At 62.3% G+C, this 49,646-nt stretch carries 38 protein-coding genes and 1 pseudogene; 18 read left to right on the top strand and 21 right to left on the bottom strand.

Annotated elements, in window-relative coordinates; translation table 11 throughout:
* Positions 1 to 46: 46 nt before the first annotated feature.
* Positions 47 to 757: pseudogene (locus B7449_RS03265) on the bottom strand (TonB-dependent receptor plug domain-containing protein); the annotation flags it as partial.
* A gap of 192 nt (positions 758 to 949) precedes the next feature.
* Positions 950 to 2,677, bottom strand: coding sequence for a carbohydrate porin (locus tag B7449_RS03260; RefSeq protein WP_039736283.1), 1,728 nt, complete (start codon positions 2,675 to 2,677; stop codon positions 950 to 952).
* A gap of 317 nt (positions 2,678 to 2,994) precedes the next feature.
* On the opposite strand from B7449_RS03260, the gene B7449_RS03255 reads away from it, so the two are divergent.
* Together B7449_RS03255 and B7449_RS03250 are read left to right on the top strand one after the other, a co-directional pair.
* Entirely contained in the window at positions 2,995 to 4,188 is a 1,194-nt protein-coding gene (locus B7449_RS03255) for a sensor histidine kinase (protein ID WP_048883220.1), read from the top strand.
* Between the two features lie 265 nt (positions 4,189 to 4,453).
* On the top strand, positions 4,454 to 5,467 hold the full coding sequence (locus tag B7449_RS03250) for an isopenicillin N synthase family dioxygenase (protein WP_039736285.1): 1,014 nt from the start codon (positions 4,454 to 4,456) through the stop codon (positions 5,465 to 5,467).
* Between the two features lie 78 nt (positions 5,468 to 5,545).
* Here the strand turns inward: B7449_RS03250 and B7449_RS03245 are convergent, their stop codons facing one another.
* Positions 5,546 to 6,451 carry a LysR family transcriptional regulator gene (locus B7449_RS03245; RefSeq protein ID WP_039736286.1) on the bottom strand — a complete coding sequence of 302 codons (906 nt, stop codon included), beginning with the start codon at positions 6,449 to 6,451 and terminating at the stop codon, positions 5,546 to 5,548.
* A gap of 117 nt (positions 6,452 to 6,568) precedes the next feature.
* Between B7449_RS03245 and B7449_RS03240 the strand changes: the two genes are divergently transcribed.
* Together B7449_RS03240 and B7449_RS03235 are read left to right on the top strand one after the other, a co-directional pair.
* A complete protein-coding gene (locus B7449_RS03240; RefSeq protein WP_048883219.1) occupies positions 6,569 to 8,290 on the top strand; it encodes an NAD-dependent malic enzyme in 1,722 nt (573 codons plus the stop codon).
* An 85-nt stretch (positions 8,291 to 8,375) separates the two neighbouring features.
* Positions 8,376 to 10,445, top strand: a complete 2,070-nt coding sequence (locus tag B7449_RS03235) for an FUSC family protein (protein WP_039736009.1) — start codon at positions 8,376 to 8,378, stop codon at positions 10,443 to 10,445.
* Between the two features lie 62 nt (positions 10,446 to 10,507).
* Here the strand turns inward: B7449_RS03235 and B7449_RS03230 are convergent, their stop codons facing one another.
* From B7449_RS03230 to B7449_RS03220, 3 genes are read right to left on the bottom strand one after another with little or no spacing between them, the layout of a single operon-like run.
* Positions 10,508 to 12,070 (bottom strand): efflux transporter outer membrane subunit, encoded by a 1,563-nt coding sequence (locus B7449_RS03230; protein WP_235721199.1) that lies wholly within the window; start codon positions 12,068 to 12,070, stop codon positions 10,508 to 10,510.
* On the bottom strand, positions 12,057 to 13,133 hold the full coding sequence (locus B7449_RS03225; RefSeq protein ID WP_039736103.1) for an HlyD family secretion protein: 1,077 nt from the start codon (positions 13,131 to 13,133) through the stop codon (positions 12,057 to 12,059). Before B7449_RS03225 ends, B7449_RS03230 begins: the two co-directional genes overlap by 14 nt.
* Before the next feature lie 18 nt (positions 13,134 to 13,151).
* On the bottom strand, positions 13,152 to 14,747 hold the full coding sequence (locus B7449_RS03220) for an MFS transporter (RefSeq protein ID WP_039736010.1): 1,596 nt from the start codon (positions 14,745 to 14,747) through the stop codon (positions 13,152 to 13,154).
* A 172-nt stretch (positions 14,748 to 14,919) separates the two neighbouring features.
* Between B7449_RS03220 and B7449_RS03215 the strand changes: the two genes are divergently transcribed.
* The gene (locus tag B7449_RS03215) at positions 14,920 to 15,879 is read left to right on the top strand and encodes a LysR family transcriptional regulator (protein ID WP_039736104.1); all 960 of its coding nucleotides are present in this window, start codon (positions 14,920 to 14,922) and stop codon (positions 15,877 to 15,879) included.
* A 3-nt stretch (positions 15,880 to 15,882) separates the two neighbouring features.
* Here B7449_RS03215 and B7449_RS03210 read toward each other — a convergent pair whose 3' ends face one another.
* Positions 15,883 to 17,139, bottom strand: a complete 1,257-nt coding sequence (locus tag B7449_RS03210) for a D-amino acid dehydrogenase (protein ID WP_039736011.1) — start codon at positions 17,137 to 17,139, stop codon at positions 15,883 to 15,885.
* Positions 17,140 to 17,173: 34 nt separating this feature from the next.
* A complete protein-coding gene (gene alr, locus B7449_RS03205) occupies positions 17,174 to 18,319 on the bottom strand; it encodes an alanine racemase (RefSeq protein ID WP_039736012.1) in 1,146 nt (381 codons plus the stop codon).
* 140 nt (positions 18,320 to 18,459) lie between these two features.
* Here alr and B7449_RS03200 point away from each other — a divergent pair, with 140 nt between their 5' ends.
* A complete protein-coding gene (locus tag B7449_RS03200; protein ID WP_039736013.1) occupies positions 18,460 to 18,903 on the top strand; it encodes an Lrp/AsnC family transcriptional regulator in 444 nt (147 codons plus the stop codon).
* A 211-nt stretch (positions 18,904 to 19,114) separates the two neighbouring features.
* On the opposite strand, the gene B7449_RS03195 is transcribed toward B7449_RS03200, so the two are convergent.
* A complete protein-coding gene (locus B7449_RS03195) occupies positions 19,115 to 19,927 on the bottom strand; it encodes an MIP/aquaporin family protein (RefSeq protein ID WP_039736014.1) in 813 nt (270 codons plus the stop codon).
* A 444-nt stretch (positions 19,928 to 20,371) separates the two neighbouring features.
* Here B7449_RS03195 and glpD point away from each other — a divergent pair, with 444 nt between their 5' ends.
* The 5 genes from glpD to B7449_RS03170 all read left to right on the top strand — a co-directional run bounded on the left by glpD (position 20,372) and on the right by B7449_RS03170 (position 26,474).
* Entirely contained in the window at positions 20,372 to 21,934 is a 1,563-nt protein-coding gene (gene glpD, locus B7449_RS03190; RefSeq protein WP_039736015.1) for a glycerol-3-phosphate dehydrogenase, read from the top strand.
* A 70-nt stretch (positions 21,935 to 22,004) separates the two neighbouring features.
* A complete protein-coding gene (gene glpK, locus B7449_RS03185) occupies positions 22,005 to 23,504 on the top strand; it encodes a glycerol kinase GlpK (protein ID WP_039736016.1) in 1,500 nt (499 codons plus the stop codon).
* Positions 23,505 to 23,539: 35 nt separating this feature from the next.
* Positions 23,540 to 24,526 carry a class II fructose-bisphosphatase gene (gene glpX / locus B7449_RS03180; RefSeq protein WP_039736017.1) on the top strand — a complete coding sequence of 329 codons (987 nt, stop codon included), beginning with the start codon at positions 23,540 to 23,542 and terminating at the stop codon, positions 24,524 to 24,526.
* Positions 24,527 to 24,574: 48 nt separating this feature from the next.
* Entirely contained in the window at positions 24,575 to 25,690 is a 1,116-nt protein-coding gene (gene fbaA, locus B7449_RS03175) for a class II fructose-bisphosphate aldolase (RefSeq protein ID WP_039736018.1), read from the top strand.
* A gap of 25 nt (positions 25,691 to 25,715) precedes the next feature.
* Positions 25,716 to 26,474: a DeoR/GlpR family DNA-binding transcription regulator gene (locus B7449_RS03170; RefSeq protein WP_039736020.1), complete on the top strand. Its 759-nt coding sequence runs from the start codon at positions 25,716 to 25,718 to the stop codon at positions 26,472 to 26,474.
* Between the two features lie 41 nt (positions 26,475 to 26,515).
* Here the strand turns inward: B7449_RS03170 and B7449_RS03165 are convergent, their stop codons facing one another.
* Entirely contained in the window at positions 26,516 to 27,277 is a 762-nt protein-coding gene (locus tag B7449_RS03165; RefSeq protein ID WP_039736021.1) for an SDR family NAD(P)-dependent oxidoreductase, read from the bottom strand.
* A 406-nt stretch (positions 27,278 to 27,683) separates the two neighbouring features.
* Here B7449_RS03165 and B7449_RS03160 point away from each other — a divergent pair, with 406 nt between their 5' ends.
* Positions 27,684 to 28,970 (top strand): NAD(P)/FAD-dependent oxidoreductase, encoded by a 1,287-nt coding sequence (locus tag B7449_RS03160; RefSeq protein ID WP_039736022.1) that lies wholly within the window; start codon positions 27,684 to 27,686, stop codon positions 28,968 to 28,970.
* A gap of 13 nt (positions 28,971 to 28,983) precedes the next feature.
* Here the strand turns inward: B7449_RS03160 and B7449_RS03155 are convergent, their stop codons facing one another.
* The 5 genes from B7449_RS03155 to B7449_RS03135 form a co-directional block, all read right to left on the bottom strand.
* Positions 28,984 to 29,430, bottom strand: coding sequence for an RrF2 family transcriptional regulator (locus B7449_RS03155; protein WP_039736105.1), 447 nt, complete (start codon positions 29,428 to 29,430; stop codon positions 28,984 to 28,986).
* 185 nt (positions 29,431 to 29,615) lie between these two features.
* On the bottom strand, positions 29,616 to 30,671 hold the full coding sequence (locus tag B7449_RS03150) for a sulfate/molybdate ABC transporter ATP-binding protein (protein ID WP_039736023.1): 1,056 nt from the start codon (positions 30,669 to 30,671) through the stop codon (positions 29,616 to 29,618).
* Complete coding sequence (locus tag B7449_RS03145) at positions 30,668 to 31,471, bottom strand: sulfate ABC transporter permease (RefSeq protein ID WP_039736024.1); 804 nt, start codon at positions 31,469 to 31,471, stop codon at positions 30,668 to 30,670. The genes B7449_RS03150 and B7449_RS03145 overlap by 4 nt, the downstream gene beginning before the upstream one ends.
* 1 nt (position 31,472) lies before the next feature.
* Entirely contained in the window at positions 31,473 to 32,348 is an 876-nt protein-coding gene (gene cysT / locus B7449_RS03140; RefSeq protein ID WP_048883218.1) for a sulfate ABC transporter permease subunit CysT, read from the bottom strand.
* Positions 32,345 to 33,370 (bottom strand): sulfate ABC transporter substrate-binding protein, encoded by a 1,026-nt coding sequence (locus tag B7449_RS03135; RefSeq protein WP_039736026.1) that lies wholly within the window; start codon positions 33,368 to 33,370, stop codon positions 32,345 to 32,347. Before B7449_RS03135 ends, cysT begins: the two co-directional genes overlap by 4 nt.
* Positions 33,371 to 33,784: 414 nt before the next feature.
* Here B7449_RS03135 and B7449_RS03130 point away from each other — a divergent pair, with 414 nt between their 5' ends.
* The 4 genes from B7449_RS03130 (at position 33,785) to B7449_RS03120 (ending at position 39,697) form a co-directional block, all read left to right on the top strand.
* A complete protein-coding gene (locus B7449_RS03130; RefSeq protein ID WP_039736028.1) occupies positions 33,785 to 35,548 on the top strand; it encodes an alginate export family protein in 1,764 nt (587 codons plus the stop codon).
* Positions 35,549 to 35,575: 27 nt separating this feature from the next.
* Positions 35,576 to 35,734: a hypothetical protein gene (locus B7449_RS20980; protein WP_158003692.1), complete on the top strand. Its 159-nt coding sequence runs from the start codon at positions 35,576 to 35,578 to the stop codon at positions 35,732 to 35,734.
* Between the two features lie 971 nt (positions 35,735 to 36,705).
* A complete protein-coding gene (locus B7449_RS03125; protein ID WP_010516038.1) occupies positions 36,706 to 38,217 on the top strand; it encodes an aldehyde dehydrogenase family protein in 1,512 nt (503 codons plus the stop codon).
* A 199-nt stretch (positions 38,218 to 38,416) separates the two neighbouring features.
* Positions 38,417 to 39,697, top strand: coding sequence for an NAD(P)/FAD-dependent oxidoreductase (locus B7449_RS03120; protein WP_039736029.1), 1,281 nt, complete (start codon positions 38,417 to 38,419; stop codon positions 39,695 to 39,697).
* A gap of 32 nt (positions 39,698 to 39,729) precedes the next feature.
* On the opposite strand, the gene B7449_RS03115 is transcribed toward B7449_RS03120, so the two are convergent.
* Positions 39,730 to 40,380 (bottom strand): TetR/AcrR family transcriptional regulator, encoded by a 651-nt coding sequence (locus tag B7449_RS03115; RefSeq protein WP_039736030.1) that lies wholly within the window; start codon positions 40,378 to 40,380, stop codon positions 39,730 to 39,732.
* Between the two features lie 357 nt (positions 40,381 to 40,737).
* Between B7449_RS03115 and B7449_RS03110 the strand changes: the two genes are divergently transcribed.
* Positions 40,738 to 41,907 carry a lipase family protein gene (locus B7449_RS03110; RefSeq protein WP_235721201.1) on the top strand — a complete coding sequence of 390 codons (1,170 nt, stop codon included), beginning with the start codon at positions 40,738 to 40,740 and terminating at the stop codon, positions 41,905 to 41,907.
* Positions 41,908 to 42,045: 138 nt separating this feature from the next.
* Here B7449_RS03110 and B7449_RS03105 read toward each other — a convergent pair whose 3' ends face one another.
* From B7449_RS03105 to B7449_RS03090, 4 genes are read right to left on the bottom strand one after another with little or no spacing between them, the layout of a single operon-like run.
* On the bottom strand, positions 42,046 to 43,485 hold the full coding sequence (locus B7449_RS03105) for a TolC family protein (protein WP_048883217.1): 1,440 nt from the start codon (positions 43,483 to 43,485) through the stop codon (positions 42,046 to 42,048).
* Entirely contained in the window at positions 43,485 to 44,612 is a 1,128-nt protein-coding gene (locus tag B7449_RS03100) for an ABC transporter permease (protein ID WP_039736032.1), read from the bottom strand. Before B7449_RS03100 ends, B7449_RS03105 begins: the two co-directional genes overlap by 1 nt.
* Positions 44,613 to 44,616: 4 nt before the next feature.
* Positions 44,617 to 47,385 (bottom strand): ribosome-associated ATPase/putative transporter RbbA, encoded by a 2,769-nt coding sequence (rbbA, locus tag B7449_RS03095; protein ID WP_039736034.1) that lies wholly within the window; start codon positions 47,383 to 47,385, stop codon positions 44,617 to 44,619.
* Positions 47,382 to 48,368: an HlyD family secretion protein gene (locus B7449_RS03090; RefSeq protein ID WP_039736035.1), complete on the bottom strand. Its 987-nt coding sequence runs from the start codon at positions 48,366 to 48,368 to the stop codon at positions 47,382 to 47,384. The genes rbbA and B7449_RS03090 overlap by 4 nt, the downstream gene beginning before the upstream one ends.
* Before the next feature lie 375 nt (positions 48,369 to 48,743).
* Here B7449_RS03090 and B7449_RS03085 point away from each other — a divergent pair, with 375 nt between their 5' ends.
* Positions 48,744 to 49,415, top strand: a complete 672-nt coding sequence (locus B7449_RS03085; protein WP_235721202.1) for a TetR/AcrR family transcriptional regulator — start codon at positions 48,744 to 48,746, stop codon at positions 49,413 to 49,415.
* 45 nt (positions 49,416 to 49,460) lie between these two features.
* Here the strand turns inward: B7449_RS03085 and B7449_RS03080 are convergent.
* A partial coding sequence (locus B7449_RS03080) for a ferritin-like domain-containing protein (RefSeq protein WP_048883216.1) occupies positions 49,461 to 49,646 on the bottom strand: 186 nt, incomplete at its 5' end.

Below are 49,646 nucleotides of genomic sequence, written 5' to 3'. Positions count from 1 at the left end.
AGTATGGACCAGATCAATTATACACAGAAGATCGGACACTCTCGGTGGTGCTGTTCAGCTGGTAGTTTACATCCAGCGTGCCGCGGTAATAGGACCCGCTGCCGCCCGAAAAACTGGCCTGGTAGCTGTTGCCCAGATGCGGCGTCTTGGTCACGATATTGATCGCGCCACCCGTGGTGCCGTTACCGAATACTTCCGATGACGGCCCCTTGATGACCGAAACATGGTCGTAATAGAAGCTGTCGCGCGTATAGACGCCAAAATCACGCAGGCCGTTTTCATAAATATCGTTCTGGGCCGCGAAGCCACGGATCAGGAACTGGTCGCCCGCCATGCCGCCTTCGCCTTCACCCACCGACGCGGTGATGCCGGGCACGTTCTTCAGCGCTTCATCAAGGGATTTGACGTTCTGCTGCTGCATCAGCACCTGCGGCACCACGTTGACGTTCTGTGGCGTATGCATGGCGTCCTGTGGCATCCGGCTCAGCCCGATGGATTCATGCAGAACATTCATTGGTGACGCGGTGACGTGGGTCACGTCATGGGATGTATCGGCCGAATGGTTGTACAGATCCTGTTCCTGTGAACCTGTGCCCGGCGTGGTGGTCGTTCCGGTCTGCTTACTGCTGCTGGCGGTGGCGGGGGACGACGTGTCCTGTGTCGCCGCCTGCGCGCCCGTGGCGGCGCAGGCCAGCGCCATGGACGCGGTAAACAGGGAAAAAGGCCTGAGTTTCTGGCGAATGGTCTGGTTTGTCATATTGCAACAGCCTCTTAATTGCATGAAGGCTGCATATCTATTCTGATAATTATTCGCAATAAGCCGAAAGGCGGTTCATCACCTGGTGTCACCTAAATGCAACAAATTCGCATTATCATTTGCAGGCAGTGCATGGACAGATGCCCTGCATGTCCGGATGCAGGGTTCCTGCGCCAGTATGTGTGAAACGGGTCACAGGTTGGCGATGACCTTCAGCCCGACCAGGGCGGCATTGGGAATGTATTTCGTCTCCCCCGGGCGGATCATGTATTCGAATTCCGGCTGGACCAGTATGCCGGGCATGGCGTCAATGGCGTAATAGGCTTCTATGATGTGGGAGTCCGTCTGGGGCGCGCGCACGCTGCTGCCCAGTGAATAACCGGCTTCATACCGCAGGATCTGGCCTTCCTCCTTGCGATGGCTGACGTGGTACCATGAATACATGATGCCCAGCCGGTCCGTGACGCGCGATGGAAAGACACCAGCAAAGGACAGGCCGCCATAGGCTTCATCCGAAATCGAGGTCACATGCGGGGTGTTATGGATATAGCCCGCCATCAGGTAACCACCCGCCATCTGGTTACGGCCCCCCCGGCGATAGACCATCTGGTCGCCTTCAAACCAGAACATGTCCATCGGTGCCGAACGCTGCCGCTCCGCCGCCGGCTGCAGGGCCGCGGGCAGGCCAACGCCAATCTGGTCCGCATAGCGCGTGGTGTCATGCGCATAGCCCACCACGTAATGCCCGGGCAGGCGGTTGCGGGTCAGGAACGGCTGCCACGTGAATTCGACAGGCAGCATGAGGCCGGTCGCCTTCTCGCTGCCCCATGCCCAGCCGCTGGGGTTGTCGGTCAGGGCGCTGACCGAATACGCGCCGATCTGGATGGCGGTGTCGCGGGTGGGGCGCATACGGATGCGCGCCCCCCATGTCGCCTTCGGATAGACGCTGAAACCGGGGTCCAGTTTCAGCGCCACGGGCGCGGAACACGTCACCATGAATGAACACAGCAGGGGCGAGGTGGCGAAGACGTGCGTCAGCGCCATGCGGCCGAAGGTCACGTCCAGATGGTTGTCCAGCAGCTTCTTTTCGGCATAGAAATCCACCAGATGGGCCACCACGTTGCCCGACAGGCCATAGACTTCCTGCAGGTTGACGTAATATTCCCCCACGCGGTCATGGCTTACGGCGCGGCCCGCGCGTTCCATGACCAGGGTGTGGACCGACCACCCGGTTATCCCCGCCATTTTTTCCAGGTCAAAGTTCACCTGCGCGGTCAGTTCATGCACGTAGCTCATGCCACGCTGCACGCCGCCATTGATCACGCCCATCGCTTCGCCCTTGTAGGTAAAGGCAAAGCTGACACCATGGTCCAGCAGCTTTTTGCGCAGGGGGTTGATCTGCGGGATCAGGTGGCCGCTGCCTGCGGTGGGGACATAGTACGGGTCTTCCAGATCACTGTCATGCTGGGCGTCGATCCATTCGGGCAGCAGGCCGGACGGGCCTTCATGGTGGGTCAGGAGGGCATCCAGTTCAATCTTGTGGAACGCCTTGCTGTCGCCGGGGCTGCTGACGGGGGCGACGCTCATGGTCGCAAGGCCGGCAGACGGATAGACCGGCACGCCGCTGGGTGGAATGGGGGTGTTGGGTGGCCTGCGGATGGCCCCGGGCGTCGGGCCCAGGCGTTCGGCATCCATATTGAGGCTGATCTGCTGTTCCTGCGTTACACCGGCCGAAGGCATGACCGAAACCGCGCCATTGGTAACGAGTGAGGGAACAGGCGGCGTAGCAGCAGGAATCGCCTGCGCCATGGCCCGCACCGTGGGCAGCGCCATGGCGCCCACGGCCAGCAGCCACCTGCATGCATGAGGGAACGGAGTGCGGCCATGCCGGTCAGGCATATGGCGGTTCTGTCGTGTCATCTGTCGATTTTCTCGTGGCCGGGCCGGATGGCGGGGCGTGAAAGCGCGGCAAGGATGCCTTGGGTGCGTGCCGCCGGGTCAGGGCGCGGGTGGACGCACGACGCAATCGGGAAAGCGGACAGATACGCGAAGGGACACGAACGGATGGGTCATGATTTTGGCAACCATTGTTTTTATTTTTGTGATGATCGATGCATATTTTAAAATTATCTAAATGTCAAACTCAGTGTAACTTTATTAATTTTGCATCGCACAAATTGTAATTTTATTACAAAAATCATTCTGCTTTCCGCCCTGCCGCCATCATGGTATCGCCCATGTCATGCCGTAGGGCAGGCCGGGAATGGGAGAATGGGGTGACGGCGCTTGTTCTGATGGTGGCGGGACTGGTGGCCGGTGCGGTCGTGGGCGGGTATGCGGTATATCTTGTCACGTCTTCTTCCGGCACCTGGCGCCGACTGCCTTATTATCCCGTCCGTTCCCTGGCGGACCCCGTGGCTGGCGGGGATGAAGACACGGTTACGGTTGACGAACTGCCGGTCGCCCTGGTGGTGCTGTCGCGTGGGGGGCGGCTGCTGCATGCGGGCGCGCGCGCGCAGGCCGAGTTTGCCGAAGGGCTGGGCACCCTGATCCGCCATCCCGCCATGCAGCGCGCCGTGGCCGAACTGCAGCCCGGTAGCATCCGTGAGGTCCGGATCGAAGCCGATGTGCCGGTGCGCCGGGTGGTACAGGGCTTTGCAAGGGCAGCAGGGTCATGGCACGGCCACCCCGCCTGCGTGGTGGTGCTGCTGGATGCCACGGCGCATGACGCGCTGGATCGCGCCCGTAGCGATTTTGTCGCCCATGCCAGCCATGAACTGCGCACGCCGCTTGCCGCCCTGATCGGTTTTATTGAAACATTGCAGGGGCCTGCTGCGAACGATGCCGTCGCACGGCAGAAGTTCCTGGGCATCATGGCCCGGCAGGCCGCGCGGATGCAGCGCCTGATCGACCGGCTGCTGTACCTGTCGCGCGTGCAGATGCTTGAACACCAGCGCCCGCAGGGACAGGTGGTGCTGTCTGACCTGTTTGCCCGTCTGAATGACGAACTTCAGGGTAAACCGGCGGAAGACCGCGCCGCCGTCATCATCCATCCCGCGCCTGCGGGCACGGTGCGGGGCGATGCGGACCAGATCCTGCAGGTCCTTGTCAATCTATGTGAAAATGCCCTGCGCTATGGCCGTCCGGCCCCGCCTGCTGTGGCGCGCATCGACATCGGGGCGCACTGGCTGGAGGGGGGCGGGCTTGCAATTTCGGTGCGTGACAACGGGCCGGGCATCGAAGCGCGGCACCTGCCGCGCCTGACCGAACGGTTTTACCGTGTGTCCCAATCCGTCGGGCGCGGCGGGGCGGATCAGGGGACGGGACTGGGGCTTGCCATTGTCCGGCATATCCTTGATCGCCATGGTGGGCGTCTGGATATCGCCAGCACGCCGGGACAGGGGACGTGCTTTACGGTCTGGCTGCCCTGAGTGCGGGATGCCGCGTGTTTTCCTGCTTGACGGAAAATGGCCGTCCATGCTGTTGTTCGGGGGCGAGTAGAAGCGGTCGGGATTTTTTCCTGGGCATTGCTCCACACCAATCTGTTCCTGATTCGTGGGCCGCTGACGTGCAAGACATTTTACATGACAGGCTGTTTTCCATTGCCGTCCGGCCATGCCGGACCGTGCTGGCCGCGCCGTGTCCCGTCTGCCTTGCGTGCCCGGCAGGATATACCTTCTGACCGGAGAAGACCGCATGTCGACCTCATCCCCCGCCCTGCACGGCAGTGCGCAGTCCGAACTGAACCGTGAAGCCCGCATTGGCGGCCACGGCACCTGTGTCGCCCGTGACATTCCACAGATTGACCTGTCAGATTATGACAGCCGCAAATCCGTGATTACGGACGCGCTATGGGATGCCGCGACGCAGGTCGGCTTTTTTCAGGTCATCAATCATGGCATTGACCCGGCGGACGTGGATGCCGCCTTTGCTGCCGCGGGCCGGTTCTTTGACCTGCCAATGGATGAAAAGACGCATTACGCCCGCCGTCCGGGGTCCAATGTGGGTTGGGAATACCGTGCGCAGGTCCGCCCGTCCACCGGGACACCGGATAACAAGGAATCCTACCAGATCACCCTGTCACAGATGGGCAGTGACATATGGCCCGACGAAAGTGTCTTGCCCGGTTTTCAGGCCCGCATGCGGCGTTTCGAACACCAGAACTGGGAACTGGGGATGAAAATCCTGTCGTGTTTTGCCCTCCGGCTGGGGTTCGATGCGGATTTCTTCACCCACAACCATGATCCCGCATCCGCCGGGTACCAGAGTACCCTGCGCCTGATCCATTACATGAGCATGGAAAACGCGAAAGACGAGGATTTTGAATTCTGGCGTGCCGGCGCCCATTCCGACTTCGACTGCCTGACCCTGCTGCACCAGCGACCGGGGCAGGGAGGGTTGCAGGTCTGTCCCGGCAAGGATGCGGATACGACACTGGCATGGACGGACGTGCCGCCTGTGGCTGGCGCGGTGACGTGCAATATCGGTGACATGCTGATGCGCTGGAGCGACGACCGCCTGAAATCCACCCTGCACCGGGTGCGCATGCCCCGGCGCGATGAATATCTGGGTCCACGCCTGTCATTGCCGTTTTTCTGTCAGGCCAACCGCGATGCGGTCATTCAGGGGCCGCAGAAGAAATACGCACCGATTACCGCCCGCGACTATCTGGATGAACGCATTCGCGCCAATTACGGCAGCCGCACATAAAATGCTGTGCGGGACAAGGCTTGCCGGAAACGTCTTATGAACGCCCGATGTTTCCGGGCTGCCCCCGGGAGACAGTGGTCACGTCCCGAAATAGTTCTGGCGTAGTTCACGCCGCACGAAGTCCAGGAAGAACCGCGTGCGTGAAGGCAGGTGCGCACGGGAGGGATAGACGGCATACAGCGTCACGTCCTCCCATGCGTAGGTGCTGAGACATTCGATCAGCCGGCCGCATTTCAGGTCATCGGCAATATCCCACAGTACCTTCAGCGCGATGCCGCGTCCGCTGACCGCCCAGTCATGCACGACCTCGCTGCTGGATGTGGCAAGGCGGGGGGTGACATGAATTTCCTTGCGCACCTTTCCATCCAGATAGGCCCATTCATTGAATATGCGCTGGCGGCGGATCAGGCAGATGCAGTCATGTTTCAGCAGGTCATGCGGTGTTGCAGGCAGTCCCTTGCGCGCACTGTATTCCGGTGACGCGCAGACAACGCGGCGGCTGTTGATCAGGCTGGTGGTCATGACTTCCTGATCCGACGGCATGCCGGGCCGGATGGCAATGTCCAGTCCGTCATCAATCACATCCAGCCCCGCGTCCGACAGGGTCAGGTGCACGGTGACATCGGGGTACTGCCCCACAAAGGCGGCCACGACACCGGCCAGCAGTTTCCGCCCGATTTCCGACGGCACGCCCACCCGCAGCAGCCCATGCGGGATACCGGCGCGCGCGGTCAGTTCGGCCTCGGCTTCCTCCACTTCCTGCATGATCCTGACTGCGTGTTCGTGCAGGCGCTGGCCTTCCGCCGTCAGGGCGAAATGGCGCGACGTGCGCGTGACCAGCCGCGTGCCCAGACGGAATTCCATGGCGCTCAGGCGGCGGCTCATGGCGGCGGATGACATGCCCATGGCGCGTGCGCATCCGGCAATGCTGCCCGCTGCGGTCAGGATGCAGAAAAACTTCAGGTCACTGATTTCATCCGACATGTGACATTCCATGATTGCGTCTGACGTACGGTTGGCGTGCAGCCGCATGCCCTACACGAAGATGTGCAGATCCGTATTCTGCGCACCCTTCCACTGTTATCGCAATATCGGGTTCTTATGTCGGATACAGTACGATCCATGTCTCATACTTCCCTCAAAACGGCTTTGTCCGGCAGGGAACTTCTGGATTGTCCAGTTCTGAACAAGGGAAATGCATTCGACAGACGTGAACGTGACCTGTTCGGGCTGCATGGCCTGTTGCCCGCGCGTGTCGCCACGCTGGAAGAACAGGTCGACCTTGCCCGTGCGCGGCTGGCGGCGCTGCCGGACAATTTTTCGCGACATATTGCGCTGCGTGAAATCCAGGATCGCAACGAAACGCTTTTCTACGCCATCATTGATCAGGCGCTGGAGGCGTGGCTGCCCATCATCTATACCCCCGCGATTGGCCGGGCATGCCGGGAATTCAGCCATATCTGGACCCGTCCGCGTGGCCTGTTCCTGACATATGCGGATCGTGGCCGCATTGCCGAGATCCTGTCCGATCCGCAATGGGACGGGGTACGCGTGATCGTGGCCAGTGACGGCGGCAGCATTCTGGGCATTGGCGACCAGGGGGCCAATGGCATGGGCATCCCGATTGGCAAGCTGTCGCTCTATACCGCCTGTGGCGGTCTGGACCCGGCCCGTGCGCTGCCTGTCCTGCTGGATGTCGGCACCGATAACACGACCCTGCTGGAAGATCCTGAATATATAGGCTGGCGGCACGAACGCGTGCGCGGGACGGATTATGATGCGTTCATTGCGGAATTCGTGGCTGCCGTGAATGCGCGCTGGCCCAATATCGCCCTGCATTGGGAAGACCTGTCGGGTGCGGACGCGCTGCGCATCCTGCGCCGTTATCGCGACGGAATGTGCACCTATAACGATGATATCCAGGGCACGGCAGGGGTGACGGCGGGCGCGCTGCTGGCCGCGATCCGCGCTGGCGCGGCCCCGTTGTCCGACCAGCGGATCGTCATTTTCGGTGCAGGTGGCGCCGGGTGCGGCATTGCCGACCTGCTGGCGCAGATGATGGTGGCGGATGGCATGACGCCCGATGAGGCAAACCGCCGCTTCTTCATGGTCGATATTGACGGACTTGTGCGTGACGGCATGGATGGGGTGACCGAAGGCCAGCGCCCCTTCGTGCAGCCTGCCGATATTGCGGCAACATGGAATGTGGCCGATCCCGCCCATGTCACGCTGGCCGAGGTCATGGAAAATGTCCATCCCACCATGCTGATCGGGACATCGGGGCAGGGCGGCGCCTTTACCCGTGACATCGTGGCCCCCATGGTGCGGCAGTCCGTGCGTCCGGTCATTTTCGCCCTGTCCAACCCCACCGCCAATATCGAGGCAACGCCCGCCGACCTGCTGGACTGGACGGAGGGACGCGCAATCATCGGGACCGGCGGCCCGTTCGCGCCGGTGGACCATGACGGACGCAGCCGTCCGGTGGACCAGATCAACAATTCCTATGTCTTTCCCGGCGTCGGCCTTGCGGTGGTGGCTGGCGGCATTACGCGCATGACGGATGGCATGTTCCTTGCTGCCGCCCACGCGCTGGCGGGGCTTTCGCCCGCCGCCGGGGCCGATGACCGGACAACGGCGCCCCTGCTGCCCCCCGTGTCCGAACTGCGCACCGTGGCCATGGCCGTGGCGCGGGCCGTCATCCGGCAGGGGCAGGTGGAAGGTGTTGCCCCGCAGGCATCGCCTGAAACGCTTGAGGCTGCGTTGAAGGATGCTGTCTGGACCGCGTGCTATCGCCCGTATGAAAAGGCGCAGATCTCCCGATAGGGCCGCTGCGGCGATTTCCATGGGCAAACGGCTTCGATAAGGCGAAGTAATAACGTGTCCGCCATGCCATGACGGGCAGGATCAGATGAATATTTCCCGCTTTATGCCCGGGCCGACCGTGCGCTGGCCTGTGGGTGGGGACATGCTGCGCTGGCTGTTCTGTCCCACGCCGCAGGCGGTGGCGTTCGCGCTGCGCAATACCATTGCTTCCATCGTGGCGCTGGCCATTGCGCTGTGGATGGAACTGGACAGCCCGCAATGGGCGGTCGCCACCGTATGGTCGGTGGCCCAGGTGCGCCGGGGCGAAAGCATGTCCAAGGCGCGGTGGCGTATCGTGGGCACGCTGGCTGGCGCCATTGCTGCGGTGGTGTTCATTGCCGCCTTTCCGCAGCAGTCATGGCTGTTCTTTCCCGCCGTGGCGACATGGATCGGGCTGTGCAGTTTTCTGGCGACGTTCTGCCTGAACTTCCGTTCCTATGCGTTCGTGCTGTCGGGCTATACCTGTTCGATCATTGCGGTGGCGGCGGCATCCGAACCGGATAACGTCTTTTTCATCGGGATTTCACGCGCCACCTATATTGTCCTTGGCGTGGTGTGCGAGGCGGGAATGGCCATGCTGTTCACCATCGGCCTGCCCACCCGTGCGCGGGCGACAATGGTGGCGCAGGTGGAAAACGTGCTGCACCGCCTGGCGGTGCTGCTGCGTGAAATCGTGCTGCATGACCGCGATACGCTGGTCCATGCCGGTGAATTTTCGGACATGGTGGTGTCGGTCCATCAGGGGCTGGAATTTCCGGCCATAGAAATGGGGCGGCAGGTGCATGCGGGCGACCATGCCCGCGCTGTCCTGGCGGAGGTCTCGATCCTTGTAACCCGTCTTGTCGGACTGTCCGGCGGAGCAGAGCGGGCCGTGCTGGCGGATGACGGGGTGCTGGCGGATACGCGGGGGCAACTGCTGCATTTATGCGACCGTCTTGCGGCCTGTCGGCTGAAATCCGGCGCGCTGGATGCCGTGTACGATCAGGTCGTGCATTTGCGCGCCCTGTTTGCGCGGCGTTCGGCGCATGGCAGGCAGGAAATGGACCGCATTACCCACGGCGTCCTTGCGGCGACGATGGTGGATCTGGAAACGGCGCTGGACCACTGCCATGCCATTTTCAGCCCGCCGCCCCATGACCGCTTCCGGTTTCATCTGGGGGGGCATCGGGATATCCGGCTGGCGTTTTATAACGGGTTGCGCGGGGCGGCGGCCATCATGCTGGCGGCTTTTGTATATGAATGCACGGCATGGCCCGGTGGTATGGGGTTCATTGCCATTACCACGCTGGTCTGCGGTCTGTTCGCCACACGTGAAAACCCCGTCGTGGGCACGACGCGCTTCCTGTCGGGGGCCGTGTGGTCAGCCATTGCGGCGGGCAGCCTTGATTTATGGATACTGCCTTACCTGACGGATTATGAGGAATTTGCCTTCGTGCTGGGCATATTCCTGTTCGTGGGCGGGCTTGCCAAATGTAACCGGGGCACGGCGGGGGCGGCTGCGGCATACGGGCTGCTGATGCCCAACCTGCTCATGCCCGGAAACCAGAGCCGGGTGGATGAAGTCACGTTCCTGAACGCCGCCTTCCATACCGTGCTGGCAGTGGGGCTGAGCGTGCTGGTGTTCCGGCTGGTCCTGCCATTCCGTGCGCGTGATGAACGGCTGCGCTTTGGCATGCATATACGTGGTGAACTGCGGCGGCTGTGTCTTGTCCCCCTGCCGCCGTCGCCCCAGTGGTGGATTGGCACCAGCGTGGACCGTATCGGGCGCATGGTGCGCCATGCCACGCAGGAAAAGGATACCACTGCTGTGGCCGGTATCCGGCTTATGCTCATGTTTTCGTCCGTAGGCCTGAATATCCTGCTGCTGCGCCAGCTCAAGCGCCAGCGGCGCGATACGGTGTCGGACGTGATTACCGCGCTGCTGCGCGCGCTGGTGCGTTATCGGCCCGTCAGCCCCCGTGGCATTGCCGTGGTCCGGGCCACGCGCAGGCGGCTGGCCCGCATGGAAAAGGCCGATCCCGGCAATGGCAGGTTGCTGGAAGTCCTGGCCTGTCTTGACGGGATCAGCCGCACGGCCACGGCCTGTGTTGCCGCCATGGCGGCGGGGGTGGAATAATTCCTGTTATATCAGGAAACTGATAATGGGAAAAAGCGTCACAAAACCCTTCTTTTGTTTGTTCAGCCCTTCTTCCGGCGCGGCTGGGGCAGGGGATAACGGCTTTCCCATCCACCACCCAGTGCACGATACAGATGGGTGACGGAAGTCGAGACCGCGACATCAGCCTCGATCAGGCGCGATTGCGTATCCAGCAGCCGGTCCTGCATGTCCAGCACGTTCAGGAACGCGGCTGAACCTTCGGTATACTGACGCTGTGCGGTGCGCACGGCAATCTGGTTCTGGTCCACGGCGGCAGCCAGCCGGTCGCGCTGGTTCTGGGCCGATGACAGGTCGGCCATCGCGTCATCGATTTCCTGCCATGCCTTGAGCATCGTGCGCTGCAGCATGATCGCGGCTTCCTTCTGCTGCGCCTTACGCAGGCGAAGCTGCCCCGTCAGCCGTCCACCCTCGAATATGGGAAAGGTCGCGGTCGGGCCGAAACCGTACTGGCGCGATGCCCAGCTTCCCAGCCCGCTGAACTGCAGCGCCTGCACGTCCAGACTGCCCGACAGGGTCACGCGCGGGAAGAAATCGGCAATGGCGACGCCAATACTGGCGGTGGCGGCATGCAGTCGTTCCTCCGCCATCAGGATGTCAGGCCTGCGTTCCGCCAGTTGGGAGGGCAGGCCCGCCGGAATGTCACGTGGTACGGGCGGCACGCCACCCCCCGGCCCAAGGCTCCGGGTCAGTGCGCCGGGTTCGCGCGCGACCAGAAAGCTCAGGGCGTTGAGCAGATGTGCCTCCTGATCCTGCAGGACCGGCAGGCGGGAGCGGAATTCCTCGTACTGGCCCGCAGCATCGGCCATGTCCATGCGCGTCGCTGCCCCTTCGTTCAGGCGGCGCGTGGTCAGGTGCAGCGTGTGGCTGGCCAGGTCGATGTTCTGCCGGACAATGGCCATGCGCGCCTGCACGCCGCGCAGGTCAAGGTAGTCCTGCGCCGTTTCCGCCATAAGCGAGACCAGAAGCCCGCGACGCATGTCCTCGGTCGCGTGCATGGCGGCGGTGGCGGCTTCGACCTGACGGCGCACATGCCCCCACAGGTCCACCTCCCATGACGCATTCATGCCATACTGGGGCAGGTTGAAGGACGGGTTGCCGATTGATCCGGGCAAGGCCGTGGGGCCGAAGCCCTGCGTGCCGCTGGCGATCGTGCCGGCACCCTGCTGTTCCATGGTGCCCAGCAGGCCCAGCACGCCATTGGTGCTGGCGCGTTCGCGGGCGTAGGACGCATTGGCTTCGGCATGGGGAAACTGTGCCGCGCTTGCAATACGACGTTCGGCCATGCTCTGGGCGAAGCGCCACGACGCGGCCTTCAGGTCAAGGTTGTCCTGCGCCACCTGTGCTTCCAGCGCGGTCAGGGTGGCGTCATTGAAAATGGTCCACCACTGCGCGCCGATCGTGGCGTCAGTGACGTGGCTTTCGGCGGGCGGCAGGCTGTCATGCCATGCCGCAGGCGCGGGCTGGGGCCTGTGGCGGTAACCGGGGCCGACCGTGCAGCCTGTGGCAAGCAGCGCGGTCATGGCGCAGGCCAGCAGCGCCCGTATGCGGCGGGGGGGCTGCATGGTGGCGTTACTGCCAGGCATAGCGGGCCTCCGTCGCGTGGGGGCCGTCCGGCGGGGTAACGGTATCGATACGTGCTTCGACCGACATGCCGACGCGGACCAGTCCCGCCAGATTCTGTCCGGGGTCGAATACCAGCTTGACGGGAATGCGCTGCACGACCTTGGTAAAGTTGCCGGTGGCGTTGTCCGGCTGGATCGGGGCAAAGGCGACGCCGGTGGCGGGCGCCAGACTGTCCACATGGGCATGCAGCGGATGGCCGGGGAAAGTATCGACCCATATCGTGGCGCGCTGCCCGGTGCGGACATGGGTCAGCTGTGTTTCCTGAAAATTGGCCAGAACGTAGGCCGCCTGCGTCGGCACCACCGCCAGCAGGGCCGTGCCCGCATGGACATAGGCGCCCACGCGCACGCCACGTTCGCCCACCACGCCTTCGACCGGGGCGGGAATGGTGCAGTAGGACAGGTTCAGCGCCGCCGTATGTTCGCGCCCGCGTGCCTGTTCCAGCGCACCCTGCGCATGCAGCAGGCGTGCGCGAAGGACCGCGACCTGATCGGTTTCGGCTTCGACCGCCGCGTTGTCATGGTCAAGGCGGGCCTGCGCTTCAAGCAGGCGGGCGGCGCTGTCCTGATTCTGTTCCAGCGTGCCCGACCCGTCGGCCGCCAGATTGTGGTACCGCCGCGCATTCTGCTGTGCAAAGACAAGCTGCGCCTGATCCGCGCTGACGCTGGCGCGGGCCTGCGCGATCAGGGCCGACTGGCGCACCAGTTCGGCTTCAAGGTTCGCCACGTCCCCCTGTGCTGCCTCGCGTTCACCCGTGGCGGTTTCCAGGGCGGCGCGGTAGTCCTCGTCCTCGATATGGGCCAGCTCCTCGCCGGGGTGGACGGCTTCGTTATCCTGCGCGATCACGCGGTCGATGCGGCCGGGCACCTTGGGCGCCACGGTGGTGAAATCCGCCGTGACATAGGCGTCGTTGGTATATTCGCTGGTGCCGTTGCCCGATACCAGCCGGTCGGCGGTCCAGGCGGCCGCAAGCAGGACAACGACCGTGGCGCCTGCGAGGATGATGGGTTTCTTGTGGGGCATTGTTTCGGACCCGATCATTCAGGGCGCGGCGGGTGCGGGGACCGGCGCACGCGGGGGGTAGACGCGTCCTGGCAGGATGGCCGCCAGGACAAGGAAAAAGGCACAGATCCACATGACCAGCAGGTAGATGTCCGCCAGCGCCAGCACGGTGGCCTGTTCATGCACGTAGGTATGGAAAATCTGCAGTGCGTTGCGCGCCACGCGCCCGGCATCGGGCGAGGTGCCCGCGATCTGCCCGGAAATGGGATCGCCCATGCCCGACAGCGCCGTGCCATGCGTGCCGTGAAGGTCCAGCAGCATGGTGGAATGATACTGCTCGCGTCGGCGCAGCATGACTTCGAACAGGGCGGTGGCAATGGCGTTGGCCATGCCCTTGAGCATGTTCACCATGCCCGAGATCATCGGCCCGTCCGCAGGCCCCAGCCCCAGCGCCGCCAGCATGAGGGTGGGAATCACCACCATCGGCTGCCCGAACACCTGAAGGATCTGGATGACCAGGAAATTGTCACGCACCCAGTCGGGCGTCAGCCACGTGCCCAGCCATGCCGCAACCCCAAGGCAGACAAGGCCGATGGCCAGCACATACCGGCAGTCCACCGCGCGGATGTTGCATATCGCCGCCGTCAGCGGCAGCAGGACCAGTTGCGGCAGGGCCACGACCAGCGCGACGGGCGCGGCCTGAACGGGCCGGTAGCCGCGTATGTCGGCAAGGTAGGTGAACGGGATTTCGGTCATGAGCCCGCAGATCATGAGGGACGCCACCAGCGTCAGCAGCGACATGGCGATGTTGCGATTGCCCCAGAACTGGATGCGGAAGAACGGGCTGTGGTGGAACCATTCATGCGCAAGGAAGGCAATGAACAGCGCCCCGCCCCAGAATGTCAGGTGCGTGATGACGGGGGAGCGGAACCAGTCCAGCCGGTCCCCCTGGTACAGCACGGTCACCACGCACATGATGGCCGGAACCCCCAGCATGAAGCCGCGCCAGTTGAAATTGCGGAACCGTTCCCAGTGCGAGGGGTCGCGCGGCAGCCCCCACCCGATCATGAGGACCGCGACGGCGCACAGCGGCAGCGTTTCCCAGTACAGCCACCGCCAGCCGACATGTTCGAACCACATCGCCTCCAGCGGGCCGCCAAGGTTGGGGCCGAAGGTGGCACTCATGGCGTACCCGCCAATGCCGAATACCCGCAGCGGCGCAGGCAGGTATTTGAGCATGACGGTCATGAGGATGGGCGGCAGGCACCCCGCCGACAGCCCCTGCACCGCGCGCAGGATGCACAGCGTTGTCATGTCGGGCATGTAGGGCGCGGGAATGGCCAGCAGCCCCAGCAGCGCCGTCATGAACAGGGTAAATCGGTAGATGGAAAACGTGACGTAGAACCACGGCGTGAACGCCATCGCCGCGATGTTGAAACATTCATAGATGGAAATGAACCACGTGCCCTCGTCGTGGCCGATATGCATGGCCCCACGGATATCGGGCAGGCCGATTTCCGTGATGTGTTCATTGAAACCGGCGACATGCACGGCCAGCAGCACCCCAAGGCACCCCACGACCGTGCGGATGCCAAAGGGCGGAATATAGGAAGGGGCGGCGTGGGCGGCGTTCACATTTATCTGTCCCGATGGGAAAACAGGCACATGATCGGCGCGGGGGGCGTGCGCGAATACCCATGATCGCGTAGGGTGACACTTTCATTTTACGGATTGGTCAAATCCGTTTTTTCAGGATAATCGGAACGGTTGCGTTCCTGTTTGCATGGTGGGGAAGATACGCAGGGTCATGAGGAAACGGTACGATCTTGACCTTCTGCGCAGCCTTCAGGCCCTGATCGAGGAAGAAGGCGTCTCCCACGCGGCACGCAGGCTGCAGATGAGCGAGGCCGCCATGAGCCGTAGCCTCGCGAAGCTGCGCGTGGTCTTTGGCGATCCGATCCTTGTGGCGTCGGGGCGCAGGCTGGTTGCAACGACGTTTGCGCTGGGTATCCGTGAACGGGTGCAGGCGCTGGTCGAAGGCGCGGACTCCCTGCTGGAAGAACAGGACACCCTCGACCTTGCGGGCCTGTCGCCCCATTTCACCCTGCGGGCCAATGACCTGATCGTGGGGGCGTTCGGTGCTGAAATTCTGTCGGCGCTGCGGCGCGACTGTCCCGGATGCACCATTACCTTCGCCCCGGAAACGGATGAGGAACCCAGCAACGACCTGCGTGAAGGGCGGATCGACCTCTATCTGGGCGCATCCGATGACATGCGTTCGGAAATACGGCGCCAGAGCATCTTTCCCACATCGTTCAGGGCGCTGGTGCGTGCGGGACACCCCATTCTGGCCGAAGGGATCACCCCGGCCTCGGTCGCGCGGTACGAACATATAAGTGTGTCGCGCCGGGGGCGGCCGCACGGGCCGATTGATACGGTGCTGAAGGAGCGTTTCGGGCTGAAGCGCCGGGTGGTGATGGTCGTGCCCACCTATTACGCCATGGTCGAAACGCTGCGCATGACGGACATGATCCTGCCACTGCCGGGCATTGCCATTGATTACCTGCCCATACGGTCCATGCACCTTGAGGAATTCGAGTTCCCGTTCGACCTGCCCCCGGTGCATTCGTTTCAGGCATGGCACCCCCGGCGTGACAGCGACCCGGTGCATCGCTGGCTGCGCCAGACGGTGTATCAGGTCGTGCGCCAGCGCGGGGATGCCCCGCCTGACGGGTTTTCCCCCGCTACAGTGCTGGCGGGGGAATAGGGGTTACTGCCCGTAGCGCACGACGCCCAGATCCTCGTACGGGATTTCGGGCATGCGGTTTGACATGATGTCCGCCAGGACCCGGCCCGATCCACAGGCCATGGTCCAGCCCAGTGTGCCATGCCCGGTGTTGAGGAACAGGTTTTCATATTTCGTGCGGCCGATGATGGGCGTGCCATCTGGCGTCATCGGCCGCAGTCCGGTCCAGAACCGGGCGGCGGGGATGTTCCCGCCACCGGGGAACAGGTCGGTCACCGAATGTTCCAGCGTCTCGCGCCGGGGCGCGCGCAGCTTCGTGCTGAACCCGGCCAGTTCCGCCGTGCCGCCCACGCGGATGCGTTCGCCAAGGCGGGTAATGCCGATCTTGAATGTCTCATCCATGATGGTGGAGACGGGGGCCTGTTTTTCATTCACGATATCAGCGGTCAGCGAGTATCCCTTGACCGGATAGATCGGCAGGTCCAGCCCGAGGTGGCGTACCATGGCCGGCGAATAGCTGCCCAGTGACAGGACATATGAATCCGCCACCATCTGGCCACGGCTGGTTTCGATCCCGGTAATGCGGCCACCATCGCTGGTCATGGTGCGGATGCGGGTATCATAATGGAAGGTCACGCCCGCCTTTGCCGCCAGCGCGGCAAGACGCTGGGTAAACAGGAACGCATCCCCCGTCTCGTCACCCGGCAGGCGCAGGCCCCCCACGATCTTGTGCGCTGATGTGCCCAGTCCCGGTTCGGCCTTCACGCAGCCTTCGCGCGTCAGTATTTCATAAGGCACGTCGTACTGCTCAAGCACGCGGATGTCCCCCGCTATGCCATCAAGCTGCTTTTGCGTGCGGAATACCTGCAGCGTGCCCTGCTGGCGGTCATCATAGGTGAGGCCGGTGCTGGTGCGCAGTTCCATCATCATGTCGCGACTGTATTCCGCAATCCGCACCATGCGGCCCTTGTTGCGGTCGTACGCGGCGGTGGTGCAGTTTTCCAGCATCTGCACCAGCCATTTCCACAGATGCGGGTCCGGCATGGGCCAGAATACGAAGGGGCGGTACTTCATCATCAGCCACTTCATCGACTTCAGCGGCACGCCTGGCCCCGCCCATGGGGACGAATACCCCGGCGAGACCTGACCCGCATTGGCGAAGCTGGTTTCAAGGCCGGCTTCAGGCTGGCGGTCCACGACCGTGACCTCGTGTCCGGCCTGCGCAAGGTACCATGCCGATGTCACACCGACGACACCGCTGCCCAGAACGATGATTTTCATTACACAGTTGCCTTCCGTGGCAGATGGAAACGTATCACGCCGCCTGTGTCAGGTACGCGCGATGGAAACGGGACCCCAGCGCCGTCAGCACCTCGTAACCGATGGTGCCGGCGGACCGGGCGACATCATCCACGCTGCGGCGCGGGCCGATCATGTCCACATGCGTGGCGCGCGCCATGATGCTGTCGGGCACGTCGGTTACGTCGACGGTGGTGGAATCCATGGAAATGCGGCCAAGGATCGGCAGCCGGTATTCCCCCAGCCATGCACAGCCGCCGCCATCGGCGCCATGGCGCAGGAAGCCATCGGCATAGCCAATGCCAAGCGTTGCGATCCGGCGCGGCCCGGTGGCCCGCCATGTCAGGCCATAGCCTACGCCGTCGCCTGTGGTGATGGCGCGGCGCTGGACAATGCGCGCGGCCAGCCGCACGGTGGGGCGCAGGGGATTGGGGGCGTTTTCGCTGGGGGCCAGGCCATACAGGGCCGCACCGGGCCGCACGAGATCGAAATGGTAATCCGGGCCAAGGAAAATCCCCGACGAGGCCGAAAGCGCCAGCGGGGCCGGGGGCAGGCGGGCCGCCATGGCGCGCAGGCGGTCGCGCTGCATGGCGTTGGCCGGGCTGGCCGGGGTATCGGCACAGGCAAGGTGGCTCATCACCAGTCGGGTATCGATACCATCCAGCAGGTCCGGGCGGGCGGACAGGGTTGCGACATCCGTATCGGACAGGCCGAAGCGTGACATGCCGGTATCAACCTGCAGGGCCGCAGGCAGGGGCGTGCCCGTCCGGCGCGCATGCGCATGCCATCTGGCGATCTGTTCCATGCTGTTGAGTACGGGCAGCAGGTCGTGATGCGTAAATTCGGCCTCGGTGCCCGGCATGGGGCCATGCAGGACAAAAATGCGCGAGGAAGGGGAGATACAGGACCGCAGGCGGATGCCTTCCTCCAGATGGGCGACGAAAAAGGTATGTGCGCCAGCCTGCTCCAGCACGGGCGCAACCCGGCGGGCGCCCAGCCCGTAAGCGTCCGCCTTGACCACGGCCGCACAGGTGGCCGTGCCCGTGCGCGCATCAAGCAGACGGTAATTCGCGGCAATGGCCCCAAGGTCGATTTCCAGCATCGCGCCCGCACCCGGTTCGGCCCAGCCGGTCGCGTGCAGGGGGGGAGGCAGGTCGGGCATGGGGCGGGTACTCCATCGGGCTGGTGGAACAGGTTGATCGTATGCTGACAGAAACAGAATGTCCTGTCGTTTGAAGCAATTTTATGCAATTACAGATCATCTGTACGCAATTATATACGAAAAAAAGCGGAAAATTCACCATGGCATTCGATCGCCTGACAGACGCCATACTGCGCCACCTTCGCCATGATGGCCGCATGAGCAATGCCGACCTGGCGCAGAAGGTTGGCCTGTCCCCATCTGCGTGCCTGCGGCGGGTGCGAATGCTGGAAAAGGATGGGGTGATCCGGGGGTATCGCGCGCTGGTGGATGAGCGTTCGGTCCATGGCATGACCACCGTAATCGTGCAGATCACGCTGGAACGCCAGACGGAGGAATGCCTGCGCCGCTTCGAGGCCCGCGTGCGCGAATGCGCCGATGTGCGTGAATGTTACCTGATGACGGGCGATGCCGATTATCTGGTCCGTGTCGAAGCGCGGGATGCGGCCGATTATGAACGCATTCACAAGGAAGAACTGTCGCGCATGCCCGGTGTGGCCCGGATACAGAGCAATTTCGCCATCCGCACCGTGGTGCAGCGTTAGGCGCGTATTTAAAAATATCTGTTTGATAAATAGGAATAAAAGTTTTTGGGTGCCGCCTTTTTCAAAAAGGCGGCTTGCCCGGTAAGGTGATGAAAACCGTTGGGCCAGAAAGCATCACAATAATTTGCCTGTGGTTGAAAGCGTTCTGCCCCGGACAGGCGTACGGGGCAGGCGTGGCCTGCCCCGGGCTGTGATGTAAGGGACGGAGAGATTATGGCACGGGCGGGATGACGGGGCTGCCCTGACGTGGAATGAACGGGCGGATCAGGAACTGGTAGCAGCCCGCGCCGATGACGCCGCCCGCCAGCGGGCCGATGATCGGCACCCACCAGAAATTGCCCGGCGAGGGCAGGGCGGACCCGCCCCATCCGGTCAGGAAGCAGAACAGGCGCGGCCCGAAGTCGCGGGCGGGGTTGATGGCCCATGCTTCCAGATAGCCCGAGCACGCGCCAATGCTGGCCACCAGCAGGCCAATGATCAGCGCGCTGGAATTGGCCTGCGGGGCGACGGTGTTATATTCGCAGGTGATCGCGAAGATGCCGCCGACCAGCAGCGCGGTCAGGATGGTTTCATCCATGAAGGCATGGAATGGCGTGATGAATTCACCGGGATGGGTGAAGAATACGCCCGCCGCTCCGCCATCGGCGCGTGTCAGGCCGTGCAGCTGGTTATAATGATCTATGACCGGCTGGTACAGCGTATAGACCAGGGCTGCCCCCAGAATACCCCCCAGCACCTGTGCCGCGCAGTAAGCGGGCACCTTGCGCCATGGAAAACCACGGTAAAGCGCCAGCGCCACCGATACGGCGGGGTTGGCGTGCGTGCCCGATACGCTGCCGGTCACGTAAATGGCGATGGTAACGCCCAGCCCCCATACAATGGACACCCCCCAGTAGGAAAGCTTGTAGGGGCTGGGATCATACAGCGTGTACATGGCGGCCACGGAATCGCCGATCAGGACAATGATCATGACCGCGATGCATTCCGATATCAATTCGCCCAGAAACTGTCGGTTCTTCAGCATGTTAACCCACTTTATTCTTTTATTATCGTTTGATGGGAATGGGCTGTCCGCCTTGTGGCGGTTTTCCTGCCCTGCCATGTTCTTAAACGAACATTTCTGGGTGGGGAAGGGGCGTGCGCGCTGACCGGGTCGTAAGGTTCTCCTTTTTCCATTTATTTCATTATATGACATGAAATATCTCCAACCTGCCGGATTCTGGGGCTGTCGTCCCGCCATGTGCCGGGCAGCGACAGGGGCATCGTGTCAGGCCGTGCTGTGCGTTTTCGCACATGCACAAAAACCGCCCTGACAGATAAATACCGGCAGGTGGCGAATTTATGGCTAAAACCGGCAATATTTATGCATGAAACATGTCCTGAAATATCCGGGCTGGATGTGCGCTTTCCCTATTGAAACGCTCATGATGTTCGTTTACGAACATGTGTATCAGGAGGAACATCTATCATGGCGTCCAAGGACGAAACATTCCGCACCCCTGCGGCACCGGGCGGTCCGCTTGACCTGCTGGTCGTGGGCGGTGGGATCAACGGCACGGGCATCGCGCGCGATGCCGCAGGGCGGGGCGCGTCCGTCCTGCTGGTCGAACAGGACGACCTTGCCAGCTACACGTCATCCGCCAGCACCAAGCTGATCCATGGCGGCCTGCGCTATCTTGAATATTACGAATTCCGTCTGGTGCGCGAAGCACTGATCGAACGCGAACGGCTGCTGCGTATCGCGCCGCACATCATCTGGCCCATGCGCTTCGTGCTGCCCTATACGCCGCAGGCACGGCCTGCGTGGATGCTGCGCCTTGGCCTGTTCCTGTACGATCACCTTGCGCCCAACATGACGCTGCCCAAGTGCAAGTCGCTTGATTTCCGCACCAACTCGGCGGGCAAGCCGCTCAACGGCACGCTGGCGCGCGGCTTTGCCTATTCCGATGGCTGGGTGCAGGACAGCCGCCTTGTCGTGCTCAACGCCATGGATGCCCGGACGTATGGCGCGGACATCCGCACCCGCACCCGCCTTGTGCAGGCCCGCCGGGTGAATGGCCTGTGGGAAGCCGTGATCGAGAACACGCGCGACGGCAGCCAGACCACCGTTCAGGCGAAGGTGCTGGTCAATGCCGGTGGCCCGTGGGTGAGCGAAGTGCTGCGCGAACGCGCGCAGGTCGATTCCGACAAGAACGTGCGTCTGGTCAAGGGCAGCCATATCGTGGTGCCGCGCCTGTTTGACGGCCCGCAGGCCTATATCCTGCAGAACCCGGACAAGCGTATCGTGTTCGCCATCCCGTATGAGCAGAAATTCACCCTGATCGGCACGACCGACGTGCCATGGACGCAGGCCCCCGGCCGGGTCGAGATCTCGCCCGAGGAAATCAGCTACCTGTGCGATAGTGTCAGCCGCTATTTCACCAGGCCGGTCACGCCTGATGACGTGGTGTGGAGCTACGCCGGCGTGCGCCCGCTATATGATGACGCGGCCAAGAATGCCTCCGCCGTGACGCGTGATTACGTGCTGGATGTTGACACCCAGGGCAATCAGGCGCCGATGCTGTCCATTTTCGGTGGCAAGATCACCACGTACCGCCGCCTGGCCGAACATGCGCTGGAAAAGCTGCAGCCCTTCCTGCCGGTCCTGTCCGCGCCGGGCTGGACCGCCGACCGGGTGCTGCCCGGTGGCGATCTGGGCGAAGGCGGGTTCGATGGCGCCGTCAGCCGCCTTGCGGCAAAGGCCCCGTTCCTTGATGCGCAGCTGTGCTGGCGCCTGGTGCGCAACTACGGCTCCCGCGCGACCGAGATCGTGGGGGATGCCCGCAGCATGGCCGATATGGGCGAGCAGTTCGGTGGCGGCCTGACCGCGCGTGAGGTGGAATACCTGATCGCCAGCGAATGGGCGCAGACGACCGAGGACATCCTGTGGCGGCGTTCGCGCATGGGCCTGCATGTAACCGATGAGGATGCGGGCCGCCTCGACACCTATCTGCGTGGCCGCCAGCCGGTCGCGGCAAAATCGGCTTCGTGACAAACCGGCCGTGGGCGTAACATCGCCCACGGCCAGAACCTGTATCCGCCCGTCCGGGCAGGAGAAGATAATGAACAAGAAGAACAGAATTCTCGCTATCGATCAGGGAACGACCTCGACCCGCAGCATCGTGTTCGATCGTGATATTACAGCGCTTTCCGTCTCCCGCATTGAATTCGCCCAGCATTATCCCAATCAGGGCTGGGTGGAACATGACCCGGAGGAAATCTGGTCCAACGTAATGTCCACCGCGCGCGAAGCCATTGAAAAGGCCGGTGGTCCCGGCGCGATCGCGGGGATCGGCATTACCAACCAGCGCGAAACCATTGTGGTATGGGACCGGGAAACGGGCAAGCCGGTTCACCGCGCCATTGTGTGGCAGGACCGGCGCACCACGTCCGTCTGCGTGCGCATGCATGAGGAAGGACATGAACCGCTGGTGCGCGAACGCACCGGCCTGCTGCTGGACCCGTATTTCTCGGCCACGAAAATCGCATGGATCCTCGATAATGTCGAAGGCGCGCGCGCGAAGGCCGAACAGGGGCAGCTGGCCTGTGGCACGATCGACAGCTTCCTCTTGTGGCGGCTGACGGGTGGGCGCGTGCATGCCACCGACACGACCAATGCCGCGCGCACGCTGCTGTTCAACATCCATACCTGCGCGTGGGATGATGACCTGCTGGCGCTGTTCAACGTGCCGCGCGCCATCCTGCCCGAAGTGCGCACCAATAGCGAAATCTTTGGCGAGACCGAATCCGACCTGTTTGGCGAACCGCTGAAGGTGGCGGGCATGGCGGGCGACCAGAACGCCGCCATGGTCGGACAGGCCTGCTTCAGGCCCGGCACGGCCAAGGCGACCTATGGCACGGGCTGCTTTGCGCTGCTCAATACCGGGACCACGCCGGTCGAATCCGAAAACCGCATGCTGACCACCATTGCCTATCGCATCGGGGATGAGACGACATACGCGCTGGAGGGGTCGATTTTCGTGGCCGGTGCCGCCATCCGCTGGCTGCGTGACGGGCTGAACCTGATTACCCATGCCTCCCAGACAGATGACATGGCGACCCGCGTGCCGCACAGCCACGGGGTTTACATGGTGCCCGGTTTTGTCGGCCTTGGCGCCCCCCACTGGGACCCCGATGCGCGCGGGCTGATCTGCGGGCTGACGCTGGATGCGACGGCGGCCCATATCGCGCGCGCGGCCCTGGAATCGGTGGCGTACCAGACGCTGGACCTTATGGATGCGATGCATGAGGACGGTGGCGAGGAACTGAGCGCACTGCGTGTTGATGGCGGGATGTCGGTCAATGACTGGTTCTGCCAGTTTCTTGCGGATATGCTGCGCACGCCGGTTGAACGGCCCAAGCAGGTCGAGACAACCGCCCTTGGCGCTGCCTTCCTGGCCGGACTGGCAACAGGCGTATGGAGCAGCATCGCCGAACTGGAGGGCACCTGGAGCCGCGGTCAGCTGTTCCGCCCGACAATGGACAAGGCCCAGCGCGACAGTATGGTGGCCGGGTGGCATGTGGCGGTGCGCCGCACCCTCAGTTCCACCGTTGCCGCGTAACCTATGAATAGCGAAGAAGACAGGAAAAGTATTTCATGACCTCCACCCGGCAGAATCCCTATCAGGTTACGGATCGCAACCTTGCCCTCGAACTTGTCCGCGTGACGGAAGCGGCCGCCGTTGCCGCATCGGCATGGACCGGCCGTGGCCTGAAGAATGAAGCCGACGGCGCGGCGGTGGAGGCCATGCGTCGCGCGTTCGACACGGTGGCCATCAACGGCACCGTGGTGATTGGCGAAGGCGAGATGGACGAAGCCCCGATGCTGTTCATCGGGGAAAATGTGGGCGCGGGTGGTCCCGGCATGGATATTGCCGTGGACCCGCTGGAAGGCACCAACCTGTGCGCCAAGAACCTGCCCAACGCGCTGACGGTCGTTGCGCTGGCGGAAAGCGGCAACTTCCTGCACGCCCCTGACATTTACATGGACAAGATCGTGGTCGGCCCCAACCTGCCCGAAGGGGTGGTTGACCTGGACAGCAGCATCGAAGCCAACCTCAAGGCTCTGGCCGCCGCCAAGAAATGCGCGGTGTCGGACCTCATGCTGTGCACGCTGGACCGTGAACGCCATGAGGAACTGATCGCCCGCGCCCGCGCCGCCGGTGCGCGCGTGACACTGCTGAGTGATGGTGACGTGGCCGCCGCCATCGCCGCCTGCCTTGATGATAGTGAAATTGACATCTACGTGGGGTCCGGCGGCGCGCCGGAGGGCGTTCTGGCCGCTGCCGCCGTACGTTGCGTGCATGGGCAGATGCAGGGCCGCCTGCTGTTTGAAGATGATGCGCAGGTCGAACGCGCGCGCAGGATGAACCCGGGCGCGGACCCGTCGCGCAAGCTGGCGCTGGAAGACATGGCGCGGGGCGATGTGCTGTTCTCGGCCACCGGCGTCACGGGGGGCGCCCTGCTGCGTGGTATCCGCCGCAGCGGGATGCGCACGGTCACGCATTCGCTCGTCATGCGCTCCAAGTCCGGCACCATCCGTTTCGTGGAAGGCCATCACGACTACCAGACCAAGACCTGGTGAGCATTTCATCCATTGCATAACAACAATAACAGGCAATAGAGGAACGACATGACCGACAAAGCGACCCCGGCGTCAGACCGGCTGGGACTGAAGCCCGGCGTGGTGACGGGTGCGGATTACCGCCGCCTGGTTGAAACCTGCCGGGACGAAGGCTACGCCCTGCCGGCGGTGAACGTGGTGGGCACGGACAGCATCAACGCCGTGCTGGAAGCCGCCGCCCGCAACCGCGCCGATGTCATTATCCAGCTGTCCAATGGCGGCGCGCGTTTTTACGCGGGTGAAGGCATGAAGGACGCGGATCAGGCCCGCGTGCTGGGCGCCGTGGCCGCGGCACGTCATGTCCATACGGTGGCGGCGGCTTATGGCGTGTGCGTGATCCTGCATACCGACCATGCCGACCGCAAGCTGCTGCCGTGGATTTCCGGCCTGATCGATGCCAGCGAGGAAGCGGTCAGGGAAACCGGGCGTCCGCTGTTTTCTTCGCACATGATCGACCTTTCGGCCGAGCCGCTGGAAGACAACATCGCCGAATGCGCTGCTTTCCTGCGTCGCATGGCCCCGCTGGGCATCGGCCTTGAAATCGAACTGGGCGTGACAGGCGGGGAAGAAGATGGCGTGGGCCACGACGTCGATGACGGCGCGGACAATGCCCATCTCTATACCCAGCCCGAAGACGTGCTGAAGGCGTATGAGGCGCTGTCCCCGCTTGGTTTCGTGACCATTGCCGCGTCCTTTGGCAATGTGCATGGCGTCTATGCGCCGGGCAATGTCAAGCTGCGGCCGGAAATCCTGCGCAATTCGCAGGCGGTGGTGGCACAGGCCACCGGCCGGGGTGACAGACCGCTGGCGCTGGTGTTCCATGGTGGTTCGGGGTCCGAACAGGCCAAGATTACCGAAGCCGTGTCCTATGGCGTGTTCAAGATGAATATCGATACCGATATCCAGTTTGCCTTCGCCAGCAGCATCGGCCGCTACGTGCATGAACATGCCGAAGCCTTCAGCCACCAGATCGCGCCCAGCACGGGAAAGCCCACCAAGAAGCTGTATGATCCGCGCAAGTGGCTGCGGGTTGGCGAACAGGGGATCGTGGCCCGGCTGGAACAGTCCTTTGCCGATCTGGGGGCCACCGGGCGCAGTGTCGCGCGTGCCGTCCAGGTTTCTTGAATGATGTGATGGAGTAACAGGCAACGTGTCAGCGGAAGAACGCCACCACGAAATTATTACACTGGTGCGCACCCAGGGATATGTCTCGAACGAGGACCTGGCCCAGAGGCTGAATGTTGCGGTTCAGACCATTCGCCGTGATGTCAACCTGCTGGCCCGGCGCGGTCTGGTGGCGCGACACCACGGCGGGGCGGGGCTGGCCTCGTCGGTCGAGAATATCGCCTATTCCGAACGTCAGGTGCTCAACCGCCGCGCCAAGGAGGCCATCGGCCACCTTGCCGCGCGGCAGATACCTGACAATTCATCCCTGTTTGTCAGCATTGGCACCACCACGGAAGCCTTTGCCAAGGCATTGCGGCGGCACAAGGCGCTGCGTGTCATTACCAATAACCTGCATGTCGCAACGCCGCTGTCCGCACAGACGGATTTTCAGGTCATCGTGACTGGTGGCCTGGTGCGGTTTTACGATGGCGGGATCACCGGCTCCACCGCCAGCACCTTTATCGAACAGTACCGCACCGATTTTGCCGTGATCGGCATAAGCGGGATCGAGGAAGATGGCACGCTGCTGGATTTCGACGCCGATGAGATCAGTGTGGCGCAGGCCATGATGCGCAACGCCCGGCGCGTCTACCTGCTGGCGGACCAGACCAAGTTCGGCCGCAGGCCCATGGGGCGGCTGGGGCACCTGTCGCACGTCCACGGTTTCTTTACCGACCGGCAGCCATCCGAACGGATATGCGCCCTGCTGCGTGAACATGACGTGGATCTGCATATCGCCTGACGGGCATGGCCGGGTGGACTGTCCCGGCCACGTCCGTGGCGTTACTGCGCCAGGTAGCCGCCATCAACCGGCAGGACCGCGCCGGTGATGAAGGACGCGTCATCGGATGCCAGGAACAGGATGGCGCTGGCGATTTCCGCAGGCTTGCCCATGCGGCCCATCGGGTGCATCCCGACCACCTTGCGGATGGCGTCCGCATCCATCTTTGCAACCGCCGGGGTGTCGATCGTACCGGGAGCCACGGCGTTGACGCGCACGCCCTTGTCCGCCAGATCAATGGCCAGATGCTTGGTAATGCCGGACGCCACGAACTTGGCCGGTCCGTAAACCGCCTGTCCCTTCTGCCCCGCGAAGGCGGAAATGGAGGACAGGCACACGATTGCACCCTGTCCGGCATGCACCATCTCGGCTGCGGCATACTTGCAGCTCAGGAACATGCCGCGCGCATCCACCGCCATGGTATGGTCCCACAGGTCCGCCGTGGCGGAGGCGAGGTCGGCCTCCGGAATGACACCCGCATTGGCGACAAGAATGTCGATCCGGCCAAAATGCTTCATGGTTTCATGGACGACGCGCTGGATGTCCGCCTCGCTCGTCACATCCGCCGGGACCGAGATGACGGGCACGCCGCTTTTTTCAAACTGGCTGACCAGTTCCTCCAGCGCATCGGTGTTCAGGTCGGTCAGCGCCAGTCGCGCGCCCTCGGCGGCAAAGCGTTCGGCGGTTGCACGGCCAATCCCGCTCGCGGCGCCGGTAATAAGGGCAACCTTGTCCTGGATCCGTCCGGTTGAGGTGGCGGTCATGGGGTCTCCTGCTGTCATGTCATGTATTTCAGTATGTTGGCACATATGTTGCGCCTGCCGTTATGCGGGCTAACGCGGGGATTGGGTAGATGTTGCCCGGTATGTTCCCTGTTCAGACCTGCCATCGCGATGGTGAAAAAACGGACAGGCGCGCCCTGCCACGATAGATCGGGTTCTTTTGATCGCCTGTGCCGATCATGCGTTTTTCCGTGCTCTGGTGCGGGAAACGGGCGCAGGCTGTGGGGGCGGGATGCCTGTCCATGGCTGAATTTGCCGCTGCGCATGTTTCGGGCGCAGGGTGGATCGCCTATAATCCCATTCGACACGAGTTGTATGGATGTGGCGTATCGGGGTTTTCCATGTCGGGACCGGGGCGCTGTGCGAGCGGGTTTGGAGCATTATCGAGATGGCACAAAAGTTTCGGATCGTGATTGTTGGCGGTGGTGTGGCCGGGCTTGCGCTGGCCACCCGGCTGGGCAATTCGGTCGGACGATCGGGACAGGCCGAAATCACGCTGGTGGACAAGAGCTTCGCCCATGTGTGGAAACCGATGCTGCACTGCTTTGCCGCGGGCACGGCCGCGAATGAAAATGACCGCATAAGCTTCATGTCCCAGGCCAGCCGGCACCATTTCGAATTCTGGCCTGGTGAGATCACTGCCCTTGACCGCAAGGCCAAGACCATTTCGCTTGCCCCCATCAAGGACCCGCAGACGGGGGAAATGGTGGTGGATGCCCGCACGCTGGATTATGACGCGGTGGTCCTGTCCATCGGCAGCCGGGCAAATGACTTTGGCACGCCGGGCGTTGCCGAACACTGCATGTTCATCGACAACCTGGTGGATGCAAACGGGTTCAATGACCGTTTCCGCATGGAACTGCTGCGGGCATTCGCCAACCATCAGGAACTGGATATCGCCATTGTCGGTGGCGGGGCGACCGGCACGCAGCTGGCGGCGGAACTGCACAAGGCGCTGGATCTGGCATCGTTGTACAGTTTTGGCGAAAAGCCGCCCAAACTGCGGATTACCCTGCTGGAGGCCGGGCCACGCATCCTGCCGGCTTTCCCCGAAAGCGTGTCGGATGCGGCGGTCAGGCAGCTTGAGGCCATTGGCGTAACGGTGCGCGCGGGCGCAATGGTCAGCGGCGCGGATGAAAACGGCTTCATCCTCAAGGATGGCAGCCGGGTGCCTGCAACGTTGCGGGTGTGGGCCGCGGGCGTGAAGGCGCCTGATGTGACAGGGCAGTTCGGCGGGCTGAAGCTGTCGCGATCCGGCCAGCTGGAGGTCCGACCGACCCTGCAGGTCATGGATGATGACAACATCTTCGCCATGGGCGACTGTGCCTTCATTGCGGAAAAGCCCGTGGCCCCCACTGCGCAGGCCGCCCGGCAGCAGGCGCATCACCTGGCGAAGGTCCTGCCCGGGTGGATGATGAGTGGCCGCCCGCTGCCCGCCTTTACATTCCACAACAAGGGTGCGGTGGTGGCGCTGGGGGATTACAACGGCTGGGGCACGTTCCCTGGCGGTACGGTCTTTGGGGGTGGATGGCTGCACGGGCTGTCGGCGCGGCTGGTGCATCTCATGCTGTATCGCCAGCATCAGTTTGAGCTGTACGGGCCGGTGCGGGGTACGATTTCATGTCTGGTTGACTGGCTGGATGTGTTTGTGCGTCCCTCTGTCCGGCTGGATTGAGGCAGGGGCGGTATCATATTGAACAACCGGGCGGACCGGCGGGCGGGCGCTGCAGGCCACGGGTTTCGGCCTGCCTGACGAAATCATGCAGCGTGACCTTGCTGTATTCCCGTGTCAGGATTCCGTCCATCTGATCCATGAAGGGACGGACAACCGTATTGAACAGCGTGCCCCTGCGCCGTTCGGTCGGGGTGTCGTCATGCGCGGTGACCCTGTATATGTCCGCCAGCAGGATCTCGCGCGCCGGATGGCCCAGCCGGTATCCCCCATGCGGGCCGCGCACGCCCTTTAGCAGGCCGGACCGGGCGAGCGCCTGCAGGGTCGGTTCGATTCCACGTCGGGGCAGCCCGGTGCGCGCGGCGATATCCATGGTGCTGACCGGTTGGCCGGCCGGGCTGTGGAATGCCACGTCCAGCATGATGATCAGGGCGGTGGTGGTCCGGTCACGTACGCTGTGCATGGGCATTGTCCCCTGTGGTTCATGTATGGCGCAGATGGCTTGAAATCGTGGTGCTGCTGGCCCGTATCATCCTGTTGGGCGGATAGATGGGGCCGGAGCAGCCCGCGTCGTGCGCCTGCCGGGGTGCTTTTCCATATGCTGGAAAACCACGTGGATATTGGGCATGGTCCGATATCCCCGCCGGGTCAGGCTGCCCGCTCCAGCCATGTATCGCCACGCGCCAGGCGCCCGGCGGTAATATCCAGCGCGCAATCCGGTATGACGTGCGCGGAGTCTGATGTGGTGATTGTTTCCACAGCGAAGGTCGTGTGCGCGATGGTCGTCTCGTAAATGCCGACAGGGCCACGTCTGTGGCGCAGATGCGCGTGGGTGCCGCCGCCGCCGGGCAGCAGGCGGATATCGGCGGGACGGATCAGGATTTCTGCAGGTCCGTCGGCGGTCGGGGTTGCAACGGGCTGGATGTCGGGCAGGGCGGGAATGAACATGCCATGTGCAACATGGCCTGCAATACGGACGACATCGCCGGTAAATGTCATGACAAAGGGGTCGGCCGGATTATCCTCCAGTTGTCGTGCGGGGCCGGACTGCACGATGCGGCCATTGCGCATCAGCACGACCGTATCCGCCAGTTCGGCGGCTTCCTGCCGGTCATGCGTTACAAGGATGGTGGTCAGGCCCAGCCGTTCATGCAGGTCGCGCAGCCAGCCCCGGATCTGCTGGCGTACCAGCGGGTCCAGCGCGCCAAAGGGTTCATCAAGCAGCAGTACGCGCGGCCCCGTCGCCAGTGCGCGGGCCAGCGCCACGCGCTGGCGCTGGCCGCCTGACAGTTCATGCGGATATCGCCCGCCCATGCGGGGAAGCTGCATAAGGTCGAGCAGGTCCGCCACCCGTGCGGCGATGTCCGCCTTGCCCGGTCGGGTGCGGCGGGGGCGGATGGACAGGCCAAAGCCGATATTGGCCGCCACCGTCATATGCGCGAACAGGGCGTAATGCTGGAATACGAAGCCAATGTTGCGTGCGCGCGCATCCTGAATATCGACGCATGCGCCATCAATCATTACGTGACCACCCTGATGGGGGTCCAGACCCGCAATGATCCGCAGCAGCGATGTCTTGCCCGCCCCTGATGGACCGACCAGCGCGGTAAAGCTGCCATCGGGCACAAGCAGGCTGATGTCATCCACAATGGGGCGGCTGCTTTGGGGCAGGATGCGGGTAATGTGATCCAGTTGTACGCTCATGCGGTTTTTTCCGTTCTGTCCTGTCCACGTTCAAGAAACGTCCGGACCGCCACCACGATGACCGCCATGAGGACAAGCAGCGCCGCCATGGTGAAGGCCGCCACCGTCTGGTAGCCGTTGTACAAGGTTTCGATATGCAGCGGCATGGTCTCGGTCAGGCCCGGGATATGCCCCGATACGACCGAGACCGCGCCGAATTCCCCCATTGCCCGCGCCGTGGTCAGCAGGATGCCCGAAACCAGCGCCAGCCGCGCGCCGGGCAGGGTGACGTGCCACAGCACCTGCCACAGGCTGGCCCCAAGCGTGATGGCGGCCTCTTCCGCCGTGCGCCCGTTATGCGCCAGCATGGGCATGAGCGTGCGTGTGACGTAGGGAAAGGTGACGAATATGGTGGCCAGCAGGATACCGGGTGGCGCGAACATGATGGGATGGCCCCAGCGTTCCAGCGCCGTGCCCCACCATCCCTGCGTGCCAAACACCAGCAGCCATACCAGACCGCCAACAACAGGAGAGACGCTGAGCGGCAGTTCGATCAGGACGATCAGCAGGTTACGGCCCGGAAACCGGAAGTGGGACAGGGTCCATGCCGCCATGACGCCAAAGACCGTGTTAACCCCGACCGTCAGCACCGTCATGATGATGGTCAGGCGGATGGCCGATAACGCATCGGGGTCGGCAAAGGTGGCAAGGGCGGCGCCTGCCCCGTGCGACAGCGCCATGGCAAGGACCATGACCGGCGGCAACACCACCATCATGCCCATCAGCAGGTAGATCAGGGCTGCGAATGCGAAACGTGTCATGTCAGGCGTCTCCCTGCGTGCCACGGGACAGATGACGGCGCAGCAGGCTGATCAGCGCAAGCGACAGCAGCGAGATCCCGACCAGCACAAGCCCGATCAGCGCTGCCCCCTGCGTATCGTATTCCTGCAGCCGGATCACGATCAGCAGGGGGGCGATTTCCGTATGGAAGGGCTGGTTGCCCGCAATGAAGATCACCGACCCGTATTCCCCGATGCCCCGGGCAAAGGCCATGCCAAAGGCCGTGACCAGCGCGGGATACAGCGCAGGCAGGATGACGCGCAGCAGGACCTGCAGCCGGTTTGCGCCCAGTATCCGGGCTGCATCTTCCACATCACGCGGCAGGTTGCGCAGTACCGGGGTGACGGTGCGCACCACAAATGGCAGCCCGACAAACATGATGGCCAGCACGATACCCGTCTGTGTAAAGGCAATGCGCAGCCCCAGCCGCCCCAGTGGACCACCAATCCAGCCATTGGGACCATAAAGCGTGGCCATGGTGATGCCGACCACGGCGGTGGGCAGGGCAAAGGGCAGGTCCACCAGCATGTCAATCAGGCGGCGTCCCGGAATGTCGCTGCGTGCCAGCGCCCATGCAATCAGCAGTCCGGGCACCAGATCCACCAGGGCGGCAATCAGCGCCGAACGAAAACTGACCCCCAGCGCGGACAGCATCCGCCCGTCATGCGCCGCATGGGCAAAGGCCAGCAGTCCGCTATGCAGCCCTTCGCCCCACGGACGTGCGATCAGTGCCGCCATGGGCAGCATGACCAGTCCCCCCAGCCAGAACAGGGTCAGCCCCAGTCCCAGCCCGAAACCGGGCAGGGCGTCACGCTGCCAGCGCGCCCGGATCGGGAATGCAGCCCGTCGCATGGTCATCTGGAATAGATGCTGTCGAATATGCCGCCATCGGCAAAGTGGTCTTTCTGCACCGTGGTCCATCCGCCAAGACTTGCGATGTCAAAGGTCGCGGTATCGGGAAACCTGTCGCGGTTTGCATCCAGTATGGTCGGATTGACAGGGCGGAAATAATGTCTGGCCCCTATTTTCTGGCCTTCGTCGCTGAACAGGTACGTGACGTAGGCCTGGGCCACAGCCGTCGTGCCATGGGCCTGCACGTTGCGGTCCACCACGGCCACGGGCGGTTCGGCCAGGATGGTTATGGGGGGTACGACAATGTCAAACTGGTCCGGCCCGATGTCACGTGTCGCCAGCAGGGCTTCATCTTCCCACGCCAGCAGCACATCCCCCAGTCCGCGCTGGACAAAGCTGTTGGTGGCGCCGCGTGCGCCGGTATCAAGTACCGGCACATGCGCGAACAGGGCTTTCAGGTATGCGCGCGCCGTATCCGCCGTGCCGCCGGGCTGGCGCAGCGCCCACCCCCATGCCGCAAGGTAATTCCACCGTGCCCCGCCCGAAGTCTTGGGGTTGGGCGTGATGACCTGCACGCCGTCACGGATCAGGTCGGGCCAGTCATGGATGTTTTTGGGATTTCCCTTGCGGACCAGAAACACGATGGTACTGGTGAACGGCGTGGAATTATGGGGCAGGCGACCCTGCCAGTCCGTTGCCAGCAGTCCGTGCTGTGCAAGGATGTCAATGTCATAGGCCAGGCCAAGGGTCACGACATCGGCTGGCGCGCCCTCCAGCACCGAACGTGCCTGCGCGCCCGACCCGCCGTGGGATGTACGGACCTGAACGGGGCTGTTTCCGTGGGTCTGGGCCCACTGGCGGGAAAAGCTGCGGTCAATGTCCTGATATAATTCACGTGTTGGATCGTATGATACATTCAGCAACCCCGTTGCCGCCCATGCCCGCAATGGGGGAAACGCCATGGCGGTCCCTGCCGCCATGGATGCATGCAGCAGGCCGCGCCTGGTGATGGACTGTACTTTAACCATCGACATATTCCTTTGTTATATAAGGAAATATTAAAAAGTTATCTAGTTTCGGGGGCAGGATGGGCGTATGTGGACACGCCTGCCTGTTCCATGTGTACGTGCTTTATGTAAAACACTAAAAACAACGTTATATTATCTTTATTCCGGGAAAATGCCGTTGTCAATCATACGATTCATATCGTTTTATATGTGGCAAAAATACCTCGATTGTGATGGGTGTTCTGTTTGTGGAACAAAAAATATCATTAAATAACAACGATGTATTTAATATCTGTCCTGACGGAACGCAATTTTCGGCAGTTTCCTCCCGGAAATCCATAAATACGCATTGACGTGTCTTTATCAACATAATACGTAATTGTTTAGTGTTTAATAAGCCGGTATATCCCGCATATAGCGAAGTGGTATGTGACAATGTTGCCATCCCTGAAGTCAGCCGTGACCCTGAACGACCGACCTGCCCGCGCCGGCGGCCGGAAGGCGACGGACTGTCAGGTGCTGGCCATGCTGCTCAGCCTGCCGACCGGCCTTGTCGCCATGGGGCAGGGGGCATATGCCGCCGGTCCCATGCCCGTCAGCACGGCCGGGACGGTCGTGCCGGTAGGGCAGGAAACGCACTCCCAGCCTGAAAACATGGTGGTGCATATAACGCCACGTCCCCCCATTCAGGTGTATCCGCATGCCAACCCGGTGGGGCAGCCCCTGCGGATGAGTGGCGCGGAAAACCGTAAGAACGGCCACCAGTATGACTGGGGCGTATTCAATCGCGGGAATGGGGAAGCCGCAGGCTTTGGCCCGGTGGGTCGCTATGGCGTGGCCCCCTGGGCGGAAGACTGGAGCAATCTGCGCGACCGGAAAAAACGCAATGATCCCTTTGACGTGCTGAAATACATCCCCCTGACGCGCAGCGGGAATGTCTGGATCAGTTTTTCGGGCGAGACGCGCCTGCGGAACTGGTTTGAAAGCCGCCCGCAACTGGGAACGCAGAAGCCCAATGATTCCGGTCGTTTTGCCGTACGCAACCTGTATGGCGCGGACCTGCATATCGGGTCGCACCTGCGCTTTTTCGGCCAGCTGGTCAATGCTGATGCCGCAGGCTGGGGCGGGTACGGTTATGGGTCGACCTACCGCAAGCGTCTGGACGCGCAGCAGGCCTTTGCCGAGGTACGCTGGAACATGCTGGGGGCGAAAAGCGGGTTCATGTTCGGTCGGCAGCAGTTTCTCGATGCGCCATCGTACATGCTGTACAACCGCGAAACGCCAAATGTGCCGCTGTCATGGGACGGGTTCCGCGCCTACATGGTCTGGAAACGCATCCGTATTGACGGTTGGGATTTCGTGCAGACATACGACAGTGAAAACAAGATGTTTCATGATACCGAAAATTATGCCACGCGGCTTTACGGTTTCAACACGACGTGGGCGCCACCGGATTTCACCTTCATGGGGCAGAAGGGATATTCCTTCGTTGACGCCTTTTATATCGGCTACAAGCTGAATGGGTCCGCTGGCGCGATCGCGGGGCCGAATAATACTTCGGTCACGGGGTCCAACACGCGCAATAATTTTGGTATGCGGTGGCATGGACTTGCCGGACCGATTGAATTCTCGGTCGGTGGAATCTGGCAGGGTGGCGTATTCCGCCAGTCAGGGACAACGCAGGCACGCAATGTCAGTGCTTATGCCATCAATTCCTCATTAGGGTACCGGTTTTCGGACAAAACGTTCAATACATTCGCGGGTATCCAGACGGATGTGTATTCGGGCGGCAATTCCAATGACCGGTCCGGCACGATTGGCACCTATATTTCCCCCTTTAATCCGCAGACCAACTATCTCGACACCACAACCTACATGACCGGGTCCAACCTGATCAGCTTTGCCCCCCTGATCCGTATTACGCCATTCAAATCTGTCAGCATCCAGATCAAGTATCCCCTGTTCTGGCGTGACAGTGTGAATGATCCTGTTTACCGATCCTCGGGGTTTTACAAGTTTGCCGGTAATTTCCGGGGGAAATTTATTGGCATGGCGCCGCAGGCGTCCGTGGCCTGGCAGATCAATACACATGTGTCATGGACGCAGTATGTGTCCCGTTTCATGACCTCGCGTTCACTTAATGAAGCCGGTGGCTCCAGCGGAACGTATTACCAGTCGAATTTTGTATTCCGGTTCTGACGGTAAAATAGAAAGGAATATGAACCAATGGACCGTAAAACATACATGCTGCAGGGCGGCGTGCCCTATATCCTTCTGGCCTGTGTGCCGTTCTGTACGATTGTTGGCGTGTGTTATGCCGTTTTGAGTGGTGGCCTTACGCTGGGGGATCTGCCCTCTGCCACGTCCTCCCTGTTCAGGTATTGACCCCGGTTGGCACGCAGGATGTCTGTATCTGCCTGATCGGGTATCGTGCCCGTGCACAATAACGTGCACAATAAAAAGTGGCATTGGCACCCGGGCAACTGTAACGCAGTTTCCGGGTGTTGCTGTTTTCAGAAGCAACGCCCCTGTCATTGACGGGCCGTTCACGTATTTCCCTATTCTTTCCCATCGCGACATTATCTGGCAGGGCAGGTGAGCCATACGGTTCCATTCCCTGCACGGGCTGTCTGCCATTTCGCCTGACCTGCCGGATCATCATGCGCCCTGTTGCCACAGGGTGGCCCGACGCATGTTTACTGTCCTGTCATGATGGGGCTGCTCCCGCCATGCGAAGCATCATGAGGCGCGTCCTGTTCTGCAATGGACAGGAATGTATCGGCAGGGGGCTGCATAATACATTTATTTATAAGTATATTCCGCTTTGCGCGGGAATTGACCATGTCCCGTGGCATGACTCGCCGGGATGGGAAATACCCTGCCCGCGCCGTGCTGACCCGTATGAAAAATTTGTGTCACCAAGTGTCCATATGCACCAGGTGCGATCATTTCGGGAGAGGGGGGTTAAGACACAAAAATTAAATATTCCCGGAAAAAATAAACATAACATGCTGATATATAACCACTTACACCGTGGGGCTTATGACACCAGATGCATAACTCACGGTTACGTTACCTTGTTTCAGCTTGCGGTTTTGGCTCTGTCTATATATCGGTGAATATAGATGGTGCCCCGGCAGATACCGGGGTGTGTCCAGAAGGCGGCCCGGTTCAAAAGGCGACCATGTTCAGACAACATGATTGCCGTGCGAACGGGACTGTCATCCAGACCAGATCCATGACTGTGTTTTGGGTTTACTGTAAAAATCAGGAATGGTTAGAGGGATCTAATCAAAAATCATACGTATTGTCTTTCTTTCCCCTGATTTGAAAATAATTTCTGGAGTAATATTTCCATGTCATCAGATAGCATATCAGCAGCCCCCCCGTTCAAGGCCCGTTACGGCAACTACATCGGCGGCAAGTGGGTCGCCCCGGTTGAGGGTCATTACCTGACCAATACATCCCCCGTGGATGGTCGCGTGCTGTGTGAAGTCCCCGCTTCCACCGCCGCGGATGTAGAGCTGGCACTTGATGCCGCGCACAAGGCGAAGGCCGCATGGGGCGAGATGGCGCCGGCCGACCGCGCGCTGATCCTGCTCAAGGCAGCGGATGTCATGGAAAAGAACCTTGACCTGCTCGCCCGGGCCGAGACATGGGACAACGGCAAGCCCATCCGTGAAACCCTGACCGCCGACATTCCGCTGGCCATCGATCATTTCCGTTACTTCGCTGGCTGCATCCGCGCCCAGGAAGGCACGCTGAGCGAGATCGACGCCACCACCATCGCCTACCATTTCCATGAGCCCCTGGGCGTTGTGGCCCAGATCATTCCGTGGAACTTCCCGCTGCTGATGGGTTCGTGGAAGCTGGCCCCCGCACTGGTCGCCGGTAACTGCGTGGTCATGAAGCCCGCCGAAAGCACGCCCGCTTCCATGCTGGTGCTGATGGAGCTGATCGGTGACCTGTTCCCGCCCGGCACGCTGAACATCGTCAACGGTCTGGGCAAGGACGTGGGCGCGGCCCTGTCCAACAGCGACCGCATTGCCAAGATTGCCTTCACCGGGTCCACCCCGACCGGCAAGATGATCGCGCATGCCGCCGCCGAACACCTGATCCCGGCAACGCTGGAACTGGGTGGCAAGTCGCCGAACATCTTCTTTGCCGACATCATGGACCATGATGACGATTACCTGGACAAGGCGATCGAAGGCTTCACCATGTTCGCCCTCAACCAGGGCCAGATCTGTTCGTGCCCCAGTCGTGCGCTGGTTCATGAATCGATCTATGAGAAGTTCATGGAACGCGCGCTGCCCCGCATCAAGGCCATCCGCCAGGGCAACCCGCTTGACCCCAACACCATGATGGGCGCGCAGAACTCGCACGGTCATCAGGAAAAGATCCTGTCCTACATCGACATCGGCAAGGGCGAAGGCGCCCAGCTGCTGACCGGTGGCGGCCGTCCGGATCTTGGCGGTGACCTGAACAACGGGTGCTACGTGCAGCCGACCGTGTTCAAGGGCAACAACAAGATGCGCATCTTCCAGGAAGAGATCTTTGGCCCGGTTCTGGCCGTGACGACCTTCAAGACGGAAGAAGAAGCGCTGGCCATCGCCAACGACACCCCCTTCGGCCTTGGCTCGGGTGTGTGGAGCCGTGATGCCAACACCTGCTACCGCATGGGTCGCGGGCTGGAAGCCGGCCGCGTCTGGATCAACTGCTATCATGTCTATCCCGCGCATGCGGCGTTCGGCGGATACAAGAAGTCCGGTATCGGCCGTGAAACCCACAAGATGGTGCTTGAGCACTATCAGCAGACCAAGAACATGCTGGTCAGCTACAGCGACAAGAAGCGCGGCTTCTTTTGATCCGCTGACGCGGTGAAAATCGCACAGCCCTGATGGGCAGGGGGCGGCCGGGCCGGTTTTTTCCGGCCCGGCCGTCCGGTGTCGTACCCCCATGCGGGCAGGGTAAGAGGATATGGGTTGTTTTTGATTTATCATGCATGCGACAGGGTGTGTCCCACAGGGGCCGGGGCGCTGTGCGGCAGGGTTGGAGGGACGTAGGATGGCACAAAAGTTTCGGGTCGTTATTGTTGGGGGTGGCGTTGCCGGACTGGCGCTGGCAACCCGTCTGGGTAATTCCATCGGCAAGTCGGGCCGGGCGGAAATCACACTGGTGGACAAAAGCTTCGCCCACGTGTGGAAGCCCATGCTGCACTGCTTTGCCGCAGGCACCGCAGCGAACGAGAATGACCGCATAAGCTTCCTTTCCCAGGCCAGCCGCCACCATTTCGATTTCTGGCCCGGTGAGATCTCGGGCATGGATCGCAAGGCCAAGACCATCACGCTGGCCCCGGTTGTCGAACCCACGGGCGAGGTGATCCTGGATGAACGCAAGCTGGAATATGACGCGCTGGTGCTGTCCATCGGCAGCCGCGCGAATGATTTCGGCACCCCGGGCGTTGCCGAAAACTGCCTGTTCATTGACAACCTTGTCGATGCCAACGGCTTCAACGACCGTTTCCGCGCGGAACTGCTCAAGGCCTTCGGGAATAACGAGCAGCTTGACATCGCAATTGTCGGCGGTGGCGCCACGGGCACGCAGCTTGCGGCCGAACTGCACAAGGCGCTTGGCCTTGCCTCCCTTTATACATTCGGCAAGAAGCCGCCCAAGCTGAATATTACCCTGCTTGAAGCGGGTCCGCGCATCCTGCCGGCCTTCCCCGAGGCCGTGTCCGCCGCCGCGCAGAAGGAACTGGAGGCCATCGGCGTCAAGGTACAGACGTCCGCCATGGTCAGCGGTGCGGATGACAAGGGCTTCATGCTCAAGGACGGCACGCGCATTCCCGCGACGCTGCGTGTCTGGGCGGCAGGTGTGAAGGCACCCGATGTCACGCGCAAATTCGGTGAACTGAAGCTGTCGCGCTCCGGTCAGCTGGAAGTCCGCCCGACATTGCAGCTTGTGGAAGATGACAGCATCTTCGCCATGGGCGACTGTGCCTTCATTGCGGAAAAACCCGTGGCCCCCACCGCGCAGGCGGCCCGGCAGCAGGCCCACCATCTGGCCCGTTACATGCCTGCATGGATCAATGGCCGTCCAATTCCGGCATTCGCCTTCCATAACAAGGGTGCGGTCGTGGCGCTGGGTGACTACAACGGCTGGGGAACCTTCCCCGGTGGCAAGGTATTCGGTGGGGGCTGGCTGCGTGGCATCAGCGCGCGCATGGTCCACCTGATGCTGTATCGCCAGCACCAGTTCGAAATCTACGGCACGTTCCGCGGCCTTATGTCCTGCCTTGTTGACTGGCTGGACGTGTTTGTCCGTCCGTCCGTGCGTCTGGACTGACGCACGCGGTCCTTTTTACCGCTGCCTGCCCGTCAGGCAGCGTCTTTTTCTGGCCCGTCGTCGTCATGATCGGGCCAGAGTGACGCCTGCAGTTCGTATGTTTTCTGCAAAAGCGGCACCAGTGCGGGTCGTCCCTTCAGCCTGATCCATTCATCCAGCGCCGTACGGAAAATGGCGATACCGCCCCGTGCCATCAGGCGCGCCGCCATGCGGCGGTTCCTGCGTTCGGTGATCCGCTTCGCCAGTCCTTCCGCCAGACAGTCTTCCCACTTGCCATATTTCTGCAGGCTGACAGTCTGAAGCGAAGGCGTCTTTTCAATCAGATAGACAAAAGCATAGGTATCCTGCCGGTTTGCCGCGATCCGGGGTACCAGTGACGTGAAGGCATGCATCATCGCATCCGCCGGGTGCATGTCGTCAGGGCAGGTCGCCAGCGCATCATTCAGCGTCTGGGTCATGCCCCGCGTCCATGCCAGCACGATATCGCCCTTGGTCTCGAACATGCGGAACAGGGTGCGGCGCGACACTTCGGCGGCGTCGGCAATCTCATCCACCGTGGTCTGATCATACCCCTGGGCGGAAAACAGCCGCATCGCCTCGGCAATCAGTGTGGTGCGCGCGCGCGCCTGCTTGCGTTCACGCAGGCCCGGCTTGGGGGAAAGGGTGGGGGCGATGGGCTTCATTCAATCTCCTCTTGTCCGGGTCATCATGCAGCAGCGCATCGTGAACATTCAAGACGCGAGAAAACGGTGGGTCCTGTCCGGCATGGGCGTGCGCGCCTTTCATGCCCGTAACATTGACAGGCAATGGGTTCTGCCACGAGTATCGGATCATGTCGAGCCACGGGGGCGGAAGGGCGTCATGCCCCTTCTCCTGCACGCAACGGTCCTGCCCGTTCATGCCTGCCTGCGGCGCAAAGCCGGACAGTGCACGAAATGTCCCGGTACATATTTGGTCACGTGGAACTGTGTCAGGCACCAGCCTGCCATTTTTCCACCCGGATGGAGAGTGTCGTGTTACGCGCGTCGTATAAAAAAGCTGTGTTGACCCTTCTGCTGGCCGTAACCGGCGCAGGTTCCGCCATGGCGGCGGGCGACCTGTCCGGGCCGGTGCAGGCAGGCCCGACGCCCGGACACATGACTGAATACACGCCACTGGCGCCCGCCCTGGGGCTGCCGGGGCAGGGGGCAGCCTATCATATCCTGTACACGTCAACCGATGGCGTAACGGGCAAGGGCACGGTCACCGTATCCGGTGCTGTGTACTACCCGTCGGGCAGGCCACCCGCGGGCGGATGGCCCGTTGTCGCCTGGGCGCATGGAACGGTTGGCAATGCCGATCGGTGCGCTCCGTCCGTCAATGTCCATACGCCGCGCGATACGGCCTACCTGTCGGCGTGGCTGAAGCGGGGTTTCGCCATTGTCGCAACGGATTACGAAGGGTTGGGCACGCCGGGTCCGCACCCTTACCTCAATGCCCGTGTCGAGGCATATGGCGTGCTGGATTCCGTGCGGGCGGCACTGGGCAGCCTGCCCAACCTGGCAGACCGGGTCATGATTGTCGGGCAGTCGCAGGGCGGGGCGGGGGCTTTCGCGTCCGCCGGGTACGCGCCTCTTTACGCGCCCGAAATCAATGTGCGGGGCACGGTTGCAACCGGTGTGCCCTATATGTCACCCGCCGTCATGCAGACCCTGCCTGCTGTCGCCATGGCGTCCACGTCCCGACCTGATCCACTTGCGACCTATGTCCTGCTGATGGCGGCGGGTGAAGCCGGGATTGATCCCCATTTCCAGCCTGAGGATGTTTTTACTCCGCAGGCCATGCCGTTTTACCGGATGGTGGACAATACATGCATTTTCCAGCTTGAAGACGCGGTGAACAGGGCTGGCCTGACCACGGCCGCCATCCTGCGGCCGCAGGCGGTCCGGCTTCTGGCCCCGGTGTTTCAGGCCATGATGTATCCGACACTCAAACTGTCACGCCCTGTCTTTATTGGAACCGGTAGCGAGGACCGCGACGTGGCGACGGCCGGGCAGCTTCTGCTGGTGCATGACGCCTGCGCTGCGGGCAGCACGGTAGAGGCCCATCTGTACAGGGGACTGGATCATTCCCAAACCGTTCTGGCGTCCCTGCCGGATTCCGAAATCTTTACGAAAAAGGTCATGGCGGACCAGCCGGTTTCCAGCATCTGTTCGCCTGTCCCGCAATAATTGCGTCCTGATACGGCAGAACCGGGATATGAAGTGTCTGGCATGTTCCCGTTTAAAAGAAGTTTCTGGTAAATATTTTTCCAGATGGGGCCATGAAACACCACGTTTTTGGAAAAAAGCGGCGTTCCAAGGCTTCTATTATTTGTGAACTTCCACGCTTTCCTGCTGCCAGCCCCCGCCCAGCGCGCGGGCAAGCTGAATGGTGGCGGTCGTGCGGGCATCCTGATTGCTCAGGACGCTGGCCTGCGCATCCAGTGCCGTCATGCGCGCGCTCAGCACATCGCCAAACGTGCGCTGGCCACCTGCATACAGCCCCATCATGTCACGGGCGACCTGTTCGGCCTGATGCTGCGCACGGGTCAGGTCCGTATCGCGGCCATCAAGGCTCAGGCGGTTTTCATATCCGTCCTCGACTTCCGCCAGGGCATGCAGGATGCTGTTGTCATAGCCTGCCACCGCTGCATCCAGCCGCGCGCTGGCGGCATGTATGCGGGCCTGTATGCGGTTGGCGGTAAAGATCGGCAGGTACGTGGTCAGCGCGATCAGTCCCCCCGTGCCCGACAGGCCGGGAATGCCGTCAAAGCGCAGCCGTCCGTCCCCGCCAAAGAATTCCAGCCCGAAGCGGGGCAGCAGGTCGGTTTTCGCACTTTTCAGCCGGTTGAGGGCCGCATCCACCTGATCCCGCCGGGCACGGATGTCGGGGCGGCGTTCCAGAACGGTATCCGGCATCTGTCCCGCCGGTGCCGGGGGCACGTAATAGGCGGGTGGCGGTGCAAGCGCAGACAGCCCTTCAGGCACCTGGCCCGACAGCACGGCCAGTCGCCTGCGCACAAGGTCAAGCCGGGCTACCAGCACGGGCCTGCGCGCCTTCAGATCCGACAGCTTCTGGTCAACGCCCGTCACGTCCGCCGCTGTTGCCTGCCCGGCGGCAAACCGCGCCTGGCCATAACGGCGTAGCTGTTCAAGCATGCCGATGCTGCGGTCGGTCAGGGCGATCTGGCGCTGTAGTCCCTGCGCCTGCAGGTAGTCACTGGCGGCATCAGCGGCGATGACCATCTGCACGCCATGGAAATATTCTTCCTCCGCCTGCATGCCCGCCTTTGCGGCCTTCACATCCGCATGGCGCCCGCCGAACAGGTCCGGTTCCCATGATGCGCCGATACCGGCAAGATGCCCGTCGGTGCCGGGATCGCCACTGGTGGGCAGGGCGCTGGGATTGCGCCAGTACATGCCGCCGCCCATCATGTTTCCTGTTGCGCCCACGGTGGGATACAGCGCGGATTTCGCGACTGTATGCATCGCACGCGCCTCACGCACGCGGTCACGCGCAATGCGGATGTCGGGACTGGCGGCAAGGGCTGTATCCACCGCCTGCACCAGGGCCGGGTCATGCCATGCTTCCCACCAGCGCGTCAGGTCGGTTGCCGGGACCGTGGTTACGGGGGCCTGTGAAAACTGTCCCGGTACCACGACGTGCGATGCCGGCGCGCGCGTGTGGAATGGCGAACACCCCGCCACCAGCCCCACGGCCATCGCAACGCCCCCCATGCAGGCGACCCGTGCCAATCTGTTCCTCATTATTCCTGCCTTGCCAACATGGATCTGAAGCGCGCGAGCGCAAATACAAGAAAGACAATCCCCGTCACGGTTACGGTCAGCAGCGGCTGGATGATCGCCCCCAGTCCCGCATCACGGTACAGGATGGCCTGTGACAGGTTCACGAACTGTGTGGTGGGCAGGAAGCGCACCACCACCTGCATGGCGGGGGGCATGCTTTCCACCGGCGTTGCCGCCCCCGACAGCAGGTACGCCACCGCATAGACCGGCACGACCAGCAGCCCGAACTGCGGCATGGTGGGGGCGACCGTCGCCAGCATGATACCCAGCGCCGTGGCCGAAAACAGGTACAGCAGCGAACACGCGGCAAACAGCGTGATCGATCCCGCCAGCGGCACCCCCAGCCAGACATGCACCACCAGCCACAGGGAAATGATGGCCCCCGCGAAAATGACCAGCCCGTTGGTGACAATCTTGGCCACCGCGATCTCGCTGGCCGTGACGGGCATGACCAGCAGATGTTCCAGCGTGCCATGTTCGCGTTCGCGTATCACCGCCGCCCCCACCAGCACGATGGACAGGATGGTGATGTTGGTCACGATCTGCATGACCGAAGTGAACCATTTCGATTCACTGTTGGGGTTGAAGCGGATACGGCTGGGCGCGGTAAAGGGGATCTGGTCCACCAGTGCGGGCGCATGCAGCATGTCGGTAACTTCCGCCAGCATGATTTCATTCAGGTACGCCGTGCCCAGTCCCGCCTGTGTCATGGCGGTGGCGTCCACCCGCAACTGTATGGCGGGCGTGCGCCCGGCCATGACGTCGGATTCAAAATTGGGCGGGATGTCGACAACGAAAATGTAGTCGCCCTCATCCATGCCATGCAGGGCCTGCGCGCGGTCCACCAGCACGGGGGGCTTGAAATAGGGCGGCAGCACCGCGTCGCGCATCCGGCGCGACAGGGCGGAATGGTCTTCATCGATAAAGGCGATGGTGGCGTTGGAGACCTCCACCTTCACCCCGTTGGCCACCAGCAGCACACCTGCGGAAAACGCAAACACGATCAGCCCCAGCAGCACGCGATCATGCACAAGGCTGCGCAGTTCCTTGCTGCACAGAAGACCCACATTGACCAGCCAGCGCATCATGCCGTCATGCTTCCTGTTTTTTCAGCAGCAGGCGGGCCGCCAGCATATAGACGGCCCCGAAGGCGGCCAGCGCGATATACATGGGCCAGAAGCTGCTGATTCCCAGGCCTTTGGTAAAGCAGCCAAGGCTGATCAGCTGGTACCATGATGCCGGGAAGCCCAGCCCCACGATGCGGCTGATCCCCGTCAGGGTTGAAGCGGGATACAGCAGCCCCGAAAAATTGACCGCCGGGATCAGGCAGATGATGGACGTGCCGAAAATGGCCGCGACCTGCGAACTGACAAAGGTCGAGATCAGCAGCCCCAGCCCGGTGGCCGACAGCACGAACAGGACGCCCCCCACCGTCAGCGCCAGCAGCGATCCCTTCAGCGGCACGCCCATGATGATTACGGCCACCGCCACCAGCATGAAGTAGCTGATCGTCGCCAGCGCCACATACGGCGCCTGCTTGCCCATGAGGTACTGCCCGACCGATGCGGGGGACGCATACAGGTTGACGATCGACCCCACCTCCTTTTCACGCACCACGCCCAGCGCGGTCAGCATGGTCGGGATCAGGATCAGCGCCAGCATGATGACGCCGGGGGTCATGGCGTAAATGCTGCGGAATTCCTGATTATAGGAAAAACGCGGCTCGATCGTGATGGGGGTTGCTGGCCCCCGTGGCAGTTCCCGTCCCAGCGTGGACGCATATCCCCCCAGCACGCCGGTGACATACGCCCGCACATTGGCCGCAAGGAAGGGAACCGCGCCGTCAATGATCACGCCCACTTCCGGCCTGCGTCCCGCTTCCATGTCGCGCGCGAAGCCTGCGGGAATATCCAGCGCCAGCTGGACACGCCCGTTGCGGATGGCGCGATCCAGCGTATCGGCATCGGCCACCGGTGCCCGTTCATGGAAATAGGCCGAGCCACGGAAACTGTCGATCAGCTGGCGGCTGATGGTGGTGCGGTCATGGTCGCTGACGGTAAAGCCGACCCCTTCCACGTCGAATGAAATGCTGGATGCCGCCACCACCAGCAGGATCAGCGGTCCGAGCAGCGCAAAGGTCAGGCGCAGCCGGTCGCGCAGCAGTTCGACCGCCTCGCGCCGGGCGAAGGCCCATGCCCGTGGCAGCCAGCTTCCGCCCATCCGGCCAAAGCGGGCGGTCAGCGTGCTGCTGACGCCGTGCCACCATGCGCGCGTGGGCGTAGCCGGTTTCGGCGGCGGGGCCTGCGCGTCGGTTGCGGCCTCGGCATCTTCCAGATAGGCGATGAAGGCGGCTTCCAGATTGGGCGCCCCGCGTTTTTTAACCAGTTCGGCTGGCGTGCCGACCGCCAGAACGTGACCCCGGTGCATGAGCGAGATCCGGTCACACCGCGCCGCTTCGTTCATGAAGTGGGTGGACACGAAAATCGTCACATGCCCTTCACGCGACAGGCGGATCAGGTGCCGCCAGAACATGTCGCGCGCGGCGGGGTCCACGCCCGAGGTCGGTTCGTCAAGGATCAGGATTTCGGGGTTGTTGATGCACGCCGCCGCCAGCTGCAGGCGCTGGCGGATACCCAGCGGCAGGGAGGCGGGGCTGACATCGGCATAGGGGCGCAGTTCAAACGAATCAAGCGACTGCTCGACCGCCTGCGCGGCCTTGCCCGCTGGCATGCGGTACAGCCGCGCCTGCAGCATGAGGTTCTGCCGCACGGTCAGTTCCTCGTACAGCGAGAACGCCTGCGACATGTAACCGATGCGCATGCGGGTTTTCATGTCGCCCGCCGTGATCTGTTCCCCGAACAGCTTTGCCGTACCGCTGGTTACGTCCAGCAGGCCGGTCAGCATCTTCATGGTCGTGGACTTGCCACAGCCGTTGGAGCCGAGGAAGCCGAAAATCTCGCCCCGGCTGATGGTGAAGCTGACATCGCTGACCGCCGTGAAGCTGCCAAAACGGCGGGTCAGGTGTTCGGCCTCGATGGCGGGCGGGCCGCCGGGATCGGTATAGGGCGGGATGACGAAGCCGCTGGCCTGCTGGCGCTTGTTATCGGGCAGCAGCGATATGTAGGCGTCTTCCAGTGATGTGGTGTGCGTGCGTTCCAGCACGCTATGGGTCCGGTCACTGATCAGGACCTTGCCGCCATCCATGGCCACCAGCCACGAAAACCGCTCCGCCTCATCCATATACGCGGTGGAGACGATGACCGTCATGGACGGCCGTTCCCTGCGCAGCTGGTCCACCAGTGTCCAGAACTGCTGGCGTGACAGCGGATCGACGCCCGTGGTCGGTTCATCCAGGATCAGCAGATCGGGGTCATGCACCAGCGCACAGCACAGGCTGACCTTCTGCTTCATGCCACCCGACAGGTGGCCTGCCGCCCGGTTGGGGAAGGGGGCCAGGCCCGTGGCGTCCAGCAGGCGCTGGATGCGCGCGTCACGCGCCTGCGCGTCCAGCCCGAACAGGCGGGCGAAAAAATCGATGTTTTCCCAGACAGACAGCGTGGGGTACAGGTTGCGGCCCAGCCCCTGCGGCATGAAGGCGACACGTGGCAGGAACGCCTCACGCGCGCGGCGCTCCCCCATATCCGCCCCCAGCACGTTCAGCGTGCCCGTCTGCAGCCGCCGCACCCCCGCGATCAGGCCCAGCAGGGTGGACTTGCCCACCCCATCCGGCCCGACCAGGCCGATGGTGGTGCCCGCGGGCAGGTCCAGCGTCACGTCAGCCAGCGCCGTGACCGCGCCATAGCGGTGCGTAACCCCCGCAATGGTGATGCCCGCCGGGTTATGCGGCGTATCGGCGCTCATTGCGGGGCATCGGCTACATCAAGTGTCGCGGGCCAGCGGGCGGACGGGTCGGTGCGCACATACCCATCGCCCGTCATGCCCGATTTCAGCACGTCGCCATAATGCCGGGCCGTTTCGGGGGAGACACGCAGCTTCACCCGATAGACCAGCTTGTCCCGCTCGGTTGCGGTTTCGACATATTTGGGCGTGAACTGCGCTTCGGGCGAGATGAAAGAGATCGTGGCCGGAATCACCTGCTGGTGCAGGGCGTCAAGTGCAATACGCGCCTGATCCCCCACGCGCAGCCGCCCGGCCTGCTGCGAGGGGAAGAAAATGGTCAGGTACATGTCCGTCGGGTCCAGTAGCGAGGCCACGCGACTGCCGCCCGGCAGCACGGCGCCCTTTTCCACGATGCGGTATTCGATCCGGCCCGCCACCGGCGCGCGGATCGTCATGTCATCATCGGCGGAGGCCGCTTCCGTCACCTGCGCCTGCGCTGCATCCACGGCCGCCTGGGCCGCGTCCACGGCCCGGCCGGCGGCATCGGCGGCGGCAGTCGTGGTATCGAGGTTTGTCTGGTGCTGCGATACTTCCATATCAGACACCAGATGCTGGCGGAACATGGTGCGGGCATGGTCAAGGTCAAGCTGGGCAAGGTGCCGGGCCGACAGGCGTGCGTCGCGTTCCGCTCCCGCACGGGCGACATCGGCCTGTGCCGCACGCAGGCGCGCGCGCGCCGCATCGACCTGTGCGCGTGCGGTCGTGTCGTCCTCGCGCGCCAGGACCTGGCCGCTGGCGACCGTATCCCCTTCATGGAAATCCAGTTCGGTGATGCGGCCGGGATACTTGACCGCCACGTCAATGCGGGCCAGTTCCAGCCGTCCGTTGGCGCGTGCAAGGCCCGCGGGCAGGTCGCCGCGGTGCTGGACCACGTACCATCCCGCCCCACCGATCCCCACGATTACGGCAATACCCGCGCCAATTGCTGCATCACGCCACTTCATGCTGCGGCACCTTCCGGCTGTCCCGCGCAGGTCGTATGCAAATGAAATGACGCGATCATGAATCTTTCCTCAAAGGTCAATACGGGCAGCCCTGCCGTTACGGGGTATATGCGATGGAAAGTAAGGTCATGCATTGATCCAGAGGCGGGTATCTGAACTTTTCGACGGGAAAATTACATCCGGACTGCGGGGAAGGCGGAAGGTATTGAGAACTCTAATATGTATACGTATAAGTGTATTTTAAATTTAAAAAAGAAAGCAACCCATAAAATATCCCGTACAGTGTATTTTACGGTCTGGCATATGCCATATGTGCGTTATGCGCGGCCCGTGTAACCAGGCCGGTCGTCAGGGCAGGAGGAAAGCAGCAGCAGGATGCCAGGCAAGGAACATACCCGTCCCGGTCGCATGGGGCGTCCATCCATTGCGGAGGCCGCGACATTGTCCGAACGGATTCTGGAGGAAGCTGTCCGGCTGTTCTTCGATCAGGGGTTCAGGGCGACCAGCGTGGACATGGTGGCGGATGCGGCAGGGGTTACGAAACGTACCCTATATGCGCGGTACCGCAGCAAAGCCGTGCTGTTTGAAGCCGCCGTCAGCGCCACGATTGACATGCGGCTGGATGCGCTGGCGCTGTTGATGCCAGCCGAAGGGGATATCCGTTCACGCCTTGTTTCAGTCTGCACGTTGCTGCTGGACTGGCTGCTGATGGACCGCAGCGTGGGCATGTACCGCGTGGTATCCGCCGAAAGCCGGCAGTTTCCGGCCCTTGCCCGCAATATTCATTCACACGGCGCCCGCAGGGCTGCCGGGTTGATTGGCGATGCCCTGCAGGAAGGTGTGCGGAAAGGGGAAATCGAAATTGACGATATCGGTTTCGCGGCGGACTACCTGACGGCTGCGGTGATCCAGTACCCGTTCCAGCAGGCCGTCCTGGGGCTGGTCGCAGCAAGGCTGGATGATGCCACGCGGCACCATATCGATCAGGCCGTGGAACTGTTTCTGGCCGGAACGCTGCCCCGCGGCCGACGGGCGGAACAGCCATAGGCAGGCCACACTTCCCGCACGGGAAGCATGGCCCGGTTTCCCCGGTTATTCCTGTTCGGGGGCAGGGGCGGAGTTGAGGTGAATGTAACGCTCGATCCCCACCTGACGGATCAGGTCGAACTGGCGATCGAGGAAGTCCTCGTGTTCTTCCTCGTTGACCAGGATCTTGAGCAGAAGATCGCGGGAAACGAAGTCGCGCACGCTTTCGCAGTAGGCGATGCCTTCGCGCAG

The organism is Komagataeibacter intermedius TF2 (assembly GCF_000964425.1).
Classification (GTDB): Bacteria; Pseudomonadota; Alphaproteobacteria; order Acetobacterales; family Acetobacteraceae; genus Komagataeibacter; species Komagataeibacter intermedius.
The sequence above is the reverse complement of the archived record's forward strand: the minus strand, read 5'-3'. Positions and strand labels throughout refer to the sequence as shown.

Bases quoted from the DNA above. Each gene is read 5' to 3' on its own strand.
- B7449_RS03260 (WP_039736283.1), bottom strand. From the start codon at position 2,677: ATGACACGACAGAACCGCCATATGCCTGACCGGCATGGCCGCACTCCG.
- B7449_RS03255 (WP_048883220.1), top strand. From the start codon at position 2,995: ATGTCATGCCGTAGGGCAGGCCGGGAATGGGAGAATGGGGTGACGGCG.
- B7449_RS03250 (WP_039736285.1), top strand. From the start codon at position 4,454: ATGTCGACCTCATCCCCCGCCCTGCACGGCAGTGCGCAGTCCGAACTG.
- B7449_RS03245 (WP_039736286.1), bottom strand. From the start codon at position 6,451: ATGTCGGATGAAATCAGTGACCTGAAGTTTTTCTGCATCCTGACCGCA.
- B7449_RS03240 (WP_048883219.1), top strand. From the start codon at position 6,569: ATGTCGGATACAGTACGATCCATGTCTCATACTTCCCTCAAAACGGCT.
- B7449_RS03235 (WP_039736009.1), top strand. From the start codon at position 8,376: ATGAATATTTCCCGCTTTATGCCCGGGCCGACCGTGCGCTGGCCTGTG.
- B7449_RS03230 (WP_235721199.1), bottom strand. From the start codon at position 12,070: ATGCCTGGCAGTAACGCCACCATGCAGCCCCCCCGCCGCATACGGGCG.
- B7449_RS03225 (WP_039736103.1), bottom strand. From the start codon at position 13,133: ATGCCCCACAAGAAACCCATCATCCTCGCAGGCGCCACGGTCGTTGTC.
- B7449_RS03215 (WP_039736104.1), top strand. From the start codon at position 14,920: ATGAGGAAACGGTACGATCTTGACCTTCTGCGCAGCCTTCAGGCCCTG.
- B7449_RS03210 (WP_039736011.1), bottom strand. From the start codon at position 17,139: ATGAAAATCATCGTTCTGGGCAGCGGTGTCGTCGGTGTGACATCGGCA.
- alr (WP_039736012.1), bottom strand. From the start codon at position 18,319: ATGCCCGACCTGCCTCCCCCCCTGCACGCGACCGGCTGGGCCGAACCG.
- B7449_RS03200 (WP_039736013.1), top strand. From the start codon at position 18,460: ATGGCATTCGATCGCCTGACAGACGCCATACTGCGCCACCTTCGCCAT.
- B7449_RS03195 (WP_039736014.1), bottom strand. From the start codon at position 19,927: ATGCTGAAGAACCGACAGTTTCTGGGCGAATTGATATCGGAATGCATC.
- glpD (WP_039736015.1), top strand. From the start codon at position 20,372: ATGGCGTCCAAGGACGAAACATTCCGCACCCCTGCGGCACCGGGCGGT.
- glpK (WP_039736016.1), top strand. From the start codon at position 22,005: ATGAACAAGAAGAACAGAATTCTCGCTATCGATCAGGGAACGACCTCG.
- glpX (WP_039736017.1), top strand. From the start codon at position 23,540: ATGACCTCCACCCGGCAGAATCCCTATCAGGTTACGGATCGCAACCTT.
- fbaA (WP_039736018.1), top strand. From the start codon at position 24,575: ATGACCGACAAAGCGACCCCGGCGTCAGACCGGCTGGGACTGAAGCCC.
- B7449_RS03165 (WP_039736021.1), bottom strand. From the start codon at position 27,277: ATGACCGCCACCTCAACCGGACGGATCCAGGACAAGGTTGCCCTTATT.
- B7449_RS03160 (WP_039736022.1), top strand. From the start codon at position 27,684: ATGGCACAAAAGTTTCGGATCGTGATTGTTGGCGGTGGTGTGGCCGGG.
- B7449_RS03155 (WP_039736105.1), bottom strand. From the start codon at position 29,430: ATGCACAGCGTACGTGACCGGACCACCACCGCCCTGATCATCATGCTG.
- B7449_RS03150 (WP_039736023.1), bottom strand. From the start codon at position 30,671: ATGAGCGTACAACTGGATCACATTACCCGCATCCTGCCCCAAAGCAGC.
- B7449_RS03145 (WP_039736024.1), bottom strand. From the start codon at position 31,471: ATGACACGTTTCGCATTCGCAGCCCTGATCTACCTGCTGATGGGCATG.
- cysT (WP_048883218.1), bottom strand. From the start codon at position 32,348: ATGACCATGCGACGGGCTGCATTCCCGATCCGGGCGCGCTGGCAGCGT.
- B7449_RS03135 (WP_039736026.1), bottom strand. From the start codon at position 33,370: ATGGTTAAAGTACAGTCCATCACCAGGCGCGGCCTGCTGCATGCATCC.
- B7449_RS03130 (WP_039736028.1), top strand. From the start codon at position 33,785: ATGTTGCCATCCCTGAAGTCAGCCGTGACCCTGAACGACCGACCTGCC.
- B7449_RS20980 (WP_158003692.1), top strand. From the start codon at position 35,576: ATGGACCGTAAAACATACATGCTGCAGGGCGGCGTGCCCTATATCCTT.
- B7449_RS03125 (WP_010516038.1), top strand. From the start codon at position 36,706: ATGTCATCAGATAGCATATCAGCAGCCCCCCCGTTCAAGGCCCGTTAC.
- B7449_RS03120 (WP_039736029.1), top strand. From the start codon at position 38,417: ATGGCACAAAAGTTTCGGGTCGTTATTGTTGGGGGTGGCGTTGCCGGA.
- B7449_RS03115 (WP_039736030.1), bottom strand. From the start codon at position 40,380: ATGAAGCCCATCGCCCCCACCCTTTCCCCCAAGCCGGGCCTGCGTGAA.
- B7449_RS03105 (WP_048883217.1), bottom strand. From the start codon at position 43,485: ATGAGGAACAGATTGGCACGGGTCGCCTGCATGGGGGGCGTTGCGATG.
- B7449_RS03100 (WP_039736032.1), bottom strand. From the start codon at position 44,612: ATGATGCGCTGGCTGGTCAATGTGGGTCTTCTGTGCAGCAAGGAACTG.
- rbbA (WP_039736034.1), bottom strand. From the start codon at position 47,385: ATGAGCGCCGATACGCCGCATAACCCGGCGGGCATCACCATTGCGGGG.
- B7449_RS03090 (WP_039736035.1), bottom strand. From the start codon at position 48,368: ATGAAGTGGCGTGATGCAGCAATTGGCGCGGGTATTGCCGTAATCGTG.
- B7449_RS03085 (WP_235721202.1), top strand. From the start codon at position 48,744: ATGCCAGGCAAGGAACATACCCGTCCCGGTCGCATGGGGCGTCCATCC.